The sequence below is a fragment of the Caulobacter sp. 602-1 genome (genome assembly GCF_003931565.1).
Taxonomy (GTDB): Bacteria; Pseudomonadota; Alphaproteobacteria; order Caulobacterales; family Caulobacteraceae; genus Caulobacter.
This window is the reverse complement of sequence record NZ_RRYI01000009.1, coordinates 56,588-110,976: the sequence shown is the minus strand read 5'-3', so window position 1 is coordinate 110,976 and position 54,389 is coordinate 56,588. Positions and strand designations below refer to the sequence as shown.

Annotated in this window: 62 protein-coding genes and 1 pseudogene (2 of these 63 running past the window's edge); 40 read left to right on the top strand and 23 right to left on the bottom strand. The window is 68.3% G+C overall.

What is annotated here, in order from left to right:
* Positions 1-1,036, bottom strand: partial view of a PBP1A family penicillin-binding protein gene (locus EIK80_RS22035; RefSeq protein ID WP_125159160.1) — the 5' portion only. 1,184 nt of this gene lie to the left of the window's left edge; 1,036 of the gene's 2,220 nt are visible here — the first part of the coding sequence; it begins with the start codon at positions 1,034-1,036; its stop codon lies off the left edge, out of view.
* 54 nt (positions 1,037-1,090) lie between these two features.
* Between EIK80_RS22035 and EIK80_RS22030 the strand changes: the two genes are divergently transcribed.
* Positions 1,091-1,576, top strand: coding sequence for a YcgN family cysteine cluster protein (locus EIK80_RS22030; protein ID WP_125159159.1), 486 nt, complete (start codon positions 1,091-1,093; stop codon positions 1,574-1,576).
* An 84-nt stretch (positions 1,577-1,660) separates the two neighbouring features.
* On the opposite strand, the gene rpmE is transcribed toward EIK80_RS22030, so the two are convergent.
* The gene (gene rpmE / locus EIK80_RS22025; protein WP_125159158.1) at positions 1,661-1,885 is read right to left on the bottom strand and encodes a 50S ribosomal protein L31; all 225 of its coding nucleotides are present in this window, start codon (positions 1,883-1,885) and stop codon (positions 1,661-1,663) included.
* A 124-nt stretch (positions 1,886-2,009) separates the two neighbouring features.
* Between rpmE and EIK80_RS22020 the strand changes: the two genes are divergently transcribed.
* Positions 2,010-3,863: an ABC transporter transmembrane domain-containing protein gene (locus tag EIK80_RS22020; protein WP_199743589.1), complete on the top strand. Its 1,854-nt coding sequence runs from the start codon at positions 2,010-2,012 to the stop codon at positions 3,861-3,863.
* Here EIK80_RS22020 and EIK80_RS22015 read toward each other — a convergent pair.
* The 7 genes from EIK80_RS22015 to thiE form a co-directional block, all read right to left on the bottom strand.
* Positions 3,860-4,099 (bottom strand): DUF2188 domain-containing protein, encoded by a 240-nt coding sequence (locus EIK80_RS22015; protein WP_125159156.1) that lies wholly within the window; start codon positions 4,097-4,099, stop codon positions 3,860-3,862. The two genes, EIK80_RS22020 and EIK80_RS22015, sit on opposite strands and share 4 nt — an antisense overlap.
* A 5-nt stretch (positions 4,100-4,104) precedes the next feature.
* Complete coding sequence (locus tag EIK80_RS22010; protein WP_199743588.1) at positions 4,105-5,037, bottom strand: iron-containing redox enzyme family protein; 933 nt, start codon at positions 5,035-5,037, stop codon at positions 4,105-4,107.
* 155 nt (positions 5,038-5,192) lie between these two features.
* Positions 5,193-6,506, bottom strand: coding sequence for a hypothetical protein (locus tag EIK80_RS22005; protein ID WP_125159155.1), 1,314 nt, complete (start codon positions 6,504-6,506; stop codon positions 5,193-5,195).
* A gap of 68 nt (positions 6,507-6,574) precedes the next feature.
* Complete coding sequence (locus EIK80_RS22000; RefSeq protein WP_125159154.1) at positions 6,575-7,645, bottom strand: glycerophosphodiester phosphodiesterase; 1,071 nt, start codon at positions 7,643-7,645, stop codon at positions 6,575-6,577.
* A 68-nt stretch (positions 7,646-7,713) separates the two neighbouring features.
* Positions 7,714-8,514: an inositol monophosphatase family protein gene (locus tag EIK80_RS21995; RefSeq protein WP_199743587.1), complete on the bottom strand. Its 801-nt coding sequence runs from the start codon at positions 8,512-8,514 to the stop codon at positions 7,714-7,716.
* Positions 8,515-8,753: 239 nt separating this feature from the next.
* A complete protein-coding gene (locus EIK80_RS21990) occupies positions 8,754-9,176 on the bottom strand; it encodes a hypothetical protein (RefSeq protein ID WP_125159153.1) in 423 nt (140 codons plus the stop codon).
* An 86-nt stretch (positions 9,177-9,262) separates the two neighbouring features.
* On the bottom strand, positions 9,263-9,907 hold the full coding sequence (gene thiE, locus EIK80_RS21985; RefSeq protein ID WP_125159152.1) for a thiamine phosphate synthase: 645 nt from the start codon (positions 9,905-9,907) through the stop codon (positions 9,263-9,265).
* 131 nt (positions 9,908-10,038) lie between these two features.
* Between thiE and EIK80_RS21980 the strand changes: the two genes are divergently transcribed.
* The 3 genes from EIK80_RS21980 (at position 10,039) to EIK80_RS21970 (ending at position 11,596) form a co-directional block, all read left to right on the top strand.
* Entirely contained in the window at positions 10,039-10,224 is a 186-nt protein-coding gene (locus tag EIK80_RS21980) for a bacterioferritin-associated ferredoxin (RefSeq protein WP_099575957.1), read from the top strand.
* A 147-nt stretch (positions 10,225-10,371) separates the two neighbouring features.
* Entirely contained in the window at positions 10,372-10,851 is a 480-nt protein-coding gene (gene bfr / locus EIK80_RS21975; protein WP_125159220.1) for a bacterioferritin, read from the top strand.
* A gap of 169 nt (positions 10,852-11,020) precedes the next feature.
* Positions 11,021-11,596 carry a tryptophan-rich sensory protein gene (locus EIK80_RS21970; protein ID WP_125159151.1) on the top strand — a complete coding sequence of 192 codons (576 nt, stop codon included), beginning with the start codon at positions 11,021-11,023 and terminating at the stop codon, positions 11,594-11,596.
* Positions 11,597-11,745: 149 nt separating this feature from the next.
* Here EIK80_RS21970 and EIK80_RS21965 read toward each other — a convergent pair whose 3' ends face one another.
* The 4 genes from EIK80_RS21965 to EIK80_RS21950 form a co-directional block, all read right to left on the bottom strand.
* On the bottom strand, positions 11,746-12,192 hold the full coding sequence (locus tag EIK80_RS21965; protein WP_125159150.1) for a DoxX family protein: 447 nt from the start codon (positions 12,190-12,192) through the stop codon (positions 11,746-11,748).
* Positions 12,189-12,941: a DNA-binding domain-containing protein gene (locus EIK80_RS21960; protein WP_125159149.1), complete on the bottom strand. Its 753-nt coding sequence runs from the start codon at positions 12,939-12,941 to the stop codon at positions 12,189-12,191. The genes EIK80_RS21965 and EIK80_RS21960 overlap by 4 nt, the downstream gene beginning before the upstream one ends.
* The gene (locus EIK80_RS21955; protein WP_125159148.1) at positions 12,934-13,764 is read right to left on the bottom strand and encodes a DUF692 domain-containing protein; all 831 of its coding nucleotides are present in this window, start codon (positions 13,762-13,764) and stop codon (positions 12,934-12,936) included. Before EIK80_RS21955 ends, EIK80_RS21960 begins: the two co-directional genes overlap by 8 nt.
* A 102-nt stretch (positions 13,765-13,866) precedes the next feature.
* On the bottom strand, positions 13,867-14,151 hold the full coding sequence (locus EIK80_RS21950; RefSeq protein ID WP_125159147.1) for a DUF2282 domain-containing protein: 285 nt from the start codon (positions 14,149-14,151) through the stop codon (positions 13,867-13,869).
* 204 nt (positions 14,152-14,355) lie between these two features.
* Between EIK80_RS21950 and EIK80_RS21945 the strand changes: the two genes are divergently transcribed.
* From EIK80_RS21945 to EIK80_RS21935, 3 genes are all read left to right on the top strand, one after another.
* A complete protein-coding gene (locus EIK80_RS21945; protein WP_125159146.1) occupies positions 14,356-14,895 on the top strand; it encodes a sigma-70 family RNA polymerase sigma factor in 540 nt (179 codons plus the stop codon).
* On the top strand, positions 14,882-15,535 hold the full coding sequence (gene nrsF, locus EIK80_RS21940; RefSeq protein WP_125159145.1) for an anti-sigma-F factor NrsF: 654 nt from the start codon (positions 14,882-14,884) through the stop codon (positions 15,533-15,535). Before EIK80_RS21945 ends, nrsF begins: the two co-directional genes overlap by 14 nt.
* A 173-nt stretch (positions 15,536-15,708) precedes the next feature.
* The gene (locus EIK80_RS21935) at positions 15,709-16,380 is read left to right on the top strand and encodes an NrsF family protein (RefSeq protein ID WP_158624742.1); all 672 of its coding nucleotides are present in this window, start codon (positions 15,709-15,711) and stop codon (positions 16,378-16,380) included.
* 72 nt (positions 16,381-16,452) lie between these two features.
* Here EIK80_RS21935 and fba read toward each other — a convergent pair whose 3' ends face one another.
* From fba to gap, 4 genes are all read right to left on the bottom strand, one after another.
* Positions 16,453-17,544, bottom strand: coding sequence for a class II fructose-bisphosphate aldolase (fba, locus tag EIK80_RS21930; protein WP_125159143.1), 1,092 nt, complete (start codon positions 17,542-17,544; stop codon positions 16,453-16,455).
* A gap of 223 nt (positions 17,545-17,767) precedes the next feature.
* Complete coding sequence (pgk, locus tag EIK80_RS21925; RefSeq protein WP_125159142.1) at positions 17,768-18,958, bottom strand: phosphoglycerate kinase; 1,191 nt, start codon at positions 18,956-18,958, stop codon at positions 17,768-17,770.
* Between the two features lie 12 nt (positions 18,959-18,970).
* Positions 18,971-19,345, bottom strand: a complete 375-nt coding sequence (locus EIK80_RS21920; RefSeq protein ID WP_125159141.1) for a hypothetical protein — start codon at positions 19,343-19,345, stop codon at positions 18,971-18,973.
* Between the two features lie 67 nt (positions 19,346-19,412).
* Positions 19,413-20,420: a type I glyceraldehyde-3-phosphate dehydrogenase gene (gap, locus tag EIK80_RS21915; protein WP_125159140.1), complete on the bottom strand. Its 1,008-nt coding sequence runs from the start codon at positions 20,418-20,420 to the stop codon at positions 19,413-19,415.
* 214 nt (positions 20,421-20,634) lie between these two features.
* Between gap and EIK80_RS21910 the strand changes: the two genes are divergently transcribed.
* The 5 genes from EIK80_RS21910 (at position 20,635) to EIK80_RS21890 (ending at position 25,184) form a co-directional block, all read left to right on the top strand.
* The gene (locus EIK80_RS21910) at positions 20,635-21,096 is read left to right on the top strand and encodes a hypothetical protein (protein WP_125159139.1); all 462 of its coding nucleotides are present in this window, start codon (positions 20,635-20,637) and stop codon (positions 21,094-21,096) included.
* A 3-nt stretch (positions 21,097-21,099) separates the two neighbouring features.
* Positions 21,100-21,426 (top strand): cell division protein ZapA, encoded by a 327-nt coding sequence (locus EIK80_RS21905; protein ID WP_125159138.1) that lies wholly within the window; start codon positions 21,100-21,102, stop codon positions 21,424-21,426.
* Positions 21,427-21,505: 79 nt separating this feature from the next.
* The gene (locus EIK80_RS21900; RefSeq protein WP_125159137.1) at positions 21,506-23,476 is read left to right on the top strand and encodes a S9 family peptidase; all 1,971 of its coding nucleotides are present in this window, start codon (positions 21,506-21,508) and stop codon (positions 23,474-23,476) included.
* 253 nt (positions 23,477-23,729) lie between these two features.
* Positions 23,730-24,350 (top strand): 5-formyltetrahydrofolate cyclo-ligase, encoded by a 621-nt coding sequence (locus EIK80_RS21895; protein WP_125159136.1) that lies wholly within the window; start codon positions 23,730-23,732, stop codon positions 24,348-24,350.
* A gap of 9 nt (positions 24,351-24,359) precedes the next feature.
* Positions 24,360-25,184, top strand: a complete 825-nt coding sequence (locus EIK80_RS21890) for a TIGR00282 family metallophosphoesterase (protein WP_125159135.1) — start codon at positions 24,360-24,362, stop codon at positions 25,182-25,184.
* Here EIK80_RS21890 and EIK80_RS21885 read toward each other — a convergent pair.
* The gene (locus EIK80_RS21885) at positions 25,181-25,846 is read right to left on the bottom strand and encodes a glutathione S-transferase family protein (protein ID WP_125159134.1); all 666 of its coding nucleotides are present in this window, start codon (positions 25,844-25,846) and stop codon (positions 25,181-25,183) included. The genes EIK80_RS21890 and EIK80_RS21885 overlap by 4 nt on opposite strands.
* A gap of 153 nt (positions 25,847-25,999) precedes the next feature.
* Here EIK80_RS21885 and EIK80_RS21880 point away from each other — a divergent pair, with 153 nt between their 5' ends.
* From EIK80_RS21880 to EIK80_RS21870, 3 genes are all read left to right on the top strand, one after another.
* The gene (locus EIK80_RS21880; protein ID WP_125159133.1) at positions 26,000-26,755 is read left to right on the top strand and encodes a YebC/PmpR family DNA-binding transcriptional regulator; all 756 of its coding nucleotides are present in this window, start codon (positions 26,000-26,002) and stop codon (positions 26,753-26,755) included.
* Positions 26,756-26,820: 65 nt separating this feature from the next.
* Positions 26,821-27,783: a phosphoribosylaminoimidazolesuccinocarboxamide synthase gene (locus tag EIK80_RS21875; protein WP_125159132.1), complete on the top strand. Its 963-nt coding sequence runs from the start codon at positions 26,821-26,823 to the stop codon at positions 27,781-27,783.
* A 59-nt stretch (positions 27,784-27,842) separates the two neighbouring features.
* Positions 27,843-28,775 carry a nucleoside hydrolase gene (locus EIK80_RS21870; RefSeq protein WP_125159131.1) on the top strand — a complete coding sequence of 311 codons (933 nt, stop codon included), beginning with the start codon at positions 27,843-27,845 and terminating at the stop codon, positions 28,773-28,775.
* Here EIK80_RS21870 and EIK80_RS21865 read toward each other — a convergent pair.
* On the bottom strand, positions 28,772-29,053 hold the full coding sequence (locus EIK80_RS21865) for a hypothetical protein (protein WP_125159130.1): 282 nt from the start codon (positions 29,051-29,053) through the stop codon (positions 28,772-28,774). The two genes, EIK80_RS21870 and EIK80_RS21865, sit on opposite strands and share 4 nt — an antisense overlap.
* Before the next feature lie 68 nt (positions 29,054-29,121).
* Positions 29,122-30,543: a M20/M25/M40 family metallo-hydrolase gene (locus tag EIK80_RS21860; protein ID WP_125159129.1), complete on the bottom strand. Its 1,422-nt coding sequence runs from the start codon at positions 30,541-30,543 to the stop codon at positions 29,122-29,124.
* 122 nt (positions 30,544-30,665) lie between these two features.
* On the opposite strand from EIK80_RS21860, the gene ruvC reads away from it, so the two are divergent.
* From ruvC to EIK80_RS21770, 18 genes are all read left to right on the top strand, one after another.
* The gene (ruvC, locus tag EIK80_RS21855) at positions 30,666-31,172 is read left to right on the top strand and encodes a crossover junction endodeoxyribonuclease RuvC (protein WP_199743594.1); all 507 of its coding nucleotides are present in this window, start codon (positions 30,666-30,668) and stop codon (positions 31,170-31,172) included.
* Entirely contained in the window at positions 31,169-31,786 is a 618-nt protein-coding gene (ruvA, locus tag EIK80_RS21850) for a Holliday junction branch migration protein RuvA (RefSeq protein ID WP_125159127.1), read from the top strand. Before ruvC ends, ruvA begins: the two co-directional genes overlap by 4 nt.
* 115 nt (positions 31,787-31,901) lie before the next feature.
* Complete coding sequence (gene ruvB, locus EIK80_RS21845; RefSeq protein WP_125159126.1) at positions 31,902-32,936, top strand: Holliday junction branch migration DNA helicase RuvB; 1,035 nt, start codon at positions 31,902-31,904, stop codon at positions 32,934-32,936.
* A gap of 7 nt (positions 32,937-32,943) precedes the next feature.
* The gene (locus tag EIK80_RS21840) at positions 32,944-33,768 is read left to right on the top strand and encodes an FtsW/RodA/SpoVE family cell cycle protein (protein ID WP_125159125.1); all 825 of its coding nucleotides are present in this window, start codon (positions 32,944-32,946) and stop codon (positions 33,766-33,768) included.
* Positions 33,765-34,232: a tol-pal system-associated acyl-CoA thioesterase gene (gene ybgC, locus EIK80_RS21835; RefSeq protein ID WP_125159124.1), complete on the top strand. Its 468-nt coding sequence runs from the start codon at positions 33,765-33,767 to the stop codon at positions 34,230-34,232. The genes EIK80_RS21840 and ybgC overlap by 4 nt, the downstream gene beginning before the upstream one ends.
* Before the next feature lie 115 nt (positions 34,233-34,347).
* Positions 34,348-35,046, top strand: a complete 699-nt coding sequence (tolQ, locus tag EIK80_RS21830; RefSeq protein ID WP_125159123.1) for a protein TolQ — start codon at positions 34,348-34,350, stop codon at positions 35,044-35,046.
* 4 nt (positions 35,047-35,050) lie between these two features.
* On the top strand, positions 35,051-35,572 hold the full coding sequence (locus tag EIK80_RS21825) for a biopolymer transporter ExbD (RefSeq protein ID WP_125159122.1): 522 nt from the start codon (positions 35,051-35,053) through the stop codon (positions 35,570-35,572).
* A gap of 7 nt (positions 35,573-35,579) precedes the next feature.
* The gene (locus tag EIK80_RS21820; protein WP_125159121.1) at positions 35,580-36,395 is read left to right on the top strand and encodes an energy transducer TonB; all 816 of its coding nucleotides are present in this window, start codon (positions 35,580-35,582) and stop codon (positions 36,393-36,395) included.
* A gap of 29 nt (positions 36,396-36,424) precedes the next feature.
* Positions 36,425-37,723, top strand: coding sequence for a Tol-Pal system beta propeller repeat protein TolB (tolB, locus tag EIK80_RS21815; protein ID WP_125159120.1), 1,299 nt, complete (start codon positions 36,425-36,427; stop codon positions 37,721-37,723).
* A 193-nt stretch (positions 37,724-37,916) separates the two neighbouring features.
* A complete protein-coding gene (pal, locus tag EIK80_RS21810) occupies positions 37,917-38,483 on the top strand; it encodes a peptidoglycan-associated lipoprotein Pal (RefSeq protein WP_125159219.1) in 567 nt (188 codons plus the stop codon).
* A 78-nt stretch (positions 38,484-38,561) separates the two neighbouring features.
* Complete coding sequence (ybgF, locus tag EIK80_RS21805; RefSeq protein WP_125159119.1) at positions 38,562-39,446, top strand: tol-pal system protein YbgF; 885 nt, start codon at positions 38,562-38,564, stop codon at positions 39,444-39,446.
* The gene (gene tilS / locus EIK80_RS21800; protein ID WP_125159118.1) at positions 39,437-40,654 is read left to right on the top strand and encodes a tRNA lysidine(34) synthetase TilS; all 1,218 of its coding nucleotides are present in this window, start codon (positions 39,437-39,439) and stop codon (positions 40,652-40,654) included. Before ybgF ends, tilS begins: the two co-directional genes overlap by 10 nt.
* 78 nt (positions 40,655-40,732) lie before the next feature.
* On the top strand, positions 40,733-42,616 hold the full coding sequence (gene ftsH / locus EIK80_RS21795; RefSeq protein WP_125159117.1) for an ATP-dependent zinc metalloprotease FtsH: 1,884 nt from the start codon (positions 40,733-40,735) through the stop codon (positions 42,614-42,616).
* A gap of 79 nt (positions 42,617-42,695) precedes the next feature.
* A complete protein-coding gene (gene folP / locus EIK80_RS21790; RefSeq protein WP_125159116.1) occupies positions 42,696-43,505 on the top strand; it encodes a dihydropteroate synthase in 810 nt (269 codons plus the stop codon).
* 77 nt (positions 43,506-43,582) lie between these two features.
* A complete protein-coding gene (locus EIK80_RS21785; RefSeq protein ID WP_125159115.1) occupies positions 43,583-43,939 on the top strand; it encodes a response regulator in 357 nt (118 codons plus the stop codon).
* A gap of 43 nt (positions 43,940-43,982) precedes the next feature.
* Positions 43,983-44,798, top strand: coding sequence for a bifunctional hydroxymethylpyrimidine kinase/phosphomethylpyrimidine kinase (gene thiD, locus EIK80_RS21780; RefSeq protein WP_125159114.1), 816 nt, complete (start codon positions 43,983-43,985; stop codon positions 44,796-44,798).
* Positions 44,795-45,379, top strand: coding sequence for a nucleotidyltransferase family protein (locus EIK80_RS21775; RefSeq protein WP_125159113.1), 585 nt, complete (start codon positions 44,795-44,797; stop codon positions 45,377-45,379). The genes thiD and EIK80_RS21775 overlap by 4 nt, the downstream gene beginning before the upstream one ends.
* A gap of 76 nt (positions 45,380-45,455) precedes the next feature.
* Positions 45,456-46,280, top strand: a complete 825-nt coding sequence (locus tag EIK80_RS21770) for a PhzF family phenazine biosynthesis protein (protein WP_125159112.1) — start codon at positions 45,456-45,458, stop codon at positions 46,278-46,280.
* Here EIK80_RS21770 and EIK80_RS21765 read toward each other — a convergent pair.
* On the bottom strand, positions 46,277-46,618 hold the full coding sequence (locus EIK80_RS21765) for a hypothetical protein (protein ID WP_125159111.1): 342 nt from the start codon (positions 46,616-46,618) through the stop codon (positions 46,277-46,279). The two genes, EIK80_RS21770 and EIK80_RS21765, sit on opposite strands and share 4 nt — an antisense overlap.
* A 132-nt stretch (positions 46,619-46,750) precedes the next feature.
* A pseudogene (locus EIK80_RS21760) lies at positions 46,751-48,656 on the bottom strand (ATP-binding protein).
* Positions 48,657-48,822: 166 nt separating this feature from the next.
* Here EIK80_RS21760 and EIK80_RS21755 point away from each other — a divergent pair.
* The 6 genes from EIK80_RS21755 to EIK80_RS21730 all read left to right on the top strand — a co-directional run bounded on the left by EIK80_RS21755 (position 48,823) and on the right by EIK80_RS21730 (position 54,112).
* Positions 48,823-49,152 (top strand): hypothetical protein, encoded by a 330-nt coding sequence (locus tag EIK80_RS21755; protein WP_125159109.1) that lies wholly within the window; start codon positions 48,823-48,825, stop codon positions 49,150-49,152.
* 180 nt (positions 49,153-49,332) lie between these two features.
* Positions 49,333-49,662, top strand: a complete 330-nt coding sequence (locus tag EIK80_RS21750; RefSeq protein WP_233586908.1) for a hypothetical protein — start codon at positions 49,333-49,335, stop codon at positions 49,660-49,662.
* Positions 49,663-49,798: 136 nt separating this feature from the next.
* Entirely contained in the window at positions 49,799-50,971 is a 1,173-nt protein-coding gene (locus tag EIK80_RS21745) for a phosphoserine transaminase (protein WP_125159107.1), read from the top strand.
* Between the two features lie 149 nt (positions 50,972-51,120).
* On the top strand, positions 51,121-52,701 hold the full coding sequence (serA, locus tag EIK80_RS21740; protein WP_125159106.1) for a phosphoglycerate dehydrogenase: 1,581 nt from the start codon (positions 51,121-51,123) through the stop codon (positions 52,699-52,701).
* Between the two features lie 123 nt (positions 52,702-52,824).
* Positions 52,825-53,226, top strand: a complete 402-nt coding sequence (locus tag EIK80_RS21735) for a VanZ family protein (protein ID WP_199743585.1) — start codon at positions 52,825-52,827, stop codon at positions 53,224-53,226.
* 79 nt (positions 53,227-53,305) lie between these two features.
* A complete protein-coding gene (locus EIK80_RS21730; protein ID WP_125159105.1) occupies positions 53,306-54,112 on the top strand; it encodes an FkbM family methyltransferase in 807 nt (268 codons plus the stop codon).
* A gap of 41 nt (positions 54,113-54,153) precedes the next feature.
* On the opposite strand, the gene EIK80_RS21725 is transcribed toward EIK80_RS21730, so the two are convergent.
* Positions 54,154-54,389: the end of a hypothetical protein gene (locus EIK80_RS21725; RefSeq protein ID WP_125159104.1), read on the bottom strand. Its footprint extends 502 nt past the window's final position; only the last 236 of its 738 coding nucleotides appear in the window; its start codon lies off the right edge, out of view; the stop codon is at positions 54,154-54,156.

The following is a 54,389-nucleotide window of genomic DNA, read 5'->3' as shown; positions in this document are numbered from 1 at the left end:
CGTCCTGCAGGGCCATCGGCGACAGGCGCGGGGTGTCGTCCAGCGCGCGACTCTCCTGCTCGGCGGTGATCCAGCCTTCCTTGCGCATGTTGGCCAGGATCAGCCGCGAGCGGGTCAGGGCGCGCTCCATGTCGTTGGTCAGGGCCAGGCGCGAAGGAGCCTTGGGCAGACTGGCCAGCAGGGCCGCCTCGGACAGGGTGAGCTGGCTGGCGGGCTTGCCGAAATAGGTCTGGGCCGCGCCGTCGACGCCGTAGGTGCCGGCCCCGAAATAGATGCGGTTCAGATAGAGCTCGAGAATCTCGTCCTTGGTCAGGACCTGCTCCAGCCTCCAGGCCAGCAGCATCTCCTGCAGCTTACGCTTGACCACCCGATCCGGAGTCAGGAACAGGCCCTTGGCCAGCTGCTGGGTCAGGGTCGAGGCGCCCTGCTTGGTCTTGCCGCCGCGCCAGTTGACCCAGGCGGCCCGGACGATGCCCTGGGCGTCGATCGGGCCATGTTGGTAGAAACGCCGGTCCTCGGCCGCCAGGAAGGCCTGGGGCACGTAGTTGGGCACCGCCCCCAGGGTGATGCGCTGGCCATAGCGCGGACCGCGCGTGGCGATCACCTGGCCGTTGCGGTCCTCGAAGCGGATGCCGGGCGCGCGGTTGACCGCGAACAGCGCCGAGCGCGAGGGCAGGGGCGGGGTGTCCTTGAGGTACTTCTGCCAGACATAGGCCGCGCCGCCGCCGGCGGCGAGCACGCCAACCAGGAACGAGACCAGCAGCACACCCCAGATCCAGCCCCACTTGCGGGCCTTCTTCTTGGCGGCGCGGTGCTGAAGATCGGCGCGGAAGGGCTCCTCCGGCGGCGGAGGGGGCGGCGGAGGCTGATGGGACGGCGGCGGGGGCGGGGACAGCTGGAACGGATCCCGCAGCGGTTCGGGCTGCGCCCACGGGTCGTGGGGCGGCTCGGGAGGCGCTCCGACGGCCGGCTCCGGCCGGCGTTTGGACGGATCCTTGTCGTCGAATTTGTACGGCGGAAGGGTCCAGTCGTTCACGGTCTGAGTCAGGCTCTATTTGGTCGCCAGGTAAATCGGGTTTAGGACGGCACCATGACGCCACGCAAACCTTTCTGGGAGACGAAGACGCTCTCCGAGATGACCGTCCCCGAGTGGGAGAGCCTATGCGATGGGTGCGGCCTTTGCTGCCTCGTTCGCTTCGAAGACGAAGATACTGGCGAAATCATCCCCACGCGGGTGCACTGCCAGCTCCTCGACGCGCATCTCTGCCGCTGCAAGGACTATCCGAACCGCAAGAAGACGGTGCCGGACTGCATCAAGCTGACGCCCTACAATATCGAGGATCTGGAGTGGATGCCGCTGTCCTGCGGCTATCGCCGGATCCACGAGGGCAAGGACCTGCCGCGCTGGCACCCGCTGATCACCGGCGATCCGGACAGTCCCCACAAGGCGGGCGTCTCGGTGCGCGACCAGACGGTGTCGGAGCTGAGCTTCAAGGACGCCGAGGACGCCATGGATTTCGTGGCGACCGACCTGATGCGCGATCGCGGGGATGATCCTTACGATCCGGAGGACTGAGGGGCCGTCCAGATACGGAAAAAGCCGGCCCGCAAACGCGGCGCCGGCTTTTCGTCGCCCTTACGGCGAGAAGCTCTAAGCTTCTTACTTCTTGGTGAAGCCGGCGAACTTCGCGTTGAAACGCGAAACGCGGCCGCCGCGGTCCATCAGCTGGGCGTTGCCGCCGGTCCACGCCGGGTGGGTGCGCGGATCGATGTCGAGCGCCAGCGTCGCGCCTTCCTTGCCGTAGGTCGAACGGGTTTGATAGTTCGAGCCATCCGTCAGGGTGACGGTGATGAAGTGGTAGTCGGGGTGAATGTCTTGTTTCATGGCGGCGATCCAGTCCGACTAAGCCGGCGAGTGTGAATTGGGTTAAGCGCCCTCCGCGCACGCGCGGGGTGGCCCTCGAAGACGGGCGGCTATAAAGAACCCGCGCGATTTTGGCAAGGGACTGTTGATGACTGACGCGAACGGCGGCGACCAAAAGGCCGAAGGCCGCCCCGGCGCGGGGGCTGAACTGGTCCAGGGCATGGCCGAGGCCAAGGCCCGGCGACCGCGCCGCAAGGACATCCGCCCGCTCGCCCACCTGCTGCCTTTCGTCAAGGCCCACAAGGGCGACGGGATCGCGGCGGGCTTCTTTCTGCTGTTCTCGACGGCCGCGACCCTGGGCCTGACCGCCGCCTTCAAGGAGGTGATCGACCATGGATTCGCCAGGGGCGAGGGCAGCGAGATCAACAGCGCCTTCGTGGGTCTGGGCGCGGTGGCCATGGTGCTGGCGATCGCCACGGCCTTGCGATTCTTTTTCATCACTCGCCTGGGCGAGCGGGTCGTGGCCGATGTGCGCCGCGCGCTCTACGGTCACACCCTGGGCCTGGACCAGGAATATTTCCTGAAGACCCGAACGGGCGAGGTGCTGTCGCGCCTGACCACCGACGTCTCGCTGATCGAGCAACTGGTCGGCGCCTCGGCCTCGATCGCCCTGCGCAACATCCTCAGCCTGGTCGGCGGCCTCGGCTACATGGCGGTGGTCTCGCCGAAGCTGGCGGGCTTCATCGTGCTGATGGTGCCGGTGATCCTGGCCCCGATGTTCCTGGTCGGTCGCCGCGTGCGCAAGCTGACCGTCACCGCCCAGGACCGCTTCGCCGACGCCGTCGGTTATGCCGGCGAGAGCCTGGACGCTCTGGAGACGGTGCAGGCCTTTGGCCGCGAGCAGGCCTCCTCGCTGCGCTTCGGCGGCGCGGTGGAAGAGGCCTACAAGGCCTCGGTGCGCCGGATCACCACCCGGGCCAGCATGACCGCCATGGTCATCACCCTGGCCTTCGGCGGCGTCACCCTGCTGCTGTGGACCGGCGCGCGCCTGGTCCTCGCCGGTGAGATGACCGGCGGCACCCTCGCCCAGTTCGCCATGCTGGCGGTGATGGCCGCCGGCGCGATCGGCGCCCTGGGCGAGGTCTGGGGCGACGTCCAGAAGGCCTCCGGGGCGATGGACCGCATCTCCGAACTGCTGAACGCCAAGCCCGACATCGCCGCCCCGCCCGCGCCCAAGGCCCTGCCGGTTCCGGCCCAGGGGGCGATCGCCTTCGAGAACGTGATCTTCGCCTATCCCGGTCGTCCCGATCTGCCGGCCCTGAACGGCTTCGATCTGGCGGTGAAGCCCGGCGAGACGGTCGCCCTGGTCGGTCCCTCGGGCGCCGGCAAGAGCACGGTCCTGCGGCTTCTCTTGAGGTTCTATGACCCTCAGTCCGGGGCGATCCGCCTGGACGGCGTCGACCTGCGCGACGCCGAGCCCTCGGAGGTTCGCGCCCGCATGGCCTTGGTGGGGCAGGATTCGCCGCTCTTTTCGGGTTCGGCCATGGATAACATCCGCTTCGGCCGCGCCGACGCCACCGAGGCCGAGGTCAGGGCCGCCGCCGAGGCCGCCCAGGCCGCCGGCTTCTTGTCCGCCCTGCCACAGGGCTTCGACACCCCGGTCGGCGAGCGCGCCAAGACCCTGTCGGGCGGTCAACGCCAACGCCTGGCCATCGCCCGCGCCCTGGTCCGCCAGGCGCCGATCCTGCTGCTCGACGAAGCCACCAGCGCGCTCGACGCCGAAAGCGAACGCCTTGTCCAGCAGGCCCTCGCCGCCGCCATGGAAGGGCGCACCACCCTGGTCATCGCCCACCGCCTGGCCACCGTGCTGAAGGCCGACCGGATCGTGGTGATGGAAGAGGGGCGCGTGGTCGAGCAGGGAACGCACACCGAACTTTTCGCCAAGGGCGGCCTCTATGCGCGGCTGGCCAGGCTGCAGTTCGGGGTGGAGGCGGCTTAGGCGCCGGCTACGGCTCCAAGAGGCGGCGCCGGATCCTCGAACCACGCTTCGAACGACCGCGCCTCGGCCGAGCGGCCATGGATCCGGACCTCGGCTCCGGTCGGCCAGGCGCGGGCCAGGTCGTGGGCTTCGGCCACGGCGCGACGGCGGCCGGTGAAGAACAGCACCTCGCCGGTGTCGCCGATCTTCACGCACCAGCCGCCGTCATAGGGCGAGACCTCGAACAGGCAGGCCATCGATCTTACTCCGCCGCGTAGACCAGAGGATGGGCGTGGGCCCACAGGTGGGCGCGGTAGGTGTCGAAGCACTGCTCGCCGCAGATCAGGCGCATGACCGCACCCTCGGCGATGTACTTGGCGCGCGACGGATCCTCCGACACCAGCGGGACCAGGGCCTCGGCGTTCCAGGCCTTGGAGTGCTCGATGTCCAGCTGGGCGTGCAGGGCGAAGTACTTGCGGGCCTCGGCCGCGACGCCGACCCGCTTGAGGCCGGCGTCGACGCAGGCCACGCGGGTCGGGGCGGTCAGCTCGACCACGCCCAGGGCGCCGATCGACTGCCAGACATAGCGGCGGGTGGTGGCGAAGGCGGTCATGACGTTGGCCAGGCACAGCGACTGCCACAGGGTGGTGTCGATGGTCGGGGTCAGGCCCAGGGTCGCGGTGGTCCGCGTCAGCATCGGGCCATGCATGCCCTTGGCGCCGCCGCGGCCCATCTCGTCCCAGTAGTTGCGGGCCAGCTCGAGCTTGGCGCGGTCGGGGACCTTGACCTGGGTCAGGGCCACCAGGTCGTCAAAGCCGGCCTCGCCGGCCGCTTCCTGGGTCAGAAACCATTTGAGGTCTTCCAGCGAGGCCTCGCCTTCCAGCCAGTCGAACAGCGGATCCCACTGACCAGGGCCGTGGTCCTTCAGCGCCTCGAACCAGGCGATGAAGCCGTCGGGATCTTGCGGGACGTCCTCGACCAGCGGCGCCACGTGACGGCGGAAGGCCTCGATGAACGCGCCCTCGATGCGGCGCATCCTGATTTCTTCATCCAGCTCCTCGCGCCAGCCCTCGGAAGGCGCGGCCGGGGACAGGCGGACGTGGTTCCAATGGGCCAGGCCCTTGTGCAGAGCCTCGGCGTCGGGGAACCGTGGGCTGAACGCGCCCAGGCGGGATAGTCGTTCGCCACCGTACACGGACACACTCCTTGATCGTAAAGGAGAGATCGCCCGGCGAGGCGACCCCTACGCCGCCAACAGACGGCGGCGAGGGGGCAAACGGCGGCCAGGCGGTTGCGTTCCTGTGTCGACAAAGCGACGCGGCCGAGCGCCAAGCTATTGCACAGGCTTGGCTATTTGCGCAGATCCGCCGGAACGGTCGGCTCGCTGATCACGCGCTCCATGGCCTTCCAGCGCGCGTCCTGGGTCTTGCCGGCCCGATAGACGTAGTCGCGAACCATGTCCTGGCCGATGTTGTAATTGATCACGTACGAGCGATACGTCTCGATGAACGACACCCGCTTCTCGGCCCCCCCGCGCGAATAGAGGGTGTACTTCATCAGCGCCTGGACGGCCTGTTCCTTGGTCATCTTGCCGGAGAGGTACAGGGCCGCGATGGTGTTGCCGCTGCTGGACAGCGCCGCCTTGGCGTCCTGCAACGCGCCATAGGCTTCGGCCGTCTTCGGATCCAGGCCCGCCAGCGGATAGAGCTTGTCGCGCTCGAAATCGGTCTTGGCCTTGCCCGGGAACGCCAGTTCGATGCCGAAATTGGCGCTGCCCTCGGCGATGAACGACTGCGGCGAGAACAGCGGATAGACCGAGAACTCCACCCAGCCCTTGCCCTTGGTCAGCTTCTCTTCCAGCAGGGTGTTCAGCACGTGGTGGCCGGGATAGCCCTCGTGGCAGCCCAGATCGAGCGCGCGGCTGATGTAGATCGGCAGGTCGGTGTTGATCTGGATCAGGCTGTGGGCGTCGCCCTTGTACCAGTTGTAGCCGCTCCAGGGCTTCTTGGTCACGAACTCCAGATCGAAGCGCTCGCTGGCCGGCAGCTTGATGTGCTCCTCGGTCTTGGCCTTGCAGGCGGCGATGCCGGCCTGCATCACCGCTTCCACCTTGTCGGTCGGGATCACGTAGCGGTTCTGGAAGGCGTCGACACGGGCGGCCAGATCCCCCTTGCCCGGGACCAGCTTGTCGATGCGGGCCAGGATCGGGTCGTAGCTCTTCAGCGGCTTGATCACCGGGCGGACGCCGAACAGGCCCTGCGCCTCGTCCTCGAAGCTGAACTTGTCGCCGGCGATCATGGCCAGCCGGGTCTGAGCGGCCTTGATCTGGCCCTTCAGGAACAGCTTGCGGCGGCGCTCGTCGGGCGACAGCTGCTTGTCCTTGGCGGCGACCACCAGAGTCATCAGGCGGTCGGCCTCCTTGCGCAGCACCGAGACCGGGCGCGGGGCGGCCTTCGCGGTGTCCATCAGGTGGACCGGGCCGTAATAGGCGTCGACATAGCCGGGCTCCCGCTCGCCGGCCTCCAGGGTCATGCGCACGAAGTCCTCGGCGACGCGGTCCAGCAATTCGCTGGACGCCGTCCGGGCGGGCTGGGCGGCGGCGGTCGAGCCCAGCATGAGCGCGGCGGCGAGGGCGGCCGTGGAGACGATGTTACGGATCTTCATGAGGCTTCCCTTGGGCGTTCGGCCGGCACGCTGCACCGGTCAGGGCCGTCTCCGCAAGAGGCGTCAGGCTAACCCCGCGCGGCGGCCGCCAGTCCCGGGAAGTCGCTGAACACGCCGTCGACGCCCGCCGCGTAAAGCGCCTTGAACACTGGCGCGACGTCGCCGTGCATGGCGAGGAAGGCCGGGTCCGCAGGAGCGCCTTTCCGCAAGCTGGCGGGCAGGAAGTAGTTCTCGGCCCGCACGGTCCAGGGGTGGACCTGCAGGCCCGCGGCGTGGGCGTTCTTGACCAGGTCGGTGGCCGGCAACAGGATCTGCTTGTCGTTGGGAACGACCAGGCTCCAGTTCGGCCCCAGACCGTCGGCATAGACCGCGACGTCCTTCAGGCCCTGGGCGGTGATCAGGTCGGCGTATTTGACGTTCGGCAGGTCAGCCGGGCCGCCCTCGCTGTCGACCAGGAACACCAGGCGCGCCGGCGTCTTGGCGCGGAGCTTCTTCAGCGTCCCGACCTCGAAGCACTGCACATAGACCGGCGCGCTGGCCGAGTTCAGGTCCAGCGCCTTCAGCTTGCCGACCAGGCGCTCTTCGGTCGGCAGGCCGATCGAGGCGAAATAGGTCGGGTGCTTCAGCTCGGGATAGACGCCGATCGTGCGGCCGGCGCGCTTGGTTCCTGCCTTGGCGATGGCCACGACCTCCTCGAAGGTCAGGATCTGGGCCTGGCCGTCGAAGGCGGCGCTGGCCGGGCGCAGCTGCGGCAGCCGCTCGCGAGCGCGCAGGGTCTTGATCTCGGCCAGAGTGAAGTCCTCGACGAACCAGCCGGTGACCTGCGCGCCGTCGATGGTCTTGGTCGCCTTGCGGTCGGCGAACTCGGGGCGGCTGGCGACGTCGGTCGTGCCGCCGATCTCATTCTCGTGGCGGGCCACCAGATGGCCGTCCTTGGTCGGGACCAGGTCCGGCTCGATGAAGTCGGCGCCCTGCTCGATGGCGCGCTCGTAGGCCGGGGCGGTGTGCTCGGGGCGCTCGCCGCTGCAGCCGCGGTGGCCGATGACGATGGGCTTCCGGGCCTGGGCGCGGGCGAAGCCGGGAAGCAGCGTGCCGGCGAGTGCGGCGGTGGTCATGGCGCGACGGGTGAGCAGGGTCATGGCGCGCGATTTAGCGCCGGGATGTGACGGTTTGGCGAGGGGTTTGACGCCCTCGCCATCACAAAAAGCTACGCCGCCCGCAGCCGCTCGAGGATCTGCGGATAGAGGTCCTGGTTGCTGGCCAGGATCGACTTGCCCTGCACGACGTCGTGGTCGTTGTCGTCGATCGTGGTGACCTTGCCGCCCGACTCCTGGACCATCAGCACGCCGGCGGCGACGTCCCACGGGTTGAGGTTGCGCTCCCAGTAGGCGTCGAAGCGACCGGCGGCGACCCAGGCCAGGTCCAGGGCGGCGGCGCCGAAGCGGCGGACGCCGGCGACCTTCTGGCTGACCTGGTGCAGCTCCTTCAGGAACTGGCCGTGGCCCGGCTTGCCGGCGAACGGCACGCCCGTGGCCAGCACGCTCTCGTCCAGGTTCCGGCGGGCGGCGACGCGCAGGCGCTTCTCAGCGCCCAGGAAGGCGCCCTTGCCCTTTTCGACCCAGAACAGGTCGTTGGTGATCGGGTTGTAGGTGACGCCGGCGACGACGCCCTCGCCCTCGCGCTGCAGGGCGATGTTGACCGCGAAGTGCGGGATGGCGTGCATGAAGTTGGTGGTGCCGTCCAGCGGGTCGACGATCCAGGTGTGGGTCTTGTCGGTGCCCTCGATCATGCCGCGCTCTTCGCCCAGGAAGCCGTAGCCCGGGCGAGCCTTGGTCAGGATCTCGAACAGGGTCTGTTCGGCCTTGATGTCGGCGTTGGTGACGAAGTCCGCCGCGCCCTTTTTCGAGACCTGCAGTTCCGTGACTTCGCCGAAGTCGCGGGCCAGGCCACGGGCGGCCTTCCGGGCCGCGTCGATCATGACGTTCAGGAGGGCGGAAGGCGTAGCCACGGGCGTGTAATCCTCATGCAATGCCGTCGACGCCCGCCGGAAGATCCGGCGGCGGAGCGGTAGGTCGACGGTGTGAAAGAACGGGCGCGGAACCTAGTCGTCCACAGGCCCGAAGGCAAGGCGCCGTTGATTCGACAGGGTTAAGCGTCGCGCGGCGGGCGTCTGGCGTCCGTCCCGAACGCGATTTCTCGCCATCCTGGGCCGGCCTGCGGCGCCGGGATGGCAAGCCTTCTGATCGCCTAGGGCAGCTCGACCTTCGGCAGGGTGTCCTTGGTTTCGCAGAGCAGCTTGCCGGCCTTGCCGACGGCGCCGGAGATGTCGTCGATCTTGGCTTCCTTGCGCCAGCCCTTGGGCAGGCCCTGAGAGCCGTCGAAGTCCATGCCGAGGTCCATCCACTTGTCGGCCGCGCAGTCGAGCGCGAAGACCAGGATCGGACCCTTGGTGGGCGGCCAGTTCTTGTAGGGGCCGTTGGGCTTGCCCTCGGCGACGCGGGTCACGATCAGCCCGGTGGCCTGGTCCACGCGGGTGAAGTCCGCGTCGTAGTAGGATTTTGTGTCTCCCGGCGCCTGCTTCCAGGTCTCGGCGGTCGCGCCCGTCGAGAGCAGGGCCGTCGAAAGGGCCAGGGCCGTAACGCTAAGCAAACACACTTCGAGTCGCTTCATCGGCGTCCTCCCCATTTATCGTTGTTCGCTAACGGGGAAGCTATGCCTGTGTGCGGCGCGTCACAAGCGAACGTCGTTATTTCGCCTTATTCGCGCTCGGCGAGACCCTTGGCGATGGCGCCGTTCAGCGCGGCGACGGCCGCGTCCGGACCTTCCGGATAGGCCCAGACCCCGGCCGAGACGGCCAGGAAGTCGGCGCCGGCCGTGGCCAGGGGCGCGGCGTTGGCGGCGGTGATCCCGCCGATGGCCACGCACGGGGTCTCCATGGTCTCCTGCCAGATGGCCAGGATCTCGGGTTCGGCGATGGTTGGGGCGTCCTTGGTCGTCGTCGGGAAAAAGGCCCCGAACGCCACATAGTCGGCCCCGGCCTCCGAGGCTTCCATGGCCAGGTGCCGGCTGTCATGGCAGGTGACGCCGACCATCCGCTGGCCCATCAGCTTGCGCGCGTCCTTCAGGGCCATGTCCGACTGGCCGACGTGGACGCCGTCGACCGGCAGGCGGGCGGCGAGATCGGGGCGGTCGTTGAGGATTACGGCGACGTCGTGGGCCTGGGCGATCGGCGACAGGGTCTCGACGGCGGCGGCGATCACGTCGTCCGGGGCGTCCTTCAGGCGGATCTGCAGGGCGGCGACATCGCCGCCTTCCAGGGCCTTGGCCAGCTGGCGGCCGAAGGCGGTCAGGTCGGCCAGGGAGGGCGGGGTGATCAGATAGAGGCGGCAGGCGAGCGTCATGGGCTGGGCTTTAAGCCAATTCGGGCCGCCCCGCGACACCTAGCCGCCGCTAACCGTAGTGAGAGTCAGTTGCAAAACACGCCGTGAGCGTCTAGATGAGAATGACACTCAATCGGGTAGGGCGTTCTTCCTTGTACGTCTGCAACTGTAACGGCATCCGCGAGCGCGAAGTGCGCGCCGCCATCGACGCTGGCGCCACGCGCCCGGCGGACATCTTCCGTCACAAGGGTTGCCAGGCCCAGTGCGCCAAGTGCGTCTGCGAGATGCGCCAGATGATCCAGGACAATCGCGAAGCGCTCGCCTTCGCGGCCGAGTAACGGCCTGAACGCCAGCAAATTCAGGGATCCGCCCGGCGTTCACGCGGATTTCCGTGAGAGCGCGAGACACTCGCACATATTCAGGTTGAAGCCGGTTTCGGCTTGCCCCAGGTTCCGGCCGAACATGTGAACTTCAAGGAGGCCGCCATGCAGGGCGATCCCGGCATCATCCGACTGCTCAACGCGGTGCTCACCAACGAGCTGACGGCGGTTAACCAGTACTTCCTGCACGCGCGGATGTACGACAACTGGGGCTTCAAGCGCCTCGGCAAGATCACCTATGACGAATCGATCGGCGAGATGAAGCACGCCGACAAGCTGATCAACCGCATCCTGTTCCTGGAAGGGCTGCCGAACCTCCAGGACCTGCACAAGCTGAAGATCGGCGAGACCGTGCCGGAATGCCTGGCCAGCGATCTGGCCGTGGAGGTCGGCGGCCGCGAGACCCTGATCCCCGGCATCGTCCAGTGCGAGCAGGCCCGAGACTATGTCAGCCGCGAGCTGCTGCGCGAAATCCTCAGCGACACCGAGGAGCATATCGACTTCCTCGAGATGCAGCTGGGCCTGGTCAAGGCGCTGGGCGAGCAGAACTACCTGCAATCGGCGGTGGGGGAACTGCCGGCCTGAACCGTCTTTGCGCTGAAGGTCGCGGACGGCCCAAGGTCGCCGATACCGTAAGCGTGTTTTCAGCTGGCGCGACGCGGGGAACGCGCCATCATGCGTGACGGCCCGGTCGCGCTGGAACCAAGGTTCAGCTGGGCTGTTTGACCTTGCGAGTTCACGAGGGAGTCCCGCCATGCATATCGCCAACGGAAAGTCGCGAGAACGCGCCCTGGCTGGACGCGAGGCGTTCGAGCTGGAAAGGCGGGAAGGCCTTCACCCCGCGGCGCAGATCGGCGTCGGCGCGGCCCTGGCCGGCGGCGCGATCATCGCGGCCATGGTGATGGGCCGCCGTCATGAGCGGGTGCTGGACGACGAGATGTACGCCGTCGAGTTCGCCGAGATGCACGAGCCCGTGGCCCATCAACCCAAGCCGCTGACCAGCCTGCTTTTGCCGCCGCTGTTCATCGCCATGACCCTGTCGGGTCTGCGCACCTGGAACGCGCCGGCCAGTCCCGCCCGCACCCGCGCCCTGACCATCTGGAGCCTGGTGCAAGGCTTCAACGCTCTCTGGCTGGGCCTGGGCGCCAAGCGCGTCGGCGGACAGCTGGGCGCGGCGACGGCCTCTCTGGCGGCTTCGGCGGCCTATGCGATCGAGGCCCGCAAGGTCGGCGGCGGGGTCGCCCCCGACTTCGGCTGGATCGGCATCGCCAACGCCCTGACCTCGCAGCTGTGGCGCAAGCCCGTGCCGCGCATGCCGACGATTCATTGAGCCCCAGCATCCGTTCTCCCTCGCGAAAGCGGGGGCCCAGATGCAAGAGCGCCCGCGTTCCGGAGAGGATCGCGGGCGTTTTTGCATGCGCCTCACAGCCCTGCGATCTGGGTCCAGGCTTTCGCCGGGAAGATCGGGTGCGAGGAAGCTCAAGCGATCTTCAGCGCTTGGTCCAGGCTGAACCGCCCGCCGCCGCGCGCGATCAGGAGCAGCAGCAGGCCCGCCCACGACAGGTGGGTCGGCCAGGCGTCGGGATAGACGAAGATCTCGATCACCGCCGTCATGCCCAGGAAGGCCAGGGCCGACAGTCGGGTGAACAACCCCACAACCAGCAGGATCGAGAACAGGTGCTCCGAATAGGTCGCCGCGTGCGCCGCCACGTCGGGCGACAGCAGCGGCACGTGATATTCGGTCTCGAACAGGGAATAGGTGCTGTCCTTGATGTGCAGCAGCCCGTCGACCTTGGTGCGGCCAGACTGAAAGAAGATCGCCGCCACGCCGAGGCGGGCGACAAGGGCCAGGACGTCCTCGGTCAGAACCTTGCCGGCGATCCGGGCGAAGGCGTCGAAAGGCGCGCGGAGGGCGACAGCGGTCATCGGTCGATATCCAGGAAGACGCCGTCGGCGATCAGGCCCGCGAACAGCGGGGCGAGGTCGGCGGCGGGATGGGCGGTCAGGACGCGTTCGGCGGCCTGGGCGGTGGTCTGGCCTTCGCGACAGGCGCGAAGGAATTCGGTTTCGGCCTCACCGATTACGCGATGCCGGACCGCGCCGTGGGCGCGGACGCAGAGCAGCGCTTCGGCTTGGTCGGAGAGTTCGAGGCCGTCATGGCCCGCGCGCGCCGATGACCACAGGCTGGGCAGGCCGGCATCGAAGGCGGCGAAGCGGACGCTGGGGTGCAGGGCGAGCCGCGTCTCGGCCAGGGCCTCGGGCGGCAAGGCGGCCAGCGCCCCGGCGGTCAGGGCCGCCGCCTCGGCGGCGAACAGGGCCTCGGTCCACAGGCGGTCCAGATGGGCGACGCCGACCAGATAGGGCAGGTCCTGGGCCGGCGGGAAGCGTTCGAGCCAGGCGGGAAAGTCCTTGCCATAGTCCAGGAGGGTCGCGCCGGTCGGCGGCGCCTCACGCGCAAAAAGCGCGGCGGCGGCGCGGAACCAGTCCTCGCCGACCATCGACAGCACGGTCGGGAAATTGGCGGCCAGGGCGTCGACGCAGCCCTTGGCGATGGTGTTGCGATAGACCGACAGCCCGGCCTCGCCGGCGTCGGGCGCGAGCCAGGGCGACAGCGCCGAGCGCTCGCCACCGAGGGCCGCGACGAAGGCGTCCTGGAAGTCCAGCAGCTCAGGCATGAGCCTTCTCCAGGACAGGCTCCAGCATGGCGGCGGCGCGGTCGCGCTCGGCCATCAGCGTCGCGAAGTCGGGTATATCATCGTCGCGCTCGATCAGGGTCGGGCGCGGGCCGATTCGGTCGATCAGCCGGCGATAGAGCGTCCAGACGGGCTCGGCCACCGGCGCGCCGTGGGTGTCGATCAGCAGATCAGAGCCGCCTTCATCGGGCGCGTGGCCGGCCAGGTGAATCTCGCCGATCGCTTCGGCCGGCAGGGCGTCCAGATAGGTTTCGGCGCGGTAGCCGAGGTTGCTGGCGCTGACGAAGACGTTGTTGACGTCGACCAGCAGGCCGCAGCCGGTTTGGGCGACCAGGGCCTTCAGGAAGTCGACCTCGTCAAGGTCGTGGCCGGTCAGGGGCAGATAGAGCGACGGGTTCTCGATCAGCACCTTGCGGCCCAGGGCGTCCTGCATGCGGCCGACATTGGCGGCGATGCGGGCGAGGGCGGCGTGGGTGCGCGGAAAGGGCAGGAGATCGGGCTGGTGCTGGCCCCGATGCGTCGACCAGGCCAGGTGCTCGGAGACGACGAACGGCTCGAACCGGTCGACCAGCCGCTTGAGGGCGGCCAGGTGCTCGCGGTCCGGATCGGCGTCGGCGGCCAGGGACAGGCCCACCCCGTGCAGCGACAGCGGACGGCGTTCGCGGATGGCTTCCAGCGCCGCCAGACGCGGGCCGCCGGCCGACATGTAGTTCTCGGGATGGACCTCGAACCACAGCCCCTCGGCGTCGCACGTCAGGGCTTCGTCGTAGTGCTGGGGCTTGAGGCCGAGGCCGGCGGTGATCATGGGCGTTTCCAATAGCGGCTTACCTACCCCCTCCGCGCTTCGCGCTCCTCCCCGGAGGGGGAAGAGGGCCGTGGATCCGGAGGGGGCAAGTGATCGTGGCGCTTACGCCTTCGGCGTCAGCGAGCCCATGCCGGTCGGGGTCTTGATCGTGACGCACGTGCCCTTCTTGACCATCTTCCAGGCGTCGCCCTGATAGTCGACCTTCGAGGTGCCGGCGCACGAGGTGCCCGCGCCCGCCTTGCAGTCGTTCTCGCCGGCCTTGGCGACGCCGTAGCACTTTTCCTGGTCGCCCTTGGCCTTCATATGGTCGTCGGCCGAGGCCATCGAGACGCCGGCCGACAGGGCCAGGACGGCGGCGAGGGCGGCGGTGGCGGTGGTGCGGTTCATGGGGTTTCTCCTTGAAGCGTTTCTAGAGGGGCGTTTCTCGCCGGCGCGGCCTGTCGCCGCCCGGTCGAGGGGAGATACGAAGCGACACCGGACGAGGTTACACCGGTCGGCGAACAAAATTTCGGCGCGGCCTATTTTCGGTCGGTTCCGGCGCGGCGCGACACCGTGTAACCATCCGTCCATGGCGCGCGAATAGGGGCAGGCGTGACGGATACCGAGACCCGTTTGAAGGCGCTGATGCTGCGCGGGCTGGACGGCGACGCCGCCGCCTATCGCGAGTGTCTGGCCGTTCTCGGCGTCCGGCTGCGCGCCTATTTTGCGCGGCGGATGTCCGGCGCGCCCGGCGATGTGGAGGATCTTGTGCAGGAGACGCTGCTGGCGGTGCATCTCAAGCGGTCGACCTGGGACACGTCCCTGTCGTTCACCGCCTGGGCGCATGCGGTGGCGCGCTACAAGCTGATCGACCACTGGCGGCGGCGAAAGGTCCGACAGACCCTGCCGATCGAGGATCACATCGAGTTCCTGGCCGCGGACGAGCCCGATCCTGGCGTCGGCCTCGAACTGGACCGCGCCCTGGCGACCCTGCCCGACAAGCAGCGGACCCTGGTCTCCGACGTCAAGCTGACGGGCCTGTCCCTGGCCGAGGCGGGCGCCAAGGCCGGCATGTCCGAGGGGGCGGCCAAGGTCGCCCTGCACCGGGCGTTGAAGGCCCTGGCCGAAAGGATGCGCCGTGCGGACCGATGACCTGATCGACGCCCTGGTCTCGGACGCCCGGGCCACGGATGTTGGAGCGACGCGCGCCCCGTCCCGCCGACTGGCCATGGTCGCCGGCCTGGGCGCGCTGGCGGCGCTGGCGCTGGTGCTCACCTGGCTGCACACTCGCCACGACCTGATGCTCGCCATGCGCGGCGGCATGTTCTGGATGAAGGCGCTCTACACCGCCCTGCTCGGCGTGGCCGGCTATCTCGCCGTCGAGCGGCTGTCGCGGCCGGGCGGCTCGGGCCGTCGCGGCTGGATCCTGGGCCTGTCCGTCCTGGCGGCGTTCGTGGTCGCGGGCGTCGTCCAGGCGATGATGAGCCCCGACATCCAGATGACGCTGCACATGCTCCGCGGCCATTCCTGGCATGTCTGCAGCCGCAATATCCTGGTCCTGGGCCTGCCGATGCTGGTCTTGGGCCTGTGGGTCGTGCGCGGCATGGCCCCGACCCGGCTAACCCTGGCGGGTCTGGCGACGGGATTGTTCGCGGGCGGCGTGGCGGCGACGGTCTATGGGCTGCACTGCGCCGAGAACACCTTCACCTTCGTGGCCCTCTGGTACAGCCTCGGGGTGCTTTCCCTAGCCGCCCTCGGCGCGGCGGTCGGGCGTTGGGCGCTGCGTTGGTAGGCCGGGCGAGCCTTGGCGCGCCGTCGCCAGATCTAGCGACGATCAAGTTTCGTGTCGTCGCCCTCCAGTCGATTGACAAACCGACGTTCCGCCACTGAAGTGCGCCCGCCTTTCGCGAATGAGACGCGATAGGCGTTGGCGCAACCGCCATACGGCTCTGTGGGGAGAGGCGCGTGACGATCGATGACACTGTCGCTCCGATAGGCGGCGTGGGAGGCGGCGCGCCTATCTGGTCGGCCGCGACCCTGCCATGGCGACTGGCCGAGGCCGCCGCCGCCGGCGCCCTGGCCGGCGTGCTGATGATCCTGGTCTGGCTGGACCTGCGGCCGGACTTGCCCCTCGCCGCCACACAGACCTTCTTCTGGATCAAGGCGGTCTATCCCGCAGCCGTCGCCCTCTGCGCCCTGGCCGCCGCGACGCTGTTGGCGCGCGCGCGCCGTGGCGGGTTTCGGGCCATGGCCGGGGCGGGGGCCCTGGCCTGCGCCATGCTGATCGCCGCGGCTGTCCAGGCGTCCGGCGCGGACGCCGAGGCGCTCACCGCCCCCGACTGGCCCAGCGCCGCCGCCTGTCTTGGCGACATCCTGGTCATCGCCGCGCCGATGCTGGCGCTGGTGGCGGCCGGGCTGCGCGATGTCGACCTGGAGCGGCCCACGCCCACCGGCTTCGCGTGCGGCCTGTTCTGCGGAGGCGTGGCGGCGACGGTCGACGGCCTGCACTGCTGGCAGGGGACTTACACGTTCGTGGGGCTCTGGTTCACCCTGGCCATGCTGCTTTGCGGCGCGGTGGGGGCAGGCGCGGTCAAGCTGCTCGCCCGTCGCCGCCGCTTTCTCGCGGCCGCGGAATAGCGGCGAACAGCCGACACGAAAAGGGCCTCCCGGAGCGATCCGGGAGGCCTCTTCGTCTTCAGGGGGCGACGCCTATTCGGCGGCGGCCTTGGCCGCGTCGCCGCCGAACTTGGCGTGCAGCTCGCCGGAGGCGTAGCGCTTGGCCATGGTCGCCGTCGACAGCGCCTTGATCTTGTCGGCGTGGCCGGCCGAGCCGAACTCGACGAAGCGGGCCTGGCAGACCTTGCGCATGGCTTCCTTGGCGGGCTTCAGATAGGCGCGCGGGTCGAACTCGCCCGGCTTTTCGACCAGGATCTTGCGGATCGCGCCGGTGATGGCCATGCGGTTGTCGGTGTCGACATTGATCTTGCGCACGCCGTGCTTGATGCCGCGCTGGATCTCCTCGACCGGCACGCCCCAGGTCTGGGGCATCTCGCCGCCGTACTGGTTGATGATGTCCTGCAGGTCCTGCGGGACCGACGACGAGCCGTGCATCACCAGGTGGGTGTTGGGCAGGCGGCGGTGGATCTCCTCGATCACGTTCATGGCCAGGACGTCGCCGTCCGGCTTGCGCGTGAACTTGTAGGCGCCGTGACTGGTGCCCATGGCGATGGCCAGGGCGTCGACGCCGGTCTGGGCGACGAAGTCGACCGCCTGGTCCGGATCGGTCAGCAGCTCGTCGTGGCTGAGCTTGCCTTCGAAGCCGTGGCCGTCCTCGGCCTCGCCCATGCCGGTCTCAAGCGAGCCCAGCACGCCCAGTTCGCCTTCGACCGAGACGCCGCAGCTGTGGGCCATCTGCACCACCTTGCGGGTGACCTCGACATTGTACTCGTAGGAAGCCGGGGTCTTGGCGTCCTCCATCAGCGACCCGTCCATCATCACTGAGGTGAAGCCGTACTGGATCGCCGTGGCGCAGGTCGCGGGGCCGTTGCCGTGGTCCTGGTGCATGCAGACCGGGATGTGCGGATAGATGTCGACCAGAGCGTCGATCATCCTGGCCAGCATGATGTCGTTGGCGTAGTTCCGCGCGCCGCGCGACGCCTGGATGATGACCGGCGAGTTGACGGCGTCGGCCGCCTCCATGATCGCCAGGCCCTGTTCCATGTTGTTGATGTTGAAGGCGGGCAAGCCGTACTCATGCTCGGCGGCATGGTCCAACAGCTGGCGCAGCGTGATGCGAGCCACGTAGTTCTCTCCTGCAAGCGTTAAGTGGTTGGATCGTTTCTTGTTCTTGGGGCCGTGACGCTTTTGCGTTCTCTGCCCGGGGCGCCTTCTATCTAAGATAGAAGGCTTGTCTTTGAATGGAGCGCATTAGGACGGCGAAACCGCCCACACTTTCGCCTAATGCGCTCCGCAGTCGTCAGATCGGCGCGGATCTGCATGATCCGCGCCAAACGAAGTCGTCGTCCTATTGTTCCAGAGCCGCGACGCCCGGAAGCGTCTTGCCCTCCATCCATTCCAGGAACGCGCCGCCGGCGGTCGAGACGAACGTCATGTCGGCCGACACACCCGCGTGGTTCAGAGCCGACACCGTATCACCGCCGCCGGCCACGGCCACGATCTTACCCGATTTCGCCAGCTGCGCGGCGTGCTTTGCCGCCGAAACGGTCGCTTCGTCGAACGGAGGGACTTCAAAGACGCCCAGCGGGCCGTTCCAGATCAGGGTCTTGCTGGCGTCCATGGCCGCCAGCAGGGTCTTCACGGTCTCGGGACCGGCGTCCAGGATCAGGTCGTCGGGGCGGACGTCATAGACGTTGCGGGTCTCGGCGTGGACGCCCGGCTTGACGCTCTTGGCCACGACCACGTCGGTCGGCAGCAGCAGCTTGCAGCCGGCCGCGCCCGCCAGGTCGATGATCTCCAGGGCGGTATCGGCCAGGTCGGGCTCGCACAGCGAAGCGCCGACATCGATCTTGGCCGCGTGGAGGAAGGTGTTGGCCATGCCGCCGCCGATGGCCAGATAGTCCAGCTTGGTCACCAGATTGCGCAGCAAATCGAGCTTGGTCGAGACCTTGGAGCCGCCGACGATGCCGATGACCGGCTTCTTGGGATTGCCCAAGGCGGCGTCCAGGGCTTCCAGTTCGCGCTGCATCGCCAGGCCCGGATAGGCCGGCAGCAGGTGGGCCAGGCCCTCCGTCGAGGCGTGGGCGCGGTGGGCGGCGCTGAAGGCGTCGTTGACATAGACGTCGCCATTGGCCGCGAGGGCCTTGGCGAACGCGGGATCGTTCTTCTCTTCGCCGGCGTGGAAGCGGACGTTCTCCAGCAGCGCCACGCCGCCGTTTTCCAGACCGTCGACGACCTTGGCCGCTTCGGGGCCGATGGCGTCCGAGGCGAAGGCGACCGGCTGCTCCAGCAGCGCCGACAGCGGCTCGGCCACGAAGGCCAGGCTCATCTCCGGAACGACCTTGCCCTTGGGCCGGTCGAAGTGGGCCAGCAGCACGACCTTGGCGCCTTGCTGGGACAGGTAGTGGATGGTCGGCAGGGCCGCGCGCAGGCGGGTGTCGTCGGTGATCGCGCCCCCGTCGACCGGCACGTTGAAGTCCACCCGGACCAGGGCGCGCTTGCCGGCGAGATCGGCGGTGTCGAGGGTGCGGAAGGTCATGGGGTCATCCGTTCAGAGAGTATGGCAGACCGGCGCGGCGCGGAGACCCGCGACGAACCAGAGAGCAAAGCTGAGCGCAGGAACGACGGCATGGGCGACGCCCATACGCCGCCGTCGCGACGCGTAGAGATGCAGCGCCCACGCCGCGAGCCAGACCGGCAAGCCCACGGTCATGACAAGGTGGGCGTCGAGTCGGATCGAGGATCCGAACAGGGGCAAGGGTGGCAGCGGCTGATCTTCGCGACCGCCGCGCCAATAACATGACATCGCCCCGCCGCCGAATGCGACGCCAATCGCCGAGAAGGTGAGAACGATCGTAACGACCCAAGTCCATAGGCGCGCGAGCCAGTGAGCTCGCGATCGCTTTGACGTGTCGGGCGTCAACATCGATCCCTTTCGGTTGCGGTCAGCGAAAACCCCCGCCCTTCGAAAAGGACGGGGGCTGGTCGGTTCCTTACAGGAACTTCGCCATCTCGAGAGCGGTGTCGCTCATGCGGGTCGCGAAGCCCCATTCGTTGTCGTACCAGCTGAGCACGCGGACCAGCTTGCCCTCGATGACCTGGGTCTGGGGCAGGGCGGCCGTCGAGCTGGCGGCGATGTGGTTCAGGTCCGACGAGACCAGCGGGTCGGTGGTCGTGAACAGCACGCCCTTCATCGGACCGTCGGCGGCGGCCTGCAGGGCGGCGTTGACCTCGGCGGCCGTGGTGTCGCGCGTCGGCACGACCTTCAGGTCGATGACCGAGACGTTCGGGGTCGGGACGCGGATCGAGCTGCCGTCGAGCTTGCCCTTCAGGGCCGGTAGGACAAGGCCCAGGGCCTTGGCGGCGCCGGTCGAGGTCGGGATCATGCTCAGGGCCGCGGCGCGGGCGCGGTAGAGGTCCTTGTGCATGGTGTCCAGCGTCGGCTGGTCGCCGGTATAGCTGTGGATCGTGGTCATGTAGCCACGCTCGATGCCGACTAGGTCGTGCAGGACCTTGGCGACCGGGGCCAGGGCGTTGGTGGTGCACGAACCGTTCGAGACGACGATGTCGTCGGCGGTCAGGGTCTCGTGGTTGACCTTGTAGACGATGGTCTTGTCGGCGCCGTCGGCGGGAGCCGAGACCAGCACGCGCTTGGCGCCGGCTTCCAGGTGCAGGGCGGCCTTGTCGCGGGCGGTGAAGATGCCGGTGCACTCGAACGCGATGTCGACGTTGAGTTCCTTGTGCGGCAGGTCCTTGGGATCACGGATCGCCGTGACCTTGATCTTGCCCATGCCGACATCGATCCAGTCCTCGCCCGAGGTGACCACGCCCGGGAAGCGGCCGTGAACGCTGTCGTAGCGCAGCAGGTGGGCGTTGGTCTCGACCGGGCCGAGGTCGTTGATGGAGACGACCTCGATGTCGCGGCGGCCATGCTCGGCGATGGAGCGCAGGACCAGACGTCCGATGCGGCCGAAGCCGTTGATGGCGACGCGAATAGCCATGGGTCGTTCTCCTGTTATGACCGCGCGATCGAGTTCGATCGGCGTTCCCTATTTGGGTGCGCGTTTTGCGGGGGAAAGGCGCTGAGTCAAGGCCTAGAAACTGACACGGCCGCGGTAAATGCTGCTATGGGCTCCGCGCCGCCCAAATGTCGCCCTGACGACTGGCATAGACGGGGCTCATCTATATGTTGCGTCGCATGATTGGAAATCGCCGATGATCCCGGCCGACGGTACGGCCCTCGACCTGGCCGTGCGCCGTCTGGAGCGCGCGGTGGCTCAGCTCGAGCAGCGCCAGGCGGCCAGGGTCGCCGAGGTCGAGCGCGCGATCGCCGCCGCGGCGGCCGCCGCTCCCGTCGCCTCGTCGTCGCCCGCTGAACCCAGCCTCTTCGACGATGAAGAGCGCATTCGGCTGGTCGCCGACCTGGAAGCCGCCCGCGAACGTGAAAAGGCGCTGGAGGAAGCTGGCGAGCAGGCCTCCGCCGCCCTGGGCCGCGCCATCGCGGAGATCCGTTCCGCGCTCGGCGACGAGTTCGTGGCCAATGATGACCACGCGCATGACGACGCCGAAGCCGAAGACGCCGTCGCGCCGCTGCAGGACGACGACCTGTTCGACACGCCCAAGGCGGACGATCCCAAAGTCAGCGATCCCAAAGTCCGCGATCGGGGGGAGGCCTGACGCATGGCCCAGGTGACCATCCACGTGAACGGCCGTCCCTACATGGTCGGCTGCGAGGACGGCCAGGAGCCGCATCTCTCGGAACTGGCGCGGCTGTTCGACCGCCAGGTCCGCCAGGTCAGCTCCGACGTCGGCCAGTTGGGCGAGACGCGGCTCTTCCTGATGGGCGCCCTGCTGCTGGCCGACGAACTGTCGGACATGAAGCTGCGCCTGGCCCACGCCAACGCCGAGATCGCCCGCCTGAATCAGGAGGGCACGAAGGCCGAGATCGCGGCCATCCGCGCGCTCGACGCGGCGGCGGAGAAGATCGAGAAGCTGGCGGCCGATTAGAGGGGGGCGGGCTGCGCTCAAGGTTGTTCTTTCCGGGGCGCCTAGCCTATCGTTGAGCGCACGATTGCGAGGCGCTTCGATGAAATGGGTTCCGGTGTTTGGGCTGCTTGGCCTGATCCTGAGCGGGCAAGCCCGTGCGGCGGACGATACGCCCGCCGCGTTCGGCGCGCGCGAGTACATCCAGCAGATCAGCCTTTCACCGGACGGACAGAAGGTGGCGATGGTCGTGCCGGCCGCCGGGCGCGGCGTTCGCCTGGAGATTGTCGACACGGCGGCTTCCGGCCCGCCCAAGGCGATCCTCGCCTCCAACGGCAGCCCCGAACGGCTGACCGGTTGCCGCTGGTCGACCAACACGCGTCTGGTCTGCCAAATCTATGTCGTCGTGAGGGACGCGCAGAATCGGCTGGGCTTCACGCGCCTGATCGCGATCAACAGCGACGGCGGCGACCTGAAGGTGCTCAGCGCCCAGACCAACGACCGATCGCTGCGGATGTCGCAGAACGGCGGCGTGGTGATCGACTGGGCGACCGACGACGCGCCAGGCGGAATTCTGATCACCCGCGACTATGTACCGGAGCGCTCCACCGGCACCCATCTGGCCAACGAGGACGACGGGCTGGGCGTCGATCGCATCGACACCACGACCCTGGCCCGCCGGTCCGTCGAGAAGCCAAACCTCAACGCCATCGAATATATCGGCGATGGGCGCGGGACCGTCCGGGTGATGGGCGTTCGGCCGACGCGGTCGTCTGGCTACGCCAGCGACAAGATCCTCTATTTCTATCGCCAGCCCGAACGCCGCGACTGGTCGCCCTTGGGCCAGCTGACGCTGAGCGGCTCCGGCTATAGCGGCTTCAATCCCCACGCCGTCGATCCTGAGCTCAACGTCGTCTATGGCTTCGACGCCAAGGACGGCCGCCAGGCGCTCTACAAAATCACGCTCGATGAGACGCTGAACCGCGAGCTGGTGCTGGCGCGACCGGATGTCGATGTCGCGGGGCTGGTGCGGATCGGCCGCCAGAACCGCGTGGTCGGGGTCTCCTACGTCACCGACAAGCGCGAGACGGAATTCTTCGACCCCGAGCTGCGCAAGCTGGGCCTGGCGCTAGGCAAGGCGTTGCCGGGGCGGCTCGTCACCTTCGTCGACGCCTCGGCCGACGAGTCGAAGCTGCTGCTGTTCGCCGGCGGTGACAGCGATCCGGGCCTCTACTATCTCTATGACAAGGCGACGCGGAACCTGCGGGAGCTGATCGCCGCCCGGCCCCAGCTTGAGACGTTCAAGCTGGCCACGGTGAAGCCGGTGACCTACCCGGGCGCCGACGGAACGCAGATCCCCGGCTACCTGACCCTGCCACCGGGCGGCGACGGCAAGAACCTGCCGGCGATCGTCATGCCGCACGGCGGCCCGGGCGCACGCGACGAATGGGGCTTCGACTGGCTGGCTCAGTTCTTCGCGCACCAAGGCTACGCCGTGCTGCAGCCCAATTATCGCGGCTCCAGCGGCTATGGCGCGGACTGGTTCCAGAAGAACGGCTTCCAGTCCTGGCGCACGGCGATCGGCGACGTGAACGACGGCGGCCGGTGGCTCGTCCAGCAGGGCATCGCCGCGCCGGGCAAGCTGGCCATCGTCGGCTGGTCGTACGGAGGATACGCGGCGCTGCAGTCGGCGGTGCTGGATCCGGACCTCTTCAAGGCCATCGTGGCGATCGCGCCGGTCACCGATCTGGAGACCCTGCGCGCGGAATCCCTGAACTTCACCAACTACCTCCAGGTCAGTGAATTCATCGGCAAGGGCCCGCACGTGGTCGAGGGTTCGCCCGCCCAGAACGCCGCGCGCATCAAGGCGCCGGTGCTGCTGTTCCACGGCGACCTCGACGCCAATGTCGGCATCGGCGAGTCGCGGCTGATGGAGCGCAAGCTGCGCGACGCGGGACGCAAGGCCGAGTTGGTCGAATTCAAGGGGCTGGACCATCAGCTGGACGACAGCGCGGCGCGAACCGAGATGCTGACCAAGGCCGACGCCTTCCTGAAGGCGTCGCTGGGCCTCTGATCGTCGCTTGCGACGCGGGCGCCTCTATCGCTGGGGCGCCCGACCCCCTATATTGATCCACGGCGGGTCTTGCTGTGGCTCTCGTCGAAGATTTCTATTCCCAGGGACCTTAATCTCTCTATCGGGACCTGTTCCCTCCCGTGGCCGTGGCTGCGGGAACACGGGGCCCACCTGTTACTGACAGGTTCGAGTGGATTGAAACGTCTTCACGGTTCTTCGCGGCGCCGCCACCTTTCTCCCCTATAAACGGCCGATGACCATCGTCGACCCCGTCGCCGCCAAGACGGCCCTGCGCGTATTTCTTCGCAATCAGCGCAAGCAGCTGGCGCGCGAGCATCCCGAAGCCGATTGGATGATCGCCGAGGTGGCTCGCGAGCCCCTGGCCAAGCTGTTCCCCGATCCCGCCGGCAAGGTGGCCGCGCTCTATCACGGCCTCGGCTCGGAAGTGTCGCCGCGTATCCTGGCCGACCAGATGCGCGAGGCCGGCTGGACCCTGGCCCTGCCGGCCGTCGAGGACGCCGACACCGGCCGCATGGTGTTCCGCCTCTGGGATCCGAAACAGCCGCTGGTCCATGACGCCATCGGCCTGCGCGGTCCGCCGCCGACGCAGCCGGCGCTGGCGCCGGATCTGGTCGTCACCCCGCTGCTGGCTTTCCAGCTGGACGGGACGCGGCTGGGGCAAGGCGGCGGCTACTACGACCGGGCGCTGGAGGCGCTCAGGGCCCGCAAGCGGGTCATGGTCCTGGGCCTCGCCTACAGCGGTCAGCAGGTGGAGAATTTGCCGCACGAGGCCCACGATCAAAGGTTGGACGCCATTCTCACCGAAAAAGAGTATATCGCGGTCAATGACATGGGCCGCGCAGGCCCTCCTTAAGGACTTTCGATGCGTTTCGCCTTCTTCGGCGATGTCGTCGGCAAGTCGGGCCGCGACGGCCTGGCCGACCATCTGCCCGACCTTCGCCGCCGTCTCGGGCTCGAGTTCGTGATCATCAACGCCGAGAACGCCGCCGCCGGCTTCGGTATCACCGAGAACACCGCTCGCGAGCTGTTCGAGGCCGGCGCCGACTGCCTGACCCTGGGCAATCACAGCTGGGACCAGCGCGAGGCCCTGACCTATATCGTGCGCGAACCGCGTCTGATCCGTCCGGCCAACTATCCGATCCTGTCGGACGCCCCGGGGCGCGGCAGCCATCTGTTCCAGACGGATTCGGGCAAGACCGTGTTCGTCGTCAACCTGCTGGGCCGTGTCCACATGGACGCCATGGACGACCCGTTCGCCGCCGCCGACCGCGAGCTGGACAAGGCTCCGCTGGGCCAGGTGGCCGACGCGGTGATCGTCGACATGCACTGCGAGGCGACGTCGGAGAAGATGGCCATGGGCCACTATTGCGACGGCCGCGCCTCGCTGGTGGTCGGCACCCACACCCACGTCCCGACGGCCGACTGCCAGGTGCTGCCGGGCGGCACCGCCTACCAGACCGACGCCGGCGCCTGCGCCGACTACGACAGCGTGATCGGCAACCAGAAGGAAGAGCCTCTGCGCCGGTTCACCACCAAGATCAGCGGCGGGCGCTACACGCCGGCCTCGGGGCCGGCGACGGTGTGCGGCGTGTTCGTCGAGACCGACGACCGCACGGGCCTGGCGGTGCGTGTCGAGCCGATCCGCGTCGGCGGACGGCTCCAGCCGTCGATCCCGGAAGTCGCCTAAGCCTCTGGAAAATACCGGAAGAATGGCTCGGCCTCGGCCAGCACGCGCTGGACCGAGGGGCGGCTCTTCAGGCGCTCCAGATAGGCCAGGCCCAGCGGCCAGCGGTCCCCGAATGGGGCTTCTGGCGGCTGGACCTTGTCGGCGTAGAACAGCGCCGGCATGGCCGCGCAGTCGGCCAGGCCGAAGTCGCCGCACATCCAGTTCCGGCCGTCGGCCAGTTGCTTTTCCAGGTGATCGCAGGCCGTGGCCAACTGGGCGTGGGACTCTCGGACGCCATACGGGTCCTTGCCCGCCTCCGCCGGCCGGATGCGATCGGCGACGATGCGCTGCATCGGGTGATGGATGTAGTGGTCGAAGAAGCGATCCCAGAACCGCGTGCGCCAGGCCAGGTCCGGGTCCTGAGGCACGAACCGCACGCGGCCCGGATAGCGCAGGTCCAGATAGTCGAGGATGACGCTGGTCTCCAGCACCGTCTCGTCGCGGAGGTGATCGCGCAGCGCGGGCATCTTGCCCATCGGCGACAGCTTCAGGAACGCCTCGCGCCCGGCCGGATCGCCCAGGTTGACCATCACGTTCTCGAAGGCGATGTCGTTCTCGTAGAGGCCGATCAGCACCTTCCAGCAGAACGAGGACAGCGGGTGGGCGTGTAGCGTCAGGCTCATCGGTCGCTCTTTAACACTTAAGTTGTTGCCTAACTATCATCTAGGCTTGGCGGAGCGCAAGCCTCGCCGGGCCCCCTTGGGGGTGACAAAGCCCGCCCCCGGGGGCTAGAAGCGCCCACACTCCACTTTTCAGACCAGAGACAGAGCCTCCGAATGGCCGGCCACTCGAAATTCAAGAACATCATGCACCGCAAGGGCCGCGCCGACGCCGCGCGCTCCAAGCTGTTCTCCAAGCTGTCACGGGAAATCACCGTCGCGGCCAAGACCGGCCTGCCCGATCCGGCCATGAACCCGCGCCTGCGCCTGGCCGTTAACAACGCCAAGGCCGAAAGCCTGCCCAAGGACGTCATCGATCGCGCGATCAAGAAGTCGCAGATGGGCGACGCGGCCGACTACTCGGAAATCCGCTACGAAGGCGTCGCCGCCGGCGGCGTCGGCATCATCGTCGAGGTGCTGACCGACAACAAGAACCGCGCCGCGGCCAATGTCCGCTCGTACTTCACCAAGGTCGGCGGCAACATGGGCGCCACCGGCTCGGTGACCTTCAACTTCGATCACGTCGGCCAGATCACCTACCCGGCCAAGGCCGCGTCGGAAGACGACATGATGGAAGCCGCCATCGAGGCCGGCGCCGACGACGTCACCTCCGACATGGGCGAGGAAGGCGAAGGGCACACCATCTACACCGCTTTCGAGAGCCTGAACGAAGTGGCCGCCGCCCTGGAAGCCAAGTTCGGCGCGGCGTCGAACACCAAGATCGCCTGGCGTCCGAAGATGCAGGTGCCGGTCACGGGCGACTCGGCGGCCACCCTGATGAAGCTGCTCGACCTGCTGGACGACGACGACGACGTCCAGAACGTCTACTCGAACGAGGACATCAGCGACGAAGACCTGGCCAAGCTGGGTTGATGTTTCCGGGGGAGGTCCGACGGGCCTCCCCCGTCTTGCTTTGTATTGCTAGCGACGAGGCCCCGGTGACCTTTTCCGCCCCAAACGCCCTGGCTGAAGTCGAGCTGCCCGGACTGCCCAACCACTATCGCGGCAAGGTGCGGGACAATTACGACCTGCCGGACGGCCGTCGGGTGATCGTCGCGTCCGATCGTCTAAGCGCTTTCGATCGGATCCTGTGCGCCGTGCCGTGCAAGGGCCAGGTGCTGACCCAGACGGCGCGCTACTGGTTCGACGCCACCGCCGACATCTGCCCCAACCACGTCTTGGCCTATCCGGACCCGAACGTTCTGATCGGCCGGCGTCTGGAGATGCTGCCGGTCGAGCTGGTGGTGCGGGGCTACCTGGCCGGAACCACCTCGACCTCGATCCTGACGCTCTATAACAAGGGTGAGCGCCAGATGTACGGCGTAACCCTGCCCGACGGGCTGCGCGCCAACCAGCGCCTGCCCGAGCCGATCCTCACGCCCACCAGCAAAGCCGCCGACGGTGACCACGACGCGCCGCTCTCGCCCGCCCAGATCCTGGAACAGGGCCTGCTGACCGCCGCGCAATGGGAGCAGCTCAGCGCCTACGCCCTTGCCCTGTTCGCGCGAGGCCAGGCGCTGGCGGCCGAGCGCGGCCTGATCCTGGCCGACACCAAGTACGAGTTCGGGCTCGACGCCGACGGCGCCATCGTGCTGGCCGACGAAATCCACACCCCCGACAGCAGCCGGTTCTGGAAGGCCGCGACCTACGCGGCCAAGTTCGAGGCGGGCGAGCGCCCCGACAGCTTCGACAAGGACTTCGTTCGCGCCTGGGTGGCGCAGCGCTGCGATCCCTACAACGACCCGATCCCGGAGATTCCCGAGGCGCTGATCCGCCAGACCTCGGACGTCTATATCGAGGCCTTCGAGACGATCACCGGCCAGACGTTCCAGCGCCCGGCGGCCGATGAGCCGGTCATGGCGCGGCTGAAGCGGAATTTGGACCGGTACCTGGCGGGGTAGCGAGCTCACTACGCTCCGCCGCCTTCTCCTCGTCACGGCGCGCGGCTAGACTGCGTCGCATGGTCCTGCGGGTTCACATCGACACCGATTGCGGCGTGGACGACGCCCTGGCGCTGGCGCTGTTGGCCCGCGCGCGACAGGCCGTGGACGTGGTCTCGGTCTCGGCCGTGTTCGGCAACACCTATGTCGACCAGGCCGCCGCCAACGCCCGGGGCGTGCTGCGTCTCGCCGGCTGCGGGGCCGAGGTCTATATCGGCGCCGGCTCGGGCCTGGCTCGACGCCGGGTGGAGCGGATGCGGCCGGCCCACGGGATCGACGGCCTGAATGGCGCGGGGTTTTCGCAGCGCTGGAAACTGCCCGAATTGGAGCGCGGCCATTCGGCCAACTTCCTGGCCTTCGCCGCCCGCCGCAAGGTTACGGGCCTGTTCCTCGGTCCCCTGACCAACCTGGCCAAGGGCCTGCTGGAAGATCCCGCCGCCTTCCGCGACTGGCGTCCTACGATCATGGCCGGCGCCTTCGAGGTGGCCGGCAAAGCCGCCGGCGGCGCCGACTTCAACAGCTGGAGCGATCCGGAAGCCCTGCAGCGGACGCTGGAGGCCGGGGTCATGCCGCGTCTGATGCCGATGGACGTCACCCACCAGGTGTCGATCACCGCCGAGGATCTGGCCAAGGGAGCGGTCTGTTGCGGCTCGCCGCTGTCCCAGCGCCTGACCAAGGCGGCCGGGCCCTATATCGCCTTTCATCAACAGGTCTGGGGCGGCGAGGGCTGCCGGCCGCACGACGCGGTGGCCGCCGCCAGCCTGGTCGCGCCCGAGCTCTTCAGCTTCCAGCCCGCGCGCCTGCGGGTGGTCGTCGACGGCGATCGCCTGGGTCGCGTCGACCGCATCGACGGCGCGCCCAACGCCGAGGTCTGCACCAGCCTCGATGTCGCCGCCGTCAGGCGCCTGATCCTGGGCGGCCTGTTCGGCTGGAGCGCCGTCGAAGCCGCTTAGTGCGGCTGGCCCCACTGGGCGGCGCGCTCGCGCACGAGATCGCGCATGAACTGGTCGAGCTCGGCCAGGCGGCGATCCATCTCGCTCACCGGCACGCCGTTCCAGATCGCGTGGTCATAGGCCGAACGCGCCTCGCGAAGGTTTTCGCCGGCCTGGTAGCGCTCGGTTATGTAGAGGGTCTCGAGAAGCTTGGTCGGGCGGTCGAGCTTCTCGTGCTTCATCGACCAGTAGCTGACCATGTACTCGGCCAGGATGCCGTCGTCCGATGTCTCGACCATCGTCCGTCTCCCTTTACGCTGGAGCGGAGATAGGGAGATCGGACGACGGTTCCAGAGGCGGAGGGCGTCTATTTCCCGCCCGCATAGTCCTTGACCAGGGCGTAGAGGAAGTCGCGGCCGTCATAGAGCGATTTGACCCGGATGCGCTCGTTCAGGCCGTGGATGCCGTCGCCGTCCGAGCTGCTGAACAGGCCTGAGACGCCGTAGGTCGGGATGCCGGCGGCGTTGGTGTGGACGCCGTCGGTGGCGCCGGTCAGCAGGATCGGCACGATGGGAACGCCGGGCCACAGCTTGGCGGCTTCCTTCTCGATCGGGCCCATGATGGCCGGTGTCAGGGGCGGCGGCGGCGAGACGCTGTTGGGCTCGTGGGCCAGGGTCACGGCGACGGGCGCCCCCGCCAGTTCGGCCAGCTTGGCCCGTACCTCCTCGACCGGCGTGCCCGGCAGGATGCGGCAATTGACGTTGGCCGTGGCGCGCTGAGGCAGGGCGTTGGGCGCGTGACCCGCGCTGACCATGGTCGCCACGCAGGTGGTTCGCAGCATCGAGTTCCACATCGGGTCGGCGGTCACGACCTTCAACGCCGCCGGGTCGTTGATGTCGGCCACCAGGGCCTTCATCGCGGCGGCCTGCTCGGCCGGCACGCGGGCCTGCATCTTGGTGAAGTAGCCGCGCGTGGCGTCGTTGAAGCGCGGCGGGAAGCCATAGGCGCCGATCCGGTCCAGCCCCGCTGACAACTGGTAGATGGCGTTGGCCGGGACGGGACGGCTGGAGTGGCCGCCCGGATTGGTCACGGTGAGGGTGAAGTCCTGATAGACCTTCTCGCCAGCCTGGACCTCCAGCACGACCGGCTTGTCATGCTCGTCCAGCAGGCCGTCGGCGCCCTCGTTCAGGGCGAATTCGGCGTCGACCAGAGGGCGGTGGTTCTTCACCAGGTCCTCGATGCCGTTATAGGCCTCGCTCTCTTCGCCGCAGGTCAGGGCCAGCTTGATGTCGCGCTTGGGCTTGAAGCCGGCCTGCTTCAGGCGGACCAGGCTGTCGACCCAGATGGCCGCCTGGGCCTTGTCGTCCGACGTGCCGCGCCCGAAGAAGTAGCCGTTCTCCTCGACCAGCTTGAACGGGTCGCGGGTCCAGTCGGCGCGGTTGGCCTCGACCACGTCGATGTGGGCCAGCAGCAGCATGGGCTTGGATTTCGGATCGGTCCCGTGAAGGATCGCCACCAGGCTGCCCTCCTTGGGATGGCCGTCGGCGACCACGACCTTGACGTCCTCGGCCGGGAAGCCCGCCGCCTTCAGCCGCGCGCCCATCGCCTCGGCCGCTTGGGTGCAGCTGCCGACCGACAGGGTGGTGTTGATCTCGACCAGCTCCTTGTAGAGGTCGCGGAAGGCCAGTTGGTCGGGGCGGACGGTCTTGGGCGGTTCGGCCACCTGTGCGTTCGCCAGGACCGGCGCGGCCAGAAGCGCCGCCGTCATCATCCAGACCGACCGTTTCATCCGTACTCTCCCCAATGAAGCTTGGGCGCGAACAGAGCTTGCCTGACGGCCGCGCGCAAGGGCCGGCGTTTACCGCTCGTTAGGAATGCTGGGGCTTTTCCTGAAGGGCGGAAACGACGATGGTGCGAGAACACATGATGAACGCGATTCGCATCCTCGGTCTCGATCCGGGCCTCCGCCGCACGGGCTGGGGCGTCGTCAGCGTGCTGGGTTCGCGGGTGACGCACGTGGCCCACGGCGTGATCGCCCCGGACGACAAGGCCGCCTTTTCCGACCGCCTGCTGCACCTGTTCGAGGGAATCTGCGCGGTGATCGAGCAGTACAGGCCCGACGAGGCGGCGGTCGAGGAGACCTTCGTCAACACCAACGCCCAGTCGACGCTGAAGCTGGGCCACGCCCGCGCCGCCGCCATGATCGCGCCGGCCCGGGCCGGGCTGCTCGTGGCCGAATATTCCAACGCCATGGTCAAGAAGGCGGTGGTGGGAACCGGCGGCGCCGACAAGGCCCAGATCGCCTTCATGATCGCCCGCCTGCTGCCGACGGCCGGCTCGCCGACGGCCGACGCCGCCGACGCGCTCGCTGTGGCCATCGCCCACGCCCACGCCCGCACCGCCCGGAGAGTCGCATGATTGGGCGTCTGCGCGGCGCCGTCGCCGAGGTCGGCGAGGAAGAGGCCCTGATCGACGTCATGGGCGTCGGCTATGTCGTCCGCTGCGGCCACCGCACGCTGCAGCGCCTGCCGGCCCTGGGCGAGGAGACTCTGCTGCACATCGAAAGCCAGTGGAGCGAGAGCGCGGGCCTGCGGCTCTACGGTTTCGCCACCCGCGAGGACCGCAAGGCCTTCGTGCTGCTGCAGGCGATCCAGGGCGTCGGGCCCAAGGCCGCCATGGCGGTGCTGGACGTGCTGTCGCCAGCCGAGCTGGCGTCGGCCGTCGCGCGCGAGGACAAGGCTGCGGTCGGTCGCGCCAACGGCGTGGGGCCCAAGCTCGCCCTGCGCATCGTCACCGAGCTCAAGGACAAGCCGATCACCGACGGACCTGTGCTGACGAGCGCGCCGGCTTCGGGCTCGCCGTCCGCGCCCGCCAAGCCCGCGCCGACCGGTGACGCCGTCGCCGCCCTGATGGGCCTGGGCGTCGCCGAGGTGAACGCCCGCCGCGTCGTCGAGGCCGCCGCCGATCGCCTGGGCGAAGAGGCGACTGTCCAGGCTCTGATCAAGGCCGGCCTGCAGGAGCTTGGACGATGAGGCTCCCCCCACCTGACCGCTTCGCGGTCGTCCGCCACCGAAGGCGGGCGGAAGGCGTCCGATCCTTCTTCCCCCTCCGGGGGAGGAGCGCCGAAGGCGCGGAGGGGGCCGGTCAATGACCCGCGTCATCTCCGGCGAGCCGCAGCACGGCGATCAGGTTCCGGCCACCGACCGCGCCCTGCGCCCGCAGACCCTCGCCGAGTTCGTCGGCCAGGAGCAGGCCAAGGGCAATCTGCGCATCTTCATCGAGGCGGCCAAGGGCCGCGCCGAGTCCCTGGACCACGTACTGCTGTTCGGCCCGCCGGGCCTGGGCAAGACCACCCTGGCCCAGATCATCGCGCGCGAACTGGGCGTCAATTTCCGCGCCACCTCCGGCCCGGTGCTGAATAAGCCCGGCGACCTGGCCGCGATCCTGACCAATCTCGAGCCGAACGACGTCCTGTTCATCGACGAGATCCACCGCCTGTCCTCGAACGTCGAGGAGATCCTCTATCCGGCCATGGAGGACCATGTGCTGGACCTGGTGATCGGCGAGGGACCGTCGGCGCGCTCTATCCGCATCGATCTGGCGCCCTTCACCCTGGTGGCCGCGACGACCCGGGCGGGGATGCTGGCGACGCCGCTGCGCGACCGTTTCGGCATCCCGATCCGGCTGGAGTTCTACACCCCCGCCGAGCTGCGCCACGTGCTGCTGGGCGCGGCTCGCAAGATGGGCGCACCGCTGTCCGAGGATGGCGCCGACGAGATCGCCAAGCGGGCGCGCGGCACCCCGCGCGTCGCTGGCCGCCTGCTGCGCCGGGTCCGCGACTTCGCCACCGCCGACGGCGCGGCCGTCATCGATCGCAAGGCCGCCGGCCTGGCGCTCGCCCGGCTTGAAGTAGACGAAGTGGGCTTGGACAGTCTCGACCGCCGCTATCTGCGCGCCCTGATCGAGCACTATGGCGGCGGCCCGGCCGGGGTCGAGACCATCGCCTACGCCATCGCCGAGGCCCGCGACGCCGTCGAGGACGTCATCGAGCCGTATCTGATGCAGCAGGGCTTCATCCAGCGCACCCCGCGCGGCCGTGTCGCCTGTGGCAAGGCCTATCTGCACCTGGGCCTCAAGGCGCCGCCGGCCCCGACGGGGCAGAGCGGCCTGTTCGACGAGTAGAACCGCCATGCGCAAGGCCGCCGTCACGCTGCAGGTCGTGGCCACTCTGGCCATCTCGGTCCTGGCGATCCGCGTCGCCGGCGGATCGTCCTCGGCGATGGTCCTCCAGGTCGCCGCCGGCTTAGCCGGGGCGCTCCTGGCGCTCGTTGTCGCCTGGCTCGTCCGGCCGCCGGGGCGCGTCGCAGCCGTGATCGTGCTCGCGCTGACTCTGGCCATCGAGGCCTATATCCTGGTCGCCGGCGTCTCGATGGAGGGCGTCCGCCGCTGGGTGGCCCTCGGACCGCTGCAACTGCACGCCGCCTCGCTGCTGGTCCCGCTGGCCGCCTGGACCGCCGCCCAGCGCCTCGACGCTATCGCCGCCGTGCTTCTGGCCGCGACCCTGGCGGTCCTCGCCGCCCAGCCCGATGCGGCGTCCGTGCTGGCCCTGACCCTGGCGCTCGGCGCCGTGGCCCTGGTCGACAGGTCCAAGCGCCGCCTGGCCGGGATCCTCGCCGTCGTCGGCGCGGCCGGTGTCGCCTGGGCGCTGAGCCGGCCCGATCCCCTGCCGGCCGTCGATCACGTCGAGCTGGTCGTCCGCCGGGCCTTCGAGGCCTCGCCCACGATGGGCTCGCTCGCGGCGGTCGCCCTGATCGCCATTCCCCTGGCCATGCTCTGGAGCCGCCGCACGCCCGCCGCCCTGGCCCTCGCCGCCGCCTGGGCGGGCTTCGTCCTCGCCAACCTGATCGCCAACTACCCGGCGCCGGTGATCGGCGCGGGAGCGGCCCCAGTGCTGGGATGGTTGTTGTCGGTGGGGCTGACGTTCGCGACGCCAGCGGCTAAGCAATCCCCATGACCACCCCGCCCGAACCCACCGCCCTTGAACCGACGGCCGGCGTGTTCTCCGGCCGCGAGCATCAGTTGCCCGTGCGGATCTACTACGAAGACACCGACTTCTCGGGGATCGTCTATCACGCCAACTACCTGCGCTATCTGGAGCGGGGGCGCAGCGATTTCTTCCGCATGGTCGGCATCTCGCACACAGAGCTGGCCAAGGCCGACACGGCGTTCGCGATCATCCACATGACCCTGGACTTCAAGCGCTCGGCGCGGATCGACGACGCCCTTGTGGTGCGGACGACCTATGACCGGGTGAAGGGCGCGCGGCTCTACGTCACCCAGAAGGTGACACGCGGCGACGAGGTGCTGATCGAGGCCCGGGCCGAGGCGGTCTGCATCACCCTGGACGGCCGTCCGCGCCGGCCCACCGCCGAGATGCTGGCCCAGCTGGCGCCCTGGCTGGTCAGCGACGGCGAATAAACAAACAGCGTTTTTCGGGATCGCTCGACGATTGTCATAGTTTCACCCAAGCGTCGCTTCATGCCATACGGCGCGTAGTAAGATCTTTCAGACGCCCCAACGGAGCCAAACCCGCATGGACGCCTCGGCAGCCGCCCCGAATTTCTCGTTCTTCGCCTTGTTCATGCAAGCCGACTGGGTCGTGAAGGCCGTCATGATCGGTCTGATCCTGGCGTCTCTGGGCTCGTGGGCCGTTATCCTGGACAAGCTGGTTCGCTTCGCCGGCCTGAACCGCGCCGCCGATCGTTTCGAGGAGCAGGTTTCGGGCGGGCGTTCGCTGGAGGACGTCGCGGGCGAGGCCGGCGCCAATCCGCGCCACGCCCTGCCGCGCATGCTGCAGGCGGCCCTGAAGGAATGGCGCGACGCCAAGACCAAGGGCGCGATGAGCGAGAACCAGGCCGGTTTCCTGATCGCCCGCATCGACCGTATTCTGGACGCCCAGATCGCCCGCGAGAACGCCAAGGTCGAGGAAGGCCTCGGCAGCTTGGCCATCGTCGCCACCGCCAGTCCGTTTATCGGCCTGTTCGGCACCGTCTGGGGCATCATGCACGCCTTCCAGAACATCGCGATCTCGAAGAACACTTCGCTGGCCGTCGTGGCCCCGTCGATCGCCGAGGCGCTGTTCGCTACGGCCGTGGGCCTGATCGCCGCCATCCCGGCCTATATCGCCTACAACAAGTTCTCGACCGACGCGGGCAAGTACGCCGGTCGCCTGGAAGGCTTCGCCGACGATCTGTCGACCGCGATCCAGCGTCGCCTGTCGGACCGGGTCTAGACCGATGGCGATGTCGTCCAACGACGCCTTCGCGACCGGCGGCGGCCGGGGCCGTCGTCGTCGCGGCCGTCGCTCGCGCGGGGCCCTGTCCGAGATCAACGTCACCCCGCTGGTCGACGTGATGCTGGTGCTGCTGATCATCTTCATGATCAGCGCGCCGCTGCTGACCGCCGGCGTGCCGCTGGAGCTGCCCAAGACCGAAGCCGCCGCCCTGCAGAACCAGGACGAGCCGATCACGGTGTCGATCAACCGCGAAGGCAAGATCTTCGTCGGCGAGACCGAAATCCCGTTCCAGAACCTGGCGCCGCGCCTGACCGCCATCGCCGGCAGCGGCTACAGCAAGCCAATCTTCGTCCGCGCCGACGGCGGAGCGACCTATGCGGTCGTCGCCCAGGTGATGGCGGGCCTGTCGAACGCGGGCTTCAGCAAGATCAACCTGATCACCGAGACGGGCGGTCCCTCCACGGGCGCGGCCCCGAAGGACGCTCAGCCGGAGGGCTCGGGCGACCTGCGGCCGGCTCAGTAGGATCGGCATGAGCGCTCGCCGCGAACCCCAGATCTCTCCGGGCCTGTTGGCCTCGATCGCGCTGCACGGAGCCGTGGCGGCGCTGATCGCGTTCGGCCTGCCGTGGAAGCAATCCAAGCCGATCACTATCGGCGAGTCCGTGCCGGTGACCATCGTCACCAACGGCCCGACCAATGTGCGACCCGCCGAGGAAGCGCCGGAGGAGCAGACGGCCCAGACGCCGGATCCGGTTCCGGAAGCCACGCCGCAGCCGCCGGCCCCGACGCCCGCGCCGACCCCGACCCCGGCGCCGGCTCCGCCGCCCAAGCCGACTCCGACGCCCAAGCCCGCGCCGACTCCGACGCCGGCCAAGCCGACCCCGACTCAGAAGAAGCCCGACACCGACTTCTTTGCCTCGCTTGAGGCCTCGATCGCCAAGTCCAAGAAGGCGACCGGCAAGCCGACGGCCAACGCGCCCAAGGGGCCGGCGCGCGCGGAGACCTCGGTCTCGGCCCGTCCGGCCATGGGCGCGGCCACCGGCCTCTCGGCCGCGGCCCTGGGCCGCCTGCAGGGCGAGGTCCAGGACCGCTGGAACCCCAACTGCGAGGTCGAAGGCGGCGCCAACGTCAATGTCCGCGTGGTGTTCGTGATCGGACCGGGCGGCCGGGTCGTCGGTCAGCCGGAGTCGCCGGGCACGTCCTCGCCCGATCCCGTGGTGAAGGCCGCTTCGGACCGCGCCATCCGCGCGCTGTTCGCCGCCTCGCCGTTCGCCTACCTGCCGTCCGACCTGTACGGTCAGAAAATCGCCCTGAACTTCAACGCAAAACAGGCCTGTTCGCGTTGATGCCGGGAAGGATCAAGAAGGAGACCTCGATGCGCTTGAAAGCCCTGGTGCTCATGGCCGCCGTCCTGTTGGGCGGCGCGGCCTTCGTCACGCCGGCCGCCGCGCAGATCGAGGTCGACATCAACGCCGGCGCGGTCAAGCCGCTGCCGATCGCGGTTCCCGCCTTCTCCGGCACGACGCGCGGGGCCGAGATCGCCCAGGTCATCACCGGCAATCTCGAGCGTTCGGGTCTGTTCCAGCCGCTGAACGTGACGGGCGTGCCGGACAAGCTGCAGGACGTCAACGTTCAGCCGCGCTTCCCCGACTGGCAGGCGACCGGGGCCCAGGCCCTGATCAACGGCCAGGTCACGGTCGGCGCCGACGGCGGCCTGCGCGTCGACTTCCGCCTGTGGGACGTGTTCAGCCAGCAGCAGCTGCTGGGCCTGCAGTTCAGCTCGACGCCCGACAACTGGCGCCGGGTCGCCCACAAGATCAGCGACGCCGTCTATGAGCGCCTGACCGGCGAGAAGGGCTATTTCGACACCCGCGTGGCCTTCGTCGCCGAAAGCGGTCCGAAGCTGGCGCGCGTCAAGCGCCTGGCGATCATGGACCAGGACGGCGCCAACCCGCAGTACCTGACGGACGGCTCGTACATCGTGATGACGCCGCGCTTCTCGTCGACCAGCCAGGAACTGACCTATATGGCCCTGCGGCCGACCGGCTCGTCGATCTACCTGCTGAATCTCGAGACCAGCCGCCAGGAAACGGTCGGCAAGTTCCCGGGCATGGTGTTCGCCCCGCGCTTCTCGCCCGACGGCAGCAAGGTGGCCTTCTCGGTCGAGAAGGCCGGCAATAGCGACATCTATCTGATGGACCTGCGCAGCCGCGTCACCACCCGCATCACCACCGACCCGGCCATCGACACCTCGCCGTCATTCTCGCCGGACGGAACCAAGATCGCCTTCAACTCCGACCGCGGCGGCCAGGCCCAGCTTTATGTGATGAATACCGACGGCTCGGGCGTGCGTCGCATTTCGTATGGCGGCGGCCGCTACACCACTCCGGTCTGGAGCCCGCGCGGCGACTTCATCGCCTTCACCAAGCAGACGGGCGGCGAGTTCCATATCGGCGTCATGCGCCCCGACGGAAGCGATGAGCGCCTGCTGACCACCAGCTATCTGGACGAGGGCCCGACCTGGGCGCCGAACGGCCGGGTGCTGATGTTCTTCCGCGAGGCCTCGGCCGGCAATCCCAAGCTCTGGACGGTGGACATCACCGGACGGATCCTGCGGCCGGCGGCCTATGGAGGCTCGGGCTCGGATCCGGCTTGGTCTCCGCTGCTCGACTAATTGACACATCCATGGGGCAACCTGAACGCCGCACAGGCGTTCAAGGCGCAGGTTCCGGCCCGTGGACTGTTCGCGCCGGAAGTGAATCATCATCGTCCGACGAGCATCTGACATCATTGTGAGGCTTGGTCAGGCATTTCATGGGTCCATTCCAAGCGTTGCGCAGGTATGGATCAGGTCCAGAGTTCGTAGACTGAGGAGAAACTGGATGAGCTTCGACACCCAGCGCGCCATTAGACTGGCGCTCGTCGGCGTGGCAGCCGCCTCGCTCGCCGCCTGCGCTTCGCGTCCGAAGCCCCAGCCCGCCGCGCCGGCGCCAGAGCCGACGCCGGCCGCGCCGAGCAATCCTTACACCCCGCCGCCGCAGCCGCCGGTGTCGAGCGGCGTGCTGCCGGGCTCGGTCCAGGACTTCGTCGTCAATGTCGGCGATCGCGTCTATTTCGACACCGACGAATATTCGGTCCGCGCCGACGCCCAGCCGGTTCTGGCCGGCCAGGCTCAGTGGCTGAACCGCTACCCGCAGGTCCGCGTCCGCATCGAAGGCAACGCCGACGAACGCGGCACCCGCGAGTACAACCTGGCGCTCGGCGCCCGCCGCGCGAACGCCGTGCGTGACTTCCTGATCGGCCAAGGCGTCGCCGCCGCCCGCATCGAGACCATTTCGTTCGGCAAGGAACGCCCGATCGACGCCGGCTCGAGCGAAGAGGCCTGGGCCAAGAACCGTAACGGCCACACGGCCATCACGGACGGCGCCCGCTAACATCGCGCTACAACGGGGCGGCCCTGCGAACGCAAGGCCGCCCTAGTTTTGTCCAGTCCCTACCGGTAGATCACGGTCATGAAGCTGAAACCCGCTCTGCTCGCCGTCCTGTTGGCCACCACTTGCCCCATCGGCGCCGCCGTGGCCGTCGCCCAGACTCCGCTGCCCGCCGAGGATCCGCTTGACGATCGCTCGGTCAAGCGCGTCGAGCGCATGGAGAAGGTGGTGCGCGAGCTGCGGTCGATCGTCTTCCAGGGGCGCGACACCGGCAAGCCCGTCGTCGTCCAGCCGGCCGAGACCGACGCCCAGATCGCCGCCCTGAACGACCGGGTCAGCGATCTGGAGAAGACCCTGACCCGGCTGAACGGCCAGAATGAGGCCGCCAATTTCGAGCTGACCAAGGCCAATCGCGCCGCCGCCGACCAGAAGGCGCGCGCCGATCTGCTGGAGCAGCGCCTGGCCGCGCTGGAGAAGTCGATCGCCGACATGCAGGCCGCCGCGGCGGCCCAGGTCGGCGCCCAAGGAACCGGAGGAATGGCGCTGGCCGGCGGGACCCCGCCGCCGCCCGCCCCGCCGGCCGATCCGGCCGTGGCCTTCAAGCAGGCCAAGGATCTGCTGCTGGCTGGCGACTACGCCAATGCCGAGCAGGCCTTCGCGGCCTATGTGAACAACTATCCGGACAGCGCCAAGGCACCGGAAGCCCGCTACTGGCAGGGCGAGACCCTGTTCGTGCGCGAGGCCTACACGGACGCCGCCGGCGCCTATATCGGCGCGATCCGCGGCTGGCCGCAGACCAGCTGGGCGCCCGACGCGACGCTGAAGCTGGCTCGTTCGATGGTGGCCCTGAGAAAGACCACCGAGGCCTGCCGCACGCTGGACGAGCTGGCCAAGCGCTACCCGAAGGCTTCGGCCCAGATCACTTCGCGCGCGGCCTCGACCCGCGTCGCGGCCAAGTGCGCCTAGAGACGGTCCGAGCCGCCCTCGACAGGCGGCTCGATCGCCGCTCCACCGCGCCGATCGCCGTCGGATTTTCCGGCGGCGGCGACTCTCTCTTCCTGTTGAAGGCGGTTCTGGATTGGGCCGACGATCGGCCCGTTGTGGCGCTGGTGGTCGATCATCGGCTTCAGCCCGACAGCGCCCGCTGGACCGCCGAAGCCGTCGCCAAGGCGCGGGCGCTGGGCGCGTCGGCGACAGCGCTCGCCTGGACCGGCGACAAGCCTTCGACGGGATTGCCCGCCGCGGCCCGCCGCGCGCGTCACGCCCTGCTGGCCGCCGCCGCCCGCGAGGCCGGGGCCAAGGTCCTGCTGCTGGGCCACACCGCCAGCGATCTGGCCGAGGGCGCGGCCATGCGGGCCGAGGGTTCGACCGTCTCCGATCCCCGCGAATGGGCGCCGTCGCCGGTTTGGCCGGAGGGACGGGGAGTCTTCCTGCTGCGGCCGCTGCTGGGCCTGACCCGCGACGCGATCCGGCTGGCCCTTACCGCGCAGGGCGAGACCTGGCTGGATGATCCCGCCAACGAGGATCTCCGTTATGCCCGAGCGCGGGCCAGGGCGTCGGGCGTCGCCGAGGTCGCGCCGGCCCAGGCCGTTTCGCGCCGCCCGCCGGCCTTCCACGTCGACCGCGCCGGAGCCATTCGCCTGCCGCGCGACGTCGCCGCCGCCCATCTGGCCGCCGCATTGCTGTGCGCCGCCGGAACGGAAAGGCCGCCGAGGGGCCAACGGCTGGCGCGATTGGTCGAGCGTCTACGCTCTGACGAAGGCTTCGCCGCCACCCTGTCCGGTGCGCGGGTCGAGGCGGGGAGCGATATCCTGATCTGCCGCGACGCCGGCGAGATCGCGCGCGGCGGCCTTGCCCCGCTGGACCTCGCTCCGGGCCAGACCCGCGTCTGGGACGGCCGCTGGGACGTCACCGCCGGGACCGAGGCGCTGACCGTCGGCGCCTTGAAGGGCGGAGCCTCCCATCTTTCGCCCGATCAGCGCGCCGCGCTGTCCGCCCTCCCGACGCCGGCCCGTCCTGGCCTGCCTTTGATCGCACCCCTTGGCGCGGCGCCGTATTGCCCCGCGCTTGACGGCCCGGACCTTGCAGCCGAAGGAAGGGCGCGCGCGCGTCCGCTCGTTCTGGATCGTTTCAAGGCCGCGATCGGCCTAATCGACCAAGAATCCGTGACCTGATGTCACGTCCATGGCGCAAGCGCGCGTGACCTCCTATCTTGGGAGGTCAAGAACCTATTCGTTGGGAAGACGAAGCGTATGAATTTCCGGAACCTGGCCATCTGGCTGGTGATCGTCGCGGTGCTGGCGGGCGTGTTCGTCGTCAGTCAGAACGCCCGCACGAAGGGCGGCGGCGAGATAAGCTATTCGCAGCTCCTCAAGGACGTCGACGCGGGCAAGATCAAGTCCGCCGAGATCGCCGGCCAGACCGTCATGGCCAAGGGGGCCGACGGCAAGGTGCTCACGGTCAACGCGCCGCTGAACTCCGACGAACTGGTCAACCGCATGGTGGCCAAGAACGCCGACGTGAAGTTCAAGAGCGGCTCGATCAGCTTCCTGGCCATCGTGGTCCAGCTGCTGCCGATCCTGCTGGTCGTGGGCGTCTGGCTGTTCTTCATGCGCCAGATGCAGGGCGGGGCGAAGGGCGCCATGGGCTTCGGCAAGTCCAAGGCCCGCCTGCTGACCGAAAACAAGAACCGCATCACCTTCGAGGATGTCGCGGGCGTCGACGAGGCCAAGGAAGAGCTGCAGGAGGTCGTCGACTTCCTGAAGGATCCGGCCAAGTTCCAGCGCCTGGGCGGCAAGATCCCCAAGGGCGCGCTGCTGGTCGGTCCTCCCGGTACGGGTAAGACCCTGATCGCCCGCGCCGTCGCGGGTGAGGCGGGCGTGCCGTTCTTCACCATTTCCGGTTCCGACTTCGTCGAGATGTTCGTCGGCGTCGGCGCCAGCCGCGTGCGCGACATGTTCGAGCAGGCCAAGAAGAACGCCCCCTGCATCATCTTCATCGACGAAATCGACGCCGTCGGCCGCCATCGCGGCGCCGGCCTGGGCGGCGGCAACGACGAGCGCGAGCAGACCCTCAACCAGCTACTGGTCGAGATGGACGGCTTCGAGGCCAACGAAGGCATCATCCTGATCGCCGCCACCAACCGTCCGGACGTGCTGGATCCGGCGCTGCTGCGTCCGGGTCGCTTCGACCGCCAGGTCGTGGTGCCGAACCCGGACGTCGCCGGCCGCGAGAAGATCATCCGCGTGCACATGAAGAACGTGCCGCTGGCCGCCGATGTCGACGTCAAGACCCTGGCGCGCGGCACCCCGGGCTTCTCGGGCGCGGACCTGGCCAACCTGGTCAACGAAGCCGCCCTGACGGCCGCGCGCAAGAACCGTCGCATGGTCACCATGCACGATTTCGAGCACGCCAAGGACAAGGTCATGATGGGCGCCGAGCGCCGCTCGATGGCCATGAGCGACGCCGAGAAGAAGCTGACCGCCTATCACGAGGGCGGCCACGCCCTGGTGGCCCTGCGCGTCCCCGTCGCCGATCCGGTCCACAAGGCCACGATCGTGCCGCGCGGCCGGGCCCTGGGCATGGTCATGCAGCTTCCCGAGGGCGACCGCTACTCGATGAGCTACGACATGATGACCTCGCGCCTGGCCATCATGATGGCGGGCCGGGTCGCCGAGGAGCTGATCTTCGGCAAGGAGAAGATCACCTCGGGCGCGTCCAGCGACATCAGCGCCGCCACCAGCCTGGCCCGCAACATGGTCACTCGTTGGGGCTTCTCCGACGAGCTGGGCACGGTGGCCTATGGCGACAACCAGGACGAGGTGTTCCTGGGTCACTCGGTCGCCCGCACCCAGAACGTCTCGCCCGAGACGATGGTCAAGATCGACAGCGAGGTCCGTCGCCTGGTCAAGGGCGGTGAGGACGAGGCTCGCCGGATCCTCACCGAGGAACTGGACCACCTGCACGCGGTGGCCAAGGCCCTGCTGGAGTTCGAGACCTTGAGCGGCGACGAGATCATCGGCGTCATGAAGGGTGAGACCCCCAAGCGCGACGAGGACGAGAGCAACAAGGAGACGGTCAGCGCGCCGTCCCTGGTGCCGCTGTCCCCGGGCGCGGGCGCCAGCGTCACGGCCTAGGCGGACCGAACCTCGACGATCAAAGCCGGCTCGAAAGGGCCGGCTTTTTTCTTGGCCGCGCGAGGTCTAGAACCGCGCCATGAACCAGGCCCGCCCCCGCGTCATGGGGATCGTCAACGTCACGCCCGACAGCTTCTCCGACGGCGGCAAGTATCTCGGCGCCGCCGATGGGATCGAGCATGCGCGGCGTCTGATCGCCCAGGGCGCCGACATCCTCGACATAGGCGGCGAGAGCACGCGCCCGGGCGCGGCCCCGGTCTCGGAGTTCGACGAGATCCTGCGCGTGGTCCCGATCATCGAGGCGATCCGCCAGGCCAGCGACATCCCGATCTCGATCGACACCATGAAGCCCGGCGTGGCGCGCGCGGCGATGAGGGCGGGGGCGACCATCTGGAACGACGTGGCCGCCCTGCGCCTGTCGCCCGAGGCGCCCGAGGTCGCCGCCGAACTGGGCTGCGAGGTCGTGCTGATGCACATGCTGGGCGAGCCGGGGACCATGCAGAACGACCCGCGATATGACGACGTGGTCGCCGAGGTCGAGGCCTTCCTGTTGGCGCGGGCCTTCACGGCCATGGCCGCGGGGGTCGCCAAGGAAAAGATCTGGCTGGATCCCGGCATCGGCTTCGGCAAGACCGTGGCCCACAACCTGGCCCTGCTGGCCGCCCTGCCGCGCTTCGTGGCCCTGGGCTATCCGATCCTGCTGGGAGCCAGCCGCAAGCGCTTCATCGCCGGGATCGATCCGTCGGCGGGCGAGGCCACGGACCGCCTCGGCGGCTCCCTGGCCGCGCACCTGGCCGGCGCGGCGGCCGGCGTGGCGGCGGTGCGGGTCCACGACGTGCGCGAGACGGTCCAGGCCCTGGACGTCCAGGCGGCGATCGCCGGCGCTTGAGGCCAGGTCTCGCTTGCCGGTCGGGGAATCACCGCGCTTAAATATTCCGGGGACGGTTCATCGAAGGTTTCGCGGCTATGCGCTCCCGTCACGCCCTGGTCATCGAGGATGAGATCCTGATCGCCATGGAGATCGAGGACCTGCTCAAGACGCAGGGCTTCGCCACGGTCGACATCGCCGACAGCCCGCTGGAGGCGCTCGACAAGGCCCTCCGCCGTAAGCCGGACCTGATCACCGCCGATTACCGCATCGTCGACGGCACCGGGGTCGAGGCGGTGAAGATGATCATGGCCCACCTGGGGCCGATCCCGGTGGTCTATGTCACTGGCCACGCCACGGCCCTGGCCGAGCAGAACGACGACCTCGTGGTCCAGAAGCCGATCCTGCCGCTGGCGCTGGCGGGAGCTTGGCGGCACGCATTGCAGGCCGCGTAGCGGGCCTCTCCCCATCCTTCCGATTCCCGCCTAAACACCGGGGATGTCAGACGCTGCTCCCATAGTCTTCCGGGGCCGGGTCCTCGTCATCGCCGGATCGGATTCCGGCGGCGGCGCGGGGATCCAGGCCGACATCAAGACCGTCACCGCCTTGGGCGGCTACGCGGCCACCGCGATCACCGCCGTGACGGTGCAGAACACCCTGGGCGTCACCGGCGTTCACCCGATCCCCCTGGAGGTCATCGCCGCTCAGGCCCGGGCGGTGCTGGACGACATCGGCGCCGACGCGATCAAGACCGGCATGCTGGGCGACGTCGGGGTGGTCGAGACCGTGGCCGCCGCGATCGATCACGCGGGCCAGATCCCGGTCGTCGTCGATCCCGTGATGATCGCCAAGGGCGGCGCGCCGCTGCTGGCCGAGGCCGCCATCGGCGCGATGAAGAGCCTGATGATTCCGCGCGCGGCCCTGCTGACCCCCAACGCCCCCGAGGCCGCCGCCCTGACGGGCCTGTCGGTCGAGACCACCGACGACCTGCGCCGGGCGGGCGAGGCGCTGTTGACCCTGGGCGCCAAGGCCGTGCTGATGAAGGGCGGCCACGTGCCGGGTGAGCGCGTCGTCGACGTGCTGATGACCGCCGAGGGCGAGACCACCTTCGAGGGCGAGCGGATCGAGACCCGTCACACCCACGGCACCGGCTGCACCTTGGCAAGCGCCTGCGCCACGGGCCTGGCCCAGGGGCTGTCGCTGAACGAGGCCGTCGCCCGGGCCTGGAACTATGTCCACGAGGCCATGCTGCGCGCGCCCGGTTTCGGCGCCGGCCACGGACCCCTCGACCACGGCTGGACGCTGCGCCGATGACCGACACGCTGGAAGACCGCCTGCGCGAGATCGTCCGCGCCACGCCCACCACCTGGGAGGTGCTGCGCACCGTCCGGGAGCTCGATCTGCCCGACTGGATGATCTTCTCCGGCGCGATCTATCAGCCGGTCTGGAACGCCCTGACAGGCCGCGATCTCGCCTACGGCATCAAGGATTACGACGTCGCCTATCACGACGACAGCGACACCAGCTACGAGGCCGAGGACGTGGTCATCCAGCGCGTCGCCGCCGCCTTCGAGCCGCCGCTGCGTGACCTGGTCGAGGTCCGTAACCAGGCGAGGGTTCATCTCTGGTTCGAGAAGAAGTTCGGCGCCGACGAGCCCTATCCGCCGCTGGAGGACAGCGCCGCGGCCCTGAAGCGCTTCGTGGCCACCGCCTTTTGCGTCGGCGTGCGGCTGGAGCGTGACGACTCCCTGAGCGTCTGGGCTCCGTTCGGTCTGGACGACCTCTTCGCCATGCGCCTGCGGCCCAATCCGCTCAGGGTGAAGGGCGCGGGCGGCTGGGAGCGCACGACGGGTTCGGCCAAGGCGCGCTGGCCGGAGATCACCGTCGAAGGCTGATTGTCACGAGGACAATAAAGCCTTTGCCGCCTGCGTTCTCCGCGCATAACAGCGATGTCCAGCTTGGGAGATCGCTATGCGCCAGTGGACCATCGACGCCTTCGCCACCGGACCGTTCAAGGGCAACCCGGCCTGCGTGGTCGAGCCGTTCGAGACCTGGCCCTCGGCCGACTGGATGCAGGCCCTGGCGGCCGAGAACAACCAGGCCGAGACGGCCTATCTGCTGAAGACCGCCAACCCGGCCCGCTACGGCCTGCGTTGGTTCACGCCGGCCCTGGAGGCCCCGCTGTGCGGTCACGCCACCCTGGCCGCGGCGTACGCCCTGTTCGAGGAACTCTCCGTCGACGTTCCATTGCTGACCTTCGACACCCTTTCGGGGGCCTTGACGGTCAGGCGGACGGGCGAGGGGCTGGAGATGGATTTCCCGGCCGATCCGCCGCGCAGGACCGAGGTCCCGGCCGGACTGGCCGAGGCTCTGGGCGCGGAGCCTGTCGAGGTCTGGGCCGGGGCCTATCTGGTCGCGGTGATGGACAGCGAGGCGACGGTTCGAGGCCTCAAGCCCGACCTGGGGCTGATCAAGACGATCGCGGGCGAGGCGAGGGGCGGCCCCGGCCAGGTCGTGGTCGTGGCGTCCGCCGATCCTGGCAGGCCCTACGCCGTGGTCAGCCGGTTCTTCGCGCCGGGCTTTGGCATCCCGGAGGACCCGACCACGGGCTCGGCTCACTGCATCCTGACGCCGCTCTACGAGGGCAAGCTGGGCGCCAGTCCGCTGAAGTTCCACCAGGCCTATCCGGGCCGGGGCGGGGACCTGGAATGCGAAAGCCGCGGCGCGCGCGTTCTGTTGCGCGGCCGCGGCTTCACGGTCTTGGAAAGCCAGCTCCGGGTGGAGCCTAACTCTTAGCGACGGGGGCCGTGGCCGTAGCCATAGCCGTAGTCACGGTCGTGACGCTCGTAGCGGATCTGGGCGCTGATGCGGTCGAAGCGGCGATCCAGATCGGCGCGTTCCCAGCCGCTCAGGCCGCCGCGACGATACCGGTGCTCGAGGCGCTCGGTCTCGCGCAGTTCGGCGCGCAGGCGATAGGCCTCGCCGCGGGTCAGCGAGCCGTTGCGCACGCCGATGTCGATGCGGCGATCGAGCTGAGCCTGGCGGTCGTTGATCGGCTGGGCCGAGGCGATGGCGGGAATGGCGGCGGCCGACAGGGCCGAGACCGCGGCGATCGAGATCAGGATCTTTTTCATTGGTTCGGTTCCTCTCTGAAACTTGTCCCGTCACTCCGGGGGAAGCGACGTTGAGCTAAGAGAAACACGCGGAGCCTGAAGCGGTTCTGAGCCGCTCGTTATGTTCCGTTCATCTTGTGTCGAGGGATCGACCTAAGCCGCCTGGGCCGGGCGGGCGGCGGTCATGGCCGCTTCGATCGCGTCATAGAGCTTGGTGACCTCGATCGGCTTGGCCACGTGGCCGTCCATGCCGGCGGCCAGATAGTCCTCGACCTGGTGGGCCAGGGCGTTGGCGGTGACGGCGATGATCGGGGTGCGCGCGCGGCCCTGTTCGGCTTCCAGGGCGCGGATGACCCGGGCGGCCTCAACGCCGTCCATGACGGGCATGTGGATGTCCATCAGCACGATGTCGAAGGCGCCGGTTCGCCAGGCCTCGACGCAGGCCTGGCCGTCGGCGACCAGGGTCACTTCGGCGTTCAGCGGGGTCAGGACGGCGGCGACGACCTTCTGGTTGGTCGGATTGTCATCGGCCGCCAGTACGCGCAGGCGGGCCGTCTCGGCTGGCGCGGCGTCCGGCGCGGGGACGTGATCGTCGTCGATATAGTGGACGTCGGTGATGGCCTCCTCGCGGGGCAGAGCGACCAGGACGGTGAAGGTCGAGCCGCGGCCCTCGCGGCTCTGGACCTTGATCGAGCCGTCCATCAGCACCGCCAGCTCGCGGCAGATGGCCAGGCCCAGGCCAGAGCCGCCGAAACGGCGAGTGGTCGAGCTGTCGGCCTGGACGAACTTGTCGAACAGGCGCGGCAGAATCTCGGGCGAGATGCCGATACCGGTGTCGGCCACGTCGATCCGCAGGCCCGAGCCGTCCTCGGCCGAGGCGAACCTGACGGCGACCGCGCCTTCCAGGGTGAACTTCAGGGCGTTGGCGATCAGGTTGCCCAGGATCTGGCGCAGGCGGTCGGCGTCGCCGCGCCACAGTCCTTGAGCCTCGGGCGCGACGGCGACCTCGAAGGCCAGGCCCTTGTCGCGGGCCTGGGGCGCGTAGGTTTCGCGGATCGACTGGGCCAGTTGGGCGATATCGAACGGGCGGTCCGTGATCTCCAGGCGCCCCGCCTCGATCTTGGAGAGGTCCAGCACGTCGTTCAGCACGCCCAGCAGCACCGCGCCCGATTCGCGGATCACCTTCAGGCGTTCGCGCTGGGTGTCGCTCATCTTGTCCATGGCCATCAGCTCGGCCATGGCCAGAACGCCGTTGAGCGGCGTACGGATCTCGTGGCTCATATTGGCCAGGAAGTGCGACTTCAGGACGTTGGCGGCGTTGGCGTCGTCGCGCGCCCTGACCAGCTCGGCCATGGCGCCGCGCAGGTCGTGGTCGTTGGCCTCGAGGCGGCTGACCAGATGGTTGAAGCTGTCGGTCAGGCTCTGGAAGACATCGTCGTCGGCAGTCTGCTCGACGGCCTTGAAGCGACCCCCGACGGCGGTTTCGTGCATGGCTTCCGACAGGCGCTCCATCGGCCGCGCCAGGCGGCGCGCCAGGCTGTTGGCCAGGAGAATCGCCAAACCGGCCGCGCCGAAGAACAGGGCGCCGGTCAGGGCCAGGTCGCGGGCCAGGGTCTGACCCAGGCCCGGATGCTCGGCCAGCAGCACCAGCGTGCCGACATCCTGCGAGGCGAGTTTGATGGGGCGGGTCAAGGTGTCGGTGTCGGCCGGATTGGCCGCGCCCAGTTGGGCGACGACGCGCCCCTTGGCGTCGGTGATGCGCACGCCCGCCACGCTGGGGGCCTTGGCGACGGCTTCCAGGGCGCGATAGACGCCGACCATATTGTGATCGGCCAGCGGCGCGGCGGCGCCGGCGGCGGCCATCTGGGCCAGGATCTCGTGATTGGCGCGGGCTTCCTGTCGCGCGACGCTCCACTGCTGCAGCATGAAACACAGGCATGCCGCCACCAGCGCCAGCACGGTCGTGGCCAGGGCCACGCCGGCGATGCGCGCTTGCAACGGTGCGTGTGTGTACCCGCTATGATTGCGGATGCTGCTCATCCCACGTCCAGGTATTCATCAACGTAGCGACAGTGTGCCGCAAGGTTCCTAACGGTTCGCTTCCAACGCGAGCCAGGGCCGGGGCTAGTAGCGCGACAAAACAACGCTAGGGCGCATTTTCGTCATTGCTTTTGCTTTAACATTCTATTTACCTTTCTTCTTAGTGTTTCGTTAAGGAGGCGGGTTTGGAAAAGGTCTTTGTCGCTCAACGAGTGGCCAACAAGCTGTATGCGACCGAAGCCGCGGTGGACGCGGCCACGGTGGAAGTCATGGAAATGATGGCCGAACTGATCCAGGCTCGTAAGGACCTGGGCCTGTCGGCCACGGTCGGGAACGGCGCCAGCGCCAAGTTCGCTGAAGCCGTCCAGGCTCTGGCGACGGCGCGGACGGCGATCGTCGACGCCCACAAGCAACTGGATGAGACTCGTCTGCGCGTCGGCATCCGCACGCGCATGGGCGGCTTCATCAAGGAGGAACAACTGGTTTCTCCGACGGGCCTCCGCGAGGCGGTCTAAGTCTCGTTAAAAGCACATTGCAATAGTTTAATACCTTTGGGCCTCTAATCTAGGTTAGAGGCCCAGATCATGCTCTCGCACCTGCAACCGTTAGTCCTTTTCGGCTGGCTGCTTCTTGCGACCACGTGTTTTGTCGCGTGGCGCTGTGGCGGGCGACCCGAACGCAGCGGCGCGGCCTTGGTGCTGGCGATCACCCTCGGTTTCGCCCTGGCGGGCTCCATCACGGACAAGAGCGTCACCCGGGCGGTTTATCTGCTGCTGGACGGCGTGCTGGCCCTAGGCCTGCTGATGCTGGCGGTGCGCCACGCGACTCGCTGGCTGGGCGTTGCGGTGCTGCTGCAAGGCGTGCAGTTCAGCCTGCATGCCTATTATCTCGTGGCCGCTCGGAAATACGACAACCTCTACGCCCTGGTGAATAACCTGGTCAGCCTGGGCGTCCTGCTGTGCCTGCTGGCCGGCTCGATCCTGGCGCGGCGTTGGCGTAAGGCCTCGGACGCCGCCGCAAAATAATTGCCGCGACCGGACGAAACGCCGCGCGCCTCGCAAAAATCTCCCCTTGCAATCTGCCCCGAAACGCGGTTCTTCGCCGGCGGGCCACATCCCCCCAACGGGATGCAGTCCATCTGTAAGGATGGGAGACATCGATATGACGACCCTCGCCAAGCCGGCGATCCGCCCGGCTCGCCCCGAGTTCTCTTCCGGCCCCTGCGCCAAGCGCCCCGGCTGGACCCCCGAAAATCTCAGAAACGCCGTCCTGGGCCGCTCGCACCGCTCCAAGCTGGGCAAGGCGCGCCTGAAGGCCGCCATCGACCAGACGCGCGAAGTGCTGGAGGTCCCGGCCGACTTCCTGATCGGCATCGTCGCCGGTTCGGACACCGGCGCGGTCGAGATGGCCATGTGGTCGATGCTCGGCGCCCGCCCCGTGCAACTGCTGGCCTTCGAGTCCTTCGGCAAGGACTGGGTCACGGACGTCACCAAACAACTCAAGCTGCCCGACGTCGAGGTGCTGAGCGCCCCGTACGGCCAGTTGCCCGACACGTCCAAGGTCGATCCGACCAAGGATCTGGTCTTCACCTGGAACGGCACGACCTCGGGCGTGCGCGTCCCGAACGCCGACTTCATTTCGGCCGACCGTGAAGGCATCACCATCTGCGACGCGACCAGCGCCGCCTTCGCTCAGGAACTCGACTGGGAGAAGCTCGATGTCGTGACCTTCTCCTGGCAGAAGGCGCTGGGCGGCGAAGGGGCGCACGGGATCCTGATCCTGTCGCCGCGCGCCGTGGCCCGTCTGGAAAGCTACACGCCGGCCTGGCCGATGCCGAAGCTGTTCCGCATGACCAAGAACGGCAAGATCGCCGCCGACATCTTCGAGGGCGCGACGATCAACACGCCGTCGATGCTCTGCGTGGAAGACGCCCTGGACGCGCTGAAGTGGGCCGCCTCGATCGGTGGTCTGGAAGCCATGCGGGGCCGCGCCGACCAGAATCTGGCCGTGCTGGCCGAGTGGGTCGCCAAGACCGACTGGGTCGATTTCCTGGCCGCCACGCCGGAGATTCGCTCCAACACCTCGGTGTGCCTGAAGGTGGTCGATCCCCGGATCGCCGCCCTGCCGGAAGACGCCCAGGCCGACTTCGCCAAGAAGCTGGCCAGCCTGCTCGAGAAGGAGGGCGCGGCCCTCGACATCGGCGGCTATCGCGACGCCCCGGCCGGTTTGCGCATCTGGTGCGGGGCCACGGTGGAGGCTTCCGACCTGGAAGCTCTGACGCCCTGGCTCGACTGGGCCTTCGCCACCGTCTCGGCCGAACTGGCCGCCGCTTAAGACAACGCTTACCCCCACCTGGCCGCTGCGCGGCCGTCCGCCCCCGGAAAGGGGGCGGAATAGGATCCTCCCTCCCCCTCTGGGGGAAGGGGACCGCCGAACGGCGGTGGAGGGGGCTTTCGCAAACATTCTCCGCAAGGAAATCCTCCATGACCGCTCCCCGCGTTCTCATCGCTGACAAGCTCAGCCCCGCCGCCGTCGACATCTTCAAGAACCGCGGCGTCGATTTCGACATCAAGGTCGGCCTGTCGAAGGACGAGCTGATCGCCGTGATCGGCGACTATGACGGCGTCGCCATCCGCTCGGGCGCCAAGCTCGACAAGGACGTCATCGCCGCCGCCCACAAGCTGCGCGTCATCGCCCGCGCCGGCATCGGCGTCGACAATGTCGACATCCCGGCCGCCACGGCCAAGGGCATCGTCGTGATGAACACGCCCTTCGGCAACTCGATCACCACGGCCGAACACGCCATCGCCATGATGTTCGCCCTGGCCCGCCAGATCCCCGCCGCCGACGTCTCGACCCAGGCCGGCAAGTGGGAGAAGAACCGCTTCATGGGCGTGGAGCTGTACGCCAAGACCCTGGGCCTGATCGGCGCCGGCAACATCGGCTCGATCGTCGCCGACCGCGCCCTGGGCCTGAAGATGAAGGTCGTGGCCTATGACCCCTTCCTGAGCCCCGAGCGCGCCGTCGAGATGGGCGTCGAGAAGGTCGAGCTCGAAGACCTGCTGGCCCGCGCCGACGTCATCACCCTGCACACCCCGCTGACCGACAAGACCCGCAACATCCTGTCGGCCGAGAACCTGGCCAAGACCAAGAAGGGCGTGCTGATCGTCAACTGCGCCCGTGGCGGCCTGGTCGATGAGGTCGCCCTGCGCGCCCTGCTCGACAGCGGTCATGTCGGCGGCGCCGGCTTCGACGTCTTCGTCACCGAGCCGGCCAAGGAAAACCCGCTGTTCGGCTCGGACAAGGTCGTGGCTACCCCCCACCTGGGCGCCAGCACCTCGGAAGCGCAGGAGAACGTGGCCCTGCAGGTCGCCGAGCAGGTCAGCGACTACCTGCTGACCGGCGCGGTCACCAACGCCCTCAACAGCCCCTCGATCACGGCCGAGGAAGCGCCGAAGCTGAAGCCTTTCGTGGCCCTGGCCGAGAAGATCGGCGCCCTGGCCGGCCAGATGGTCGACTTCGGCATCACCGCGATCGACATCGCCTTCGAGGGCGAGGTCAGCAACCTCAACGTCAAGCCGATGACCTCCGCCGCCCTGGCCGGCGTGCTGAAGCCGATGCTGGCCGAGATCAACATGGTCTCGGCCCCGGCCATCGCCAAGGAGCGCGGCATCACCGTCTCGGAGAGCCGTCAGGAAGTCAGCCCCACCTATGACAGCCTGATGCGCGTGACCATCACCACCGAGAAGGGCAAGCGCAGCTTCGCCGGCACGGTGATCGCCGGCGCCCCGCGCGTCGTCGAGGTCAAGGGCATGGAGCTGGACGCGGCCTTCTCGCCAGCCATGCTCTACATCAACAACCTGGACAAGCCGGGCTTCATCGGCGCGTTGGGCATGCTGTTGGGCGAGGCGGGCGTCAACATCGCCACCTTCAACCTGGGCCGCCTCTCGGCCGACGCCGACGCTATCGCCCTGGTGGGCGTCGACCAGGCTCCGGCCGCCGAACTGCTGGCCAAGATCCAGGCCCTGCCGCACGTGAAGGAAGCGCGCGCGCTGACGTTCTAGGCGCTTCGACCTGCCTGTCCCGGATGACCGATCCGGGACAGGACTGGGGCGTCTGGACTGGCCAAGGTGGCTTCAGCCTTGCATCGCCTGGATGACGCCCCTTTTTCGTTCGATAGGCCGCTCATGTTGTTTCGTAATCGCAAGATCAACGTCCTGGCCTTCACGATCTTCGTCGCGGCGGCGGCCTTCGCCCTGTGGCGGGCCCTGCTGCCCGACGATGGCGGCATGGGCCTGATCCCCTGGGACAAGGCCAAGCACTTCATCGTCTTCTATGTGCTGACCGCCCTGGCGATCACCGCCTTGCCCGCCAGCCGCTTCTGGCGCATCGGCCTGGTGCTGCTGGCCTTTGGCGGCATGATCGAGGTGCTGCAGGCGTTCGTCGGCCGAGACGCGGCTTGGGGCGACGTGCTGGCGGACGCCTGCGGGATCGGCGCGCTGTTTGGACCGATCATCCTGCGTGACCTGACCGCCAGGCCGTCGCCCGCCCCGGATCAAGCCGTCAAGCTCGAAGTCCAACTGCCCTAGACGCCGAGGATTCTCGGCCTATCGTCAGGCGTCGATTCCGGCGCCGTCATCGCGGCGCGGCGGCTATCCCTGGGGCCGAATGCGAAAGTCAAACCTCCGCCCGACGGCCTTCGTGCTGGTGTCGACCAACCACGGCTCCCTGTTGGTCAATCGTCACGACTACAGGATCGTCCAGAACGGCGCTTACGGCGTGGGCTACCAACTGTTGGAGACCTCGTCGTTCGACCAGGACGAGGTGGACGCCGCCGTCAGGCTGCTGGAAATGCGTCGCGCCCATTTCGGCGACGGCGTGGTGGCCATCGACTGCGGCGCCAATATCGGCGTCCATACCGTCGAGTGGGCTCAGTTGATGACCGGCTGGGGCAAGGTCATCGCCTTCGAGGCGCAGGAGCGGATCTTCTACGCCCTGGCCGGCAATATCACGCTGAACAACTGCTTCAACGCCCGGGCGATCTGGGCGGCGGTGGGCGCCGAGCGCGGGGTGATCGACGTTCCCGTCCCCGACTACTTCAAGCCCGCCAGCTTCGGCAGTCTCGAGATCCGCCAGACCGAGCGCACCGAATTCATCGGCCAGGAGATCGACTATTCCGCGGAGAACGCCCAGAGCACCCAGATGATGGCGATCGACGATCTGGCTCTCACGCGGCTGGACTTCGTCAAGATCGACATCGAGGGCATGGAGATGGAGGCCCTGCGGGGCGCTCGGCGCACCATCGCGACCTGCAAACCGATGATGATGATCGAGCGGATCAAGTCCGACGAGTCCGAGCTGCGCGAGTTCCTGATCGGCCTGGGCTACGGCGTCTACTACATGGGCATCAACATCCTGGCCGTTCACCAGGACGATCCGATGTCGGAACAGATCAAGGGGATGGCGGGCGGCTGAGCCCGAGCGGGTTAACCGCCGACACTTAACCCTGGCGCGCTCTAGGAAAAGGTCAGGTGCTCGGCGCGGAAATAGAACAGCCAGTCCAGCCTCAGGATGTTCTGGATGCGGAAGCTGGGCGGCTCATAGCGCGACACCACGCTGAGGGGCTTGTCGCGAATCTTCAGGATCTCGACCAGCAGCACCAGCGACGTGTCGATCGTGGCGATGCGCGCCGCCCGCTCGATCACCGTGCTCCAGTCGAACAGGCTGTAGCCCTCGATCGGGCGGAGGCGGA

Coding starts and splice junctions, on each gene's coding strand:
- tolQ (WP_125159123.1), top strand. CDS start 34,348: ATGGACGCCTCGGCAGCCGCCCCGAATTTCTCGTTCTTCGCCTTGTTC.
- thiE (WP_125159152.1), bottom strand. CDS start 9,907: ATGACGCTCGCCTGCCGCCTCTATCTGATCACCCCGCCCTCCCTGGCC.
- EIK80_RS22015 (WP_125159156.1), bottom strand. CDS start 4,099: ATGGCCTGCCTGTTCGAGGTCTCGCCCTATGACGGCGGCTGGTGCGTG.
- EIK80_RS21860 (WP_125159129.1), bottom strand. CDS start 30,543: ATGAAACGGTCGGTCTGGATGATGACGGCGGCGCTTCTGGCCGCGCCG.
- pgk (WP_125159142.1), bottom strand. CDS start 18,958: ATGACCTTCCGCACCCTCGACACCGCCGATCTCGCCGGCAAGCGCGCC.
- EIK80_RS21960 (WP_125159149.1), bottom strand. CDS start 12,941: ATGCCTGAGCTGCTGGACTTCCAGGACGCCTTCGTCGCGGCCCTCGGT.
- ybgF (WP_125159119.1), top strand. CDS start 38,562: ATGAAGCTGAAACCCGCTCTGCTCGCCGTCCTGTTGGCCACCACTTGC.
- EIK80_RS21865 (WP_125159130.1), bottom strand. CDS start 29,053: ATGGTCGAGACATCGGACGACGGCATCCTGGCCGAGTACATGGTCAGC.
- EIK80_RS21785 (WP_125159115.1), top strand. CDS start 43,583: ATGCGCTCCCGTCACGCCCTGGTCATCGAGGATGAGATCCTGATCGCC.
- EIK80_RS21955 (WP_125159148.1), bottom strand. CDS start 13,764: ATGATCACCGCCGGCCTCGGCCTCAAGCCCCAGCACTACGACGAAGCC.
- rpmE (WP_125159158.1), bottom strand. CDS start 1,885: ATGAAACAAGACATTCACCCCGACTACCACTTCATCACCGTCACCCTG.
- EIK80_RS21910 (WP_125159139.1), top strand. CDS start 20,635: ATGATCCCGGCCGACGGTACGGCCCTCGACCTGGCCGTGCGCCGTCTG.
- EIK80_RS21905 (WP_125159138.1), top strand. CDS start 21,100: ATGGCCCAGGTGACCATCCACGTGAACGGCCGTCCCTACATGGTCGGC.
- EIK80_RS21950 (WP_125159147.1), bottom strand. CDS start 14,151: ATGAACCGCACCACCGCCACCGCCGCCCTCGCCGCCGTCCTGGCCCTG.
- EIK80_RS22000 (WP_125159154.1), bottom strand. CDS start 7,645: ATGACCCTGCTCACCCGTCGCGCCATGACCACCGCCGCACTCGCCGGC.
- EIK80_RS21900 (WP_125159137.1), top strand. CDS start 21,506: ATGAAATGGGTTCCGGTGTTTGGGCTGCTTGGCCTGATCCTGAGCGGG.
- EIK80_RS21870 (WP_125159131.1), top strand. CDS start 27,843: ATGGTCCTGCGGGTTCACATCGACACCGATTGCGGCGTGGACGACGCC.
- EIK80_RS21895 (WP_125159136.1), top strand. CDS start 23,730: ATGACCATCGTCGACCCCGTCGCCGCCAAGACGGCCCTGCGCGTATTT.
- serA (WP_125159106.1), top strand. CDS start 51,121: ATGACCGCTCCCCGCGTTCTCATCGCTGACAAGCTCAGCCCCGCCGCC.
- ybgC (WP_125159124.1), top strand. CDS start 33,765: ATGACCACCCCGCCCGAACCCACCGCCCTTGAACCGACGGCCGGCGTG.
- thiD (WP_125159114.1), top strand. CDS start 43,983: ATGTCAGACGCTGCTCCCATAGTCTTCCGGGGCCGGGTCCTCGTCATC.
- gap (WP_125159140.1), bottom strand. CDS start 20,420: ATGGCTATTCGCGTCGCCATCAACGGCTTCGGCCGCATCGGACGTCTG.
- EIK80_RS21825 (WP_125159122.1), top strand. CDS start 35,051: ATGGCGATGTCGTCCAACGACGCCTTCGCGACCGGCGGCGGCCGGGGC.
- EIK80_RS21730 (WP_125159105.1), top strand. CDS start 53,306: ATGCGAAAGTCAAACCTCCGCCCGACGGCCTTCGTGCTGGTGTCGACC.
- EIK80_RS21770 (WP_125159112.1), top strand. CDS start 45,456: ATGCGCCAGTGGACCATCGACGCCTTCGCCACCGGACCGTTCAAGGGC.
- EIK80_RS21990 (WP_125159153.1), bottom strand. CDS start 9,176: ATGAAGCGACTCGAAGTGTGTTTGCTTAGCGTTACGGCCCTGGCCCTT.
- EIK80_RS21970 (WP_125159151.1), top strand. CDS start 11,021: ATGCATATCGCCAACGGAAAGTCGCGAGAACGCGCCCTGGCTGGACGC.
- EIK80_RS21920 (WP_125159141.1), bottom strand. CDS start 19,345: ATGTTGACGCCCGACACGTCAAAGCGATCGCGAGCTCACTGGCTCGCG.
- EIK80_RS21820 (WP_125159121.1), top strand. CDS start 35,580: ATGAGCGCTCGCCGCGAACCCCAGATCTCTCCGGGCCTGTTGGCCTCG.
- EIK80_RS21745 (WP_125159107.1), top strand. CDS start 49,799: ATGACGACCCTCGCCAAGCCGGCGATCCGCCCGGCTCGCCCCGAGTTC.
- EIK80_RS22030 (WP_125159159.1), top strand. CDS start 1,091: ATGACGCCACGCAAACCTTTCTGGGAGACGAAGACGCTCTCCGAGATG.
- bfr (WP_125159220.1), top strand. CDS start 10,372: ATGCAGGGCGATCCCGGCATCATCCGACTGCTCAACGCGGTGCTCACC.
- EIK80_RS21765 (WP_125159111.1), bottom strand. CDS start 46,618: ATGAAAAAGATCCTGATCTCGATCGCCGCGGTCTCGGCCCTGTCGGCC.
- ruvA (WP_125159127.1), top strand. CDS start 31,169: ATGATTGGGCGTCTGCGCGGCGCCGTCGCCGAGGTCGGCGAGGAAGAG.
- tolB (WP_125159120.1), top strand. CDS start 36,425: ATGCGCTTGAAAGCCCTGGTGCTCATGGCCGCCGTCCTGTTGGGCGGC.
- EIK80_RS22005 (WP_125159155.1), bottom strand. CDS start 6,506: ATGAAGATCCGTAACATCGTCTCCACGGCCGCCCTCGCCGCCGCGCTC.
- EIK80_RS21735 (WP_199743585.1), top strand. CDS start 52,825: ATGTTGTTTCGTAATCGCAAGATCAACGTCCTGGCCTTCACGATCTTC.
- ftsH (WP_125159117.1), top strand. CDS start 40,733: ATGAATTTCCGGAACCTGGCCATCTGGCTGGTGATCGTCGCGGTGCTG.
- EIK80_RS21965 (WP_125159150.1), bottom strand. CDS start 12,192: ATGACCGCTGTCGCCCTCCGCGCGCCTTTCGACGCCTTCGCCCGGATC.
- ruvB (WP_125159126.1), top strand. CDS start 31,902: ATGACCCGCGTCATCTCCGGCGAGCCGCAGCACGGCGATCAGGTTCCG.
- EIK80_RS21840 (WP_125159125.1), top strand. CDS start 32,944: ATGCGCAAGGCCGCCGTCACGCTGCAGGTCGTGGCCACTCTGGCCATC.
- EIK80_RS21775 (WP_125159113.1), top strand. CDS start 44,795: ATGACCGACACGCTGGAAGACCGCCTGCGCGAGATCGTCCGCGCCACG.
- folP (WP_125159116.1), top strand. CDS start 42,696: ATGAACCAGGCCCGCCCCCGCGTCATGGGGATCGTCAACGTCACGCCC.
- EIK80_RS21885 (WP_125159134.1), bottom strand. CDS start 25,846: ATGAGCCTGACGCTACACGCCCACCCGCTGTCCTCGTTCTGCTGGAAG.
- EIK80_RS21880 (WP_125159133.1), top strand. CDS start 26,000: ATGGCCGGCCACTCGAAATTCAAGAACATCATGCACCGCAAGGGCCGC.
- EIK80_RS21890 (WP_125159135.1), top strand. CDS start 24,360: ATGCGTTTCGCCTTCTTCGGCGATGTCGTCGGCAAGTCGGGCCGCGAC.